The organism is Spirosoma taeanense, from assembly GCF_013127955.1.
Lineage (GTDB): Bacteria > Bacteroidota > Bacteroidia > Cytophagales > Spirosomataceae > Spirosoma > Spirosoma taeanense.
Window position 1 is genome coordinate 3442672 of record NZ_CP053435.1, and the last position, 57671, is coordinate 3500342.

Below are 57671 nucleotides of genomic sequence, written 5' to 3' on the forward strand. Positions count from 1 at the left end.
CAGAAAATGGTAAAAGATGGCGTAACGGCCGAGGAAGTCAAAGCCGCCAAATCGGCGATTCTTCAGGAAAAGCAACTGGAACGTTCGCAGGATGGCATGCTGGCTAGTAAATGGGTGCAGTATCTTACCCGGAAAGAAGGCCGCTCGTTTATGTACGATGCCGACTTCGATAAAAAACTCGAATCCCTGACGCCCGATCAGGTTAACGCTGCGCTCAAAAAATACCTTGACTACGGAAAGCTGACAATGGTCAAAGCCGGCGACTTCGAAAAAGCCGCCAAAAAAATTGCGGATAAACAACCGGCCGCATCCGTCAGCGGAAGCAAGAAAGATTGAACCGCCAACGAAGCCGTATCTAAATTGTGGTACGGCTTCGTCTTTTTTATGGATTCTGACCGGAATTCTCATCTACTGTTGAGAACCACGTCATGTCATGAAAAAACCGCTTCTGTTCTTTCTCCTATTGGCGTTCAGCCTGCCGGGTCTGGCTCAGGTAAACGTCATGCTCCTGCGCGATACAACCCTGCATCAGGTTCGAAGGTCGGTTCTCGATCGAAATTATACGTCGTTGATGAACCTGTTCAAGACGCAGCCGCAGGGCGCTCTGAAAGCCATGCAGGCCAACTGGAACCAGTTCAATGAGTTTATGAAGAAGCGGACGGACCTTCCTAAAAAAGGGTTCGATTTAAGTATTTACGCCTACTACCGGCCTAACGGACAGGCGCAGTACGTTCTGGTCGACCCTCATCGGCCAGTTCCCGACTCGGTCCTGCGAACGATGGTGCAGGCCCTGACAGATTTTTACGCCACAACGACTTTCCCCGCCAGCGGCACCGCCCCGTTTCGTCTTATGACGGGCATGATGTACGGAAGTTCATATACACCACCCCGCACGATTCGGCGGGGACCGGGCATGATCAGTACCCTCGAAGCGGCTCAGAACACCACCCGGCCCGATACAGTTACGATGCTGGCTTTCAATCAGCTCGAACTGCGCACAATTCCGGAGGTGGTGTACCGGTTTCCGAACCTGGAAGAACTGGATTTATCCAAAAATAGCCTGCATGAACTCCCCGCCCGACTAACGGCCAATATTCCAACGCTCAAACGGCTCAGTCTGCTCTACAACGCCATTCCGAACGACAGTGTCTTCATTACGCGCAACAACCACCTGATATCCCTGAACCTGCAGGGCAACCGCCTGACGCGAATTCCGTCGTCTGTCCGCCGGAACCGCCGACTCGAAAGTTTGTGGATGGGCAACAATGCGCTGAGCGAGGTTGACATCCAAACGCTTCGTCGTCTGCGCCGATTGAATGACCTCAACCTGTACAATGCCGGGCTGACCCGTATACCTAAAACCATCGGCCGGTTAAAGCAAATCCGGGTGCTGGATCTGTATTACAATAAGCTAACCGAGCTACCCCGGCAACTGGGTCGAATGAAACAGTTAGAGCAATTAGCCGTTGCTCATAACGATCTGAAGGAGTTGCCTCCGTCGCTGGCGAAGTTACGTCGGCTGCGCGTTCTCTTCGCCCATCACAACCGCATCAGCAAACTTCCCGATCAGTTCGAGCGCCTGCAAAGCCTTCGCGTGCTGGACATCGGCTACAACTGGGTTACGGTCGTCCCGCCGGTGCTATCGTCGTTACCGGCCCTGGAAGAGCTGAGCCTGAACAACAATAACATCCAGGAATTTCCTACGGTGCTGAACGAAATCAGGAATCTGCGGAAAGTGTATCTGGGCAGTAATCCGCTGTTTGGCCGCGAAGCTATGGCCAGTCCCTTCGCGGCTCAGATTAAACAACTGGAATCCAGACGCACGGAAGTCTTTTATTAACCAAATAATATTTTGCTTAGAAATTTCATAAATAGTCCCAGAATTTATAAAATTTCTGGGTTATAAGCGGATAAAAAGCCAACTTGCATGTGTTACACCTGCGTAAATCAGTCAGTTGTATGCAAGTTGCTACTCCTCTCGTTACGGTTGCCCCAAGTCGCTTAAAGCTCTGGTCAGCGCTCACATCTGTTTACATTTTGTGGGGGTCAACCTACCTGTTTATTCACTTCATGACCGAGCGGATGCCACCGCTTTACATGGCTTCGCTGCGATACATTGTTGCCGGTACGCTCCTGTATAGCTACGCTCGCCTGACCGGCACCCCCCGGGCTACGCGGACCGAGTGGCGCTCGGCGGGCATTATTGGCGTTCTGCTGCTGACCATTGCCAACGGCTGTCTGACGGTCGGACTTCAATACATTCCAACCGGCGTAGCGGCCCTGCTGGGCGGTATGCTCCCTGTTTTTCTGCTGACGCTGAACTGGGTATCGTTCGGTCGGCAACGCCCCACCAACCTGGCTCTGGCAGGGCTGGTCGTGGGTCTGATCGGTATTTTCTTTCTTATCAAACCCGATAAGATGCAGGGGACGGGCGGCTTCGACGCCAACCTGATCGGCGCGAGTCTGGTTACGTTCGGCAACTTTTCGTGGGCCATCGGCACGCTGCTGACTCCGCGGGTATCGCTGCCCGCGCCCAATATATCGAGTGGCATTCAGATGCTTGTTGGCGGGGGGCTCCTGCTGCTTATCAGTCTGTGCGTGGAGCCCGTTACGCCCCTGAGCATTCTCGATGCACCTGCTAAAGCCGTTGGCTCCATGTTCTATCTGGTGGTCTTTGGCAGCATCATCGGTTTTTCGTCTTATGCCTGGCTGGCCCGCAATGCTTCGCCCCAGCTGCTTTCCACCTATGCCTTCGTAAACCCGGTAGTCGCCATGCTGCTCGGCGTAACGTTTGCCGGTGAAATTTTCTCCAGCCAGTCGCTGGTAGGGGCAGTCATTGCGCTGATAGGCGTCATCCTCATTACGCTGGGGAGAAAGTAAGCCCTACCCTACCACAAAGACGTATTGTTCTGCAAACAGAAATGCCCCGGCAACCGGGGCATTTCTGTTTATACCGGGCCAACCGGCTGGGGCAGCGACGCGAATACTTTTTTGGCCTGCTCTATTCCTTTGTCGAACATTTGCTGCATGGCGGGCGGGTTAAACGTTAAGCCTCCCGGCCCGCCTTCCAGGAGCTTGGTTTCGGGTCGAATCTGAATAATTTCGGTCAGGGCCGTTCCGGCTACGGGATTGTCGGCCTGCCCAAATGCCTGCTCAATAACCGCCGACGAAACACCCTGCGCCCGAAGCTGGGCCCGGACCCGCTGCAGGTAGGTTGTGGTCTGCTGATAAAAGTTAGCCAGCCGGTAGTCATTATTACTGACATCTTCGGAAAACAGGTCAATCGTTCGATCGAGCATGGCCGTCGCCTTGTTGATCAGCCGATTGTCGGCGGGCGTCTGAACCGGGCTGTTTGTAATCGCGATAATTTTCTCTGCTCCGTGATCAATTGCCGCCTGCAAAGGAGTCAGTTCGTGCAGGCCACCATCGACAAACTGCCTTACCGGAACAGCGCCCGGCCGCCACTCAACCGGCTGCATAAATACCGGCTGACAGGCCGACGCCAGCATGGCCCGGCGCAGATCGACTACGTTTAGGATGCGTTCGGTATCATAGTCAAGAGTTGCGTTGGCCGCCTGCATCGTGAAATAAACCAGCCGCTCGGTTTGCAGGCATACCGTAGCCAGAAAAACGGGTTTTGTCGATGCCTTCAGGTTCGTGAAACGGCTATCCGTAAGATGCGTTTCGATCAGGCGTTTCAGGGGCGTTGCATCGTGCAGGGAGACGTTGCCAATCAGGTTAGCGATCCCGCCCATGATCAGCACATCGGTTTGCTTCGTAGTGGTGTAAATCTGTTTGAGCAGCGCCAGTTCGCCCAGAGCCGCCAGCGGAACAATGAGTGATCCGGTGCTGGTCCCGCAATACAAATCAAACTGGTCGATTGCTTTCACATTCTGGTGAATGAACGAGAGCGCGCCCACGGCGAAGGCTCCCTTCGAGCCGCCCCCACTGATGACAAGAGCTGTTTTAGCCATGACAAGATGCTTATAAAGAAGGAATTTTAGGTTTGGCGATGTTATAGCCGATACTGACCTGAAACCAGGTCGCGGGCTGGTTCAGATCGCGGTGCAGTTTAAAGGCAACCGTCACCAGGTCGGAGCTGCCCAGGCCGATGCCTCCGCCCAGCAGTTGCCGACCACCTTCCAGCGCGGGAGCCGTAGCCCACAGGAACTCGCCCAGCAGGTGCAGGTTAAACGACGTAGCGGACAGAATGGGCGGGCCTTCGAGCAGTTTCAGCGTCAGACGCGGGCCAGCCAGTCCGCCCACGCGGGCGCCCGGATAAAAGCCGCCCAGTACCGCCCCCAGCCGAAGACGTTTTTCAATTAATGTAACCTGCGGCACGACCTGAAGTGTCAGTAAATACAGGGGCGGACTGCCAACCGGCTGGTTGAAGCCCTGTCCTAGTTCAATCGGCAGAGAAAAACCCCTGGGGAACTCCTGCGCCTGGGTCCGCTCATATAATATACCCAGGAGGATAAGAAAGGCATAGCGTCGCATGAATCGGTAAGGGAAGGTTGAGACACTAAAGATACGTCTCGCCGGCCAACCGAACCAAGCTACTAACTACCTGACTTCTAGCGTATTTTTACCTGTTTGCAGCCTTAAACCGGCGGAATGCCCACGCTCGTCCAGCCGCCATCAACAACCAGGCTCTGCCCGGTAATATGGCGGGATGCGGGTGCAACCAGAAACAGGGCTGCGTTGGCGATGTCCTCCACGGTAGCCGGTCGGCCCATGGGCGTAATGCGCGACCAGATTGGAATGTAGTCGGGGTCGTCGAGCGTGCGTTCGGTGAGGGTAGCGCCGGGCGCAATGGCGTTGACGGTGATGCCCAGGGGCGAAAAATCAATGACTAACTGTTTAGCCAGCATCTCCAGCCCGGCCTTCGTCATGCTGTAGACCGGCAGACCGGGATGCGCCTGATGCCCCACGACCGACGACATGAACAGGACACTGCCGCCCCGCCCCTGAGTCCGCATCTGACTGGCTGCGGCCTGCGCCAGGAAGAAACTGCCCCGCAGATTCAGGTTCACGATCTTCTGAAAAGCATCGGGCGTGGTGGTGAAAATATCGCCGAAGACGGTAATGCCCGCGTTGGCAATGGCAATGTCCACCGACCCAAACTCCTGAACAGCCCTTTCAACCATCTGCCGGATAAAGCCGACGTCGGACGCATCGCCAGGGCAGGCTACGCACTGACCGGGGCCTTCCTGCCGGAGGGTTTCGGCGGCATAGACGGCCAGCGTATCGTCGTAATCGTTAAGCAGGACATGGGCGCCCTGCTGGACGAGGGCTTTGGCAATGGCAAAACCGATACCGGTTCCGGACCCGGTGATGATGGCCGTCTGGTTCGCAAAAATCTGGTTCATTCACTTCCCGAAACGGGCTACTAATACTTTAGAATTGAATCCGTATCCTGTGCCCGCACCCTATCATTCAGGACACGGGCGCAGGATACGAATTGGGATTAGTGCGAATCCCGCTTGACTTCACTGCCCGACGCGCCCCGCAGAAAGTCGAAGTCAGCACCCTCGTGGGCCTGCGTTACGTGGCGGATGTACAGGTTTACGTAACCGCGCTGGTAGCCCAGATCGAGCGGTTTGAAATGCACCAGCCGACCCGCCAGTTCTTCGTCGGAGACGTGCAGATGCAGGCGCCGGTTTTCGACGTCGAGCGTAATCAGATCACCGTTCTGCACCAGAGCGAGATTGCCACCCACGGCGGCTTCCGGCGAAACGTGCAGCACGACCGTACCGAAACCGGTGCCGCTCATACGCCCATCCGAAATCCGGACCATGTCGTGAATGCCCATCGCCAGAATCTTGGCCGGCAGCTGCATATTGCCGACTTCGGGCATACCGGGATAGCCCCTCGGCCCAACGTTCTTCAGCACCAGGACGCAGCTTGGGTCAACGTCCAGATCGGGGTCGTCGACGCGGGCTTTGTAGTCGTCGATGTTTTCAAACACCACCGCCCGGCCCGTATGCTGCATCAGGGCTGGCGTGGCAGCCGAGGGCTTCAGCACGGCTCCGTTCGGGCACAGGTTGCCACGTAACACTGCCACGCCCGACTCCGGCTTGAATGGCTCATCAACCGTAGCAATCACCTCCGGGTCATAACACTTGGCTTCCACGCAGTTGGCGCCGATTGTCTGGCCGTTCACCGTCAGGGCGTCGTTGTGCAGGTACCCGCGCAGTTCGCGGATGACGGCGGGCAGGCCTCCGGCGTAAAACAAATCTTCTACAAAGTGCTCGCCGGAGGGTTGCAGGTTCGTCAGCAGAGGAATTTTGGCCGAAATGCGGTCGAAATCATCCAGCGACAGGTTCACGCCTAAGCGTCCGGCAATAGCCGTCAGGTGCAGAATAAAGTTGGTTGAACCGCCCAAAGCTGCGTTCACCATAATGGCGTTTTCGAAGGCTTCGCGGGTCAGGAGTTTAGACGGGGTGAGGTTCTCGCGGACCAGTTCAACGGCCCGCATGCCGGTCAGGTGCGCCAAGACTTTCCGGCGTGAATCGGCGGCCGGAATGGTGGCATTGTCGGGCAGGGCCAGTCCCAGCGACTCGACCATAGCGGCCATGGTGGAGGCCGTACCCATTACGGCGCAATGCCCCTGCGACCGGGCCATGCTGGCTTCGGCCGCCACGAACTCCGCCTGACTCATTTCCCCTATCTTATAGGCTTCGGCAAACCGCCACAGATCGCTGGTGCCAATCTTTCGGCCCTGGAATCGCCCGGCCAGCATGGGCCCGCCCGACACGACCATTGTGGGTATGTCGACGCTGCACGCGCCCATGACGAGCGAAGGCGTGGTTTTGTCGCAGCCGCACATCAGAATAACGCCGTCGAGCGAATTGCCCCGGATGCTTTCTTCTACATCCATACTGGCCAGATTACGGAACAGCATGGCGGTCGGTTTGATCTGGCACTCGCCCAGCGACATCACTGGGAATTCCAGCGGAAAGCCGCCGGCTTCCCAGACGCCCCGCTTGATGGCCTCGGCCAGTTCGCGGAAGTGGGCGTTGCAGGGGGTCAGTTCCGACCATGTATTACAGATACCAATGACGGGCTTTCCCTCGAACTCGTGGTGCGGGAAACCCTGATTTTTCATCCAGGCGCGGTAAATGAAGCCGTCTTTACCGGTACGGCCAAACCAGTCTTGGGAACGAAGGGGCATAATAGCGTAAGAACTAGATTAATTGGTAAAGAGCAGACAGCCGGTAATCTACCATGAAATCTGCCTGCTTTGGGCTGATTACTTCCGGTCCGAGTGGCCCAGGTCTTTCTCTGGATTGACGACATCGCGCACCAGTTGCTTCAACTCCTTTACGTCCGGAAAGCGACCGGCCACTTTCCGGTCGAAGATCACCTGATCGTCAACCCGGACCGAGAAGCGCCCGCTCACTTCGGCCGGTTGCAGCAGGACGCCATGCACATCATCGGTGAAGGTCGTAAGCAGTTCCTGCGCCATCCAGGCGGAACGTAATAGCCAGCCGCATTTTGGGCAGTATTCAATCGAAATCGTTGGTTTCATAAAGCGTTGATTGAGCCAGACAAGATATACGTTTAATCATCAAGCCGGACAAAGATTCCTGGTCTTATTTGCAGGACGCAGGCCGCCGGTAACTCAATTTACCGTTGAACAGAGACTATTAGCCAACGAGCACAGGAAATTACGCATCCAATAACAACTTGATTTTCTGTACATTTACCCCTTTACTAGAGAACCCGACTTTATTCTCCAAAACCCAAATTCCGAAGATCATGAAAACACTCCGCTGCCGGGACGCTGGCTTTGATTGCAACGCCGAAATTCACGCAGCCACCGAAGACGAGGTGCTTCAGCAGGCTGCCGTTCACGCCCAGACCGTGCATAACGTTGAGGTCACGCCCGAAATGGCGGGCCAGATACGCACGCTGATTCACGACGAATAAGCTCAAACGGTATTATAAAAACGGCCATGTTCTATTCTGTAGATCGTGGCCGTTTTCATAGTTGTTTTATTGATTAAGCGGCTCCCAACTCATTCGCACTCAGCGACAAATTAGGACAAAACCGGGCTTCCAAAACACTAAACTTTAAACCGAGTATACGTTAAAGGCAATTCTGCAAATAAACTGTAACTTTACAAAATATTGATAATCAACAAACTAAAACACAACCTACTTACGTTATAGACTCATTACCATCCTAATTGAGTTTTGCTGAAGCGAGTTGGATTTTCCCTACTGATGGCTGTAATCCGCCCGGCCATCGCGGTTGCCGCCAAGTTTACCGCATCGCCCATTATCCCGATTTCTCCCTCTAAAATCAGTACAGTTGCGCATTCCGACGCTACCCGCACCCGGACGGACGGAACCAGTGTACTGACACCCATTTCGAGCAATACGGCAGCCGAACTGCCCCTGCTGGACGTTGATTTCTGCGGAGAATGTATGCCCCTGGACCAATCCGACGTCGTTGATCGCTGGAAACACGTATTTACGCTGTTCCGCCCTCACGCCAGCGACCTCGGTAACCTCCGCCAACGGGCCGAAGAATTCTTCCCGGTTATTGACCCGATTCTAGAGAAATACGACATTCCCGACGATTTTCGTTACGTGCCCCTGGCCGAAAGCGGTCTGCGACCCAAAGCCGTTTCGCGGGCGGGTGCCGCCGGTTACTGGCAGCTTATGCCCGGCACGGCCCGCGAACTGGGCCTGAAAGTGACCAGCCGGATTGACGAGCGGTTCAACGTCCACAAAGCTACCGAAGCCGCCTGCCGCTACCTCCGTAAACTCTACGATCAGCTGGGGTCGTGGTCGCTGGTGGCTGCGGCCTATAATGCCGGACCAAGCTATCTGAAAAACCAGCTCCGGCGCGACGCCCACCGGGATTATTACCGGATGACGCTCCCGCGCGAAACCCGCTATTATTTATACCGCGTATTGCTGTACAAAGAAGTTTTGTCGCGGCCCAACGATTACTCGTCGTTTCTGTCGCCCGCGCCCCGAACGGCTTTTCAGCCATGGCCAATGGCAGAACTGCGCCGGGCTGCCTGACAACTCATTTTATTCGGCCGACGGCAGCCTGTTGGCGCAGTCGTTTACCTGGCATCTGTTAACGAGGTCAGTCTGATTGGAATCCCCTGGGTTAACCAATCAGACTGACCTCGTTTTTTAATACGAACTTTGGCACACATTCTGCGGGCATAACCATGAGCGAAGCACGACTTTTGGCCAAAAATAAACCCCGGCTCAACAAATCAGTTATTAGCATACATCGAACTGAAATTAGTTCGGCCGGCACTACATCACGTTATTGAATGCAGTCAGATACTACTCAATCCACCGGCACAGCCTCTGGCAAACCCGTTACCACCCGGCGAATCAACCGGTTCTTTCTCAACTTATCCGACGTAGCGAGCTTCATTGCCCGCTTCTTCCGGGAGCTTTTTCTACCTCCCTACGAGTTCAGGGAGATTATCCGGCAGTGCTATGAGGTAGGTTACCGGTCGCTGCTGCTGATTACCATGACGGGCTTCATTACCGGCATTGTGTTTACCAACCAGTCGCGGCCGTCGCTGGCGGAGTTCGGCGCTACGTCGTGGCTGCCGTCGCTGATTGCCATCGCCATTGTGCGGGCGCTCGGGCCGCTGGTGACCGCCCTGATCGCGGCTGGTAAAGTGGGGTCCAGCATTGGTGCCGAACTTGGCTCAATGAACGTCACCGAGCAGATCGACGCCATGGAAGTATCGGGCACCGACCCGTTCAAGTTTCTGGTGGTGAGCCGCGTGCTGGCAACCTCGTTTACGATCCCGCTGCTGACGATGTACACTATTTTTGTAGCCCTGATCGGTGCCTACATTAATGTCAGCCAGAACGAGCAGACCAGTTTTACGTCGTATATACAGGAGGTGTTCGGCGCAATTACGTACCTGGACATTTTTGCCTCCGTCCTCAAATCAATTGTATTTGGTTTTACGATCGGCATGGTCGGGTGCTATAAAGGATTTCACTCATCGAAGGGCACCGAAGGCGTTGGCAAGGCGGCCAACTCGGCGGTTGTTACGTCGATGTTTCTGGTATTTATTGAGGAATTGCTCTCGCTTCAGATTGTGGGGGCCATTCGAGGTGCCTAACGCGAGTCACTGCGGGCGGCTGGCCCGATAGCAAACATTAACTTAACGAAGTAATGAATAATTCGGAGCTCGTTATCACAATTCGGGGGCTGCGTAAGTCCTTCGGTGATCTGCACGTACTGCGTGGGGTTGACCTGGACGTAAACCGGAGCGAAAACGTGGTCGTTCTTGGCCGATCGGGCACGGGCAAATCGGTACTGATTAAAATTCTCGTGGGGCTGCTCAAACCCGACGCCGGACATATCCGGGTACTGGGGCAGGACGTTGAACAGCTGCGGGGCCGGGAGCTGGACCAGTTTCGCCAGAAAGTCGGCTTTTCGTTTCAGAACAGCGCCCTCTACGACAGCATGAGCATCCGCGAAAATCTGGAATTTCCGCTGGTTCGGAACATCCGGAATCTGACGCGGGCCGAGATTGATCGGGCCGTTGAAGAAGCTCTGGACGACGTAGGTCTGTCGCAGACGATTAATCAGATGCCGTCGGAACTGTCGGGCGGGCAGCGGAAACGGATAGGCATTGCCCGAACGCTGATTCTGAAACCAGAGGTCATGCTCTATGACGAACCCACGGCGGGACTGGACCCCATCACCAGTATTGAGATCAATAACCTGATCAACGAAGTTCGGGAACGCTACAAAGCCACCTCCATTATCATCACCCACGACCTCACCTGCGCTAAAACCACCGGCGACCGCGTAGCGATGCTGCTTGATGGTAAGTTTGAACGGGTGGGCACCTTCGATGAAGTGTTTGCCGACCCCGACGAGCGGGTACAACAGTTTTACAACTACAACTTTGTGACGTAGGCAGGACCGTATAGCAGGCGCTTAAACAATTCGCGCCCTGCAAATAGTTTAGCTACTACACTTACTCAACCACCACGCATAAATCCATGAGTACTGAATCGAACAAGCGTTCCGTTATCGTTGGGGTCTTCGTCCTGGTAGGCCTCCTTATTTTTGTAGCGGGTGTGTTTGTCCTGGGCGGACAGCAGAAACGCTTTACCAAGAGCATCCGGGTGATTGCCGTTTTCAACGACGTTGGCGGCCTGAAAGCCGGTAACAACGTCTGGTTTTCAGGCGTCAAAATCGGCACTGTCAAGCGCATCAGCTTCTTCGGCAACGCGCAGGTAGAGGTTGACATGAACATTGAAGAAAGCTCGCAGCAGTATATCCGCAAAGACGCAACGGCCAGTATTGGCTCGGATGGTCTGATCGGCAATAAAATCGTCGTCATTACGGGCGGCACAATCAGCCACCCCGAAATTGAAGAAGGCGACCGGCTGAAAACCCAGGAGGCCCTAAGTTCTGATCAGATCATGGAAACCCTGCAGGAAAATAACAATAACCTGCTTCGCGTCACGAACGACTTCAAAGAACTGGTTGGTAATCTGAAGCGGGGCAAGGGCACTGTGGGCGCAGTGCTGACTGATTCGATGGTGGCCAATAACTTTAAACGAGCCATGCAGAATCTGGAACGGGCCTCGCAGAACACGGCGCAGGTAACCGGCTCGGTGTCGCGGTATGCTGCCCGGCTGAACAACAAAGGAACGCTGGCGAACGAACTGGTGTCGGACACGACCGTATTCCGGCGGTTGAGCCGCTCGGCTGCCCGGCTCGAAAGCGTGGCCACCTCCGCCGATCAGGCCGTCAATAATCTGAACCAGACTTCCCAGAACGTGAACCGGGCTTCTGAAAAGCTGAACAATACCAATAGCCCGCTCGGGGTGCTACTTACCGATCAGGAAACGGCCAGCAACCTGCGTACTACATTACGTAACCTGAACACGGGCACGGCCCTGCTCAACGAAGACCTTAAAGCCGCCCAGAGCAACTTCCTGCTTCGGGGCTTTTTCAAGAAGCGGGCTAAAGAAGAAGCTAAACGCAAAGCCGACAGCACTGCCGCGGCAAATGTACAAACGCCCCCATCGCCCTGATTAGGCCAGCAAATACAGATCATCCATACGGGGCGCAGTGTATACTGCGCCCCGTATCTGTTTCAACCATTGGTAGTGGAGCTTCTGTCTGGTAATTACCTGATAATTTGCGAGTTTTAACCGCCATACGGTTATTATCAGCTTCAACAACCAGCTTCTGCTATGTTCACAACCAAGCGCGTTCCATTTTCTGTCGTATTTCCGTTTGTCTGGCGTGCCGTCCTGCTTTTCCTGGCCTATTCAACGCTCATCTGCCTGTTCTATACGTTTGGCGGCTGCACATTCCTGGCCATTCCCTTTGTGCCCATTGCTACCATCGGCACGGCCGTTGCCTTTTACGTTGGCTTCAAGAACAACTCCTCGTATGACCGGCTCTGGGAAGCCCGCCGTATCTGGGGCAGTATCACCAACGCCAGTCGCTCATGGGGGATCATGGTACTCGACTACCTCAACAGCCAGCAGACCGCTGCAACTATTCCGGAAGCCGACGTGCGTGCCATTCAGAAACAGCTAATCTATCGCCATCTGGCCTATATAACCGCCGTCCGGGTACAGCTACGTCAGAAGCCCGTTTGGGAGCTGCACCATAACCCCGCCCACGATGTGGTTGAGCGCATTGCGGCTTTCCGGCAATGCAGTCTGGATAAAGAACTGAGCCGGTTCCTGTCCACTTCCGAAATTGATAACCTGCTGAAACACCCGAACCCGGCAACGATACTCATGCGCCAGCAGTCGGCGCAGCTCCGGCAACTGCGGGAAGACAACCTGCTGAGCGAATACTACCACGTCGATCTGGAGCGGATGCTGGTGGAATTCTATAACCAGCAGGGAGCCTGCGAACGGATCAAATCGTTTCCTTTCCCCCGCCAGTACGCTTTTTTTAGCTATGTCTTCACCTGGCTGTTTATTCTGGTCCTCCCCTATGGCCTGCTGAGCGAGATGGTCAAAGCCAGTGGCTGGCACGTCTGGCTCACGATCCCGTTCTATACGATCATTGCCTGGGTGTTCAACACCATGGAGATTGTGGGCGATACCAGCGAAAATCCGTTTGAGAACAGCATCAACGATGTTCCCATGACGGCCATCTGCCGCAACATTGAGATTGATCTGCGCGATATGCTTGGCGAAACCGAGCTCCCCAAACGCGTACAGGCCATCGAGAATATCCTGATGTAACCTCCTAAGGGGAGCATTTTCCAGGCAGGCAAAAATGCCCTGAATTCTCAAATTGCATTTTGAGGATAGAAAGTTTGCGTCTACATATTAATAATCCTACAAGTTCTAATTATTAGAAAAATACAAATCATAAAGACTTAATAGGGACTTTTTGTACTTTTTCAACAAATGACGCATTATGCTGATAATGAATTGTCTTTTTAGATGAACTTTTCTTAATTCCCTGACGGACACCCCCCTTCCTATTGCATGGGAAGCCCTTTGCCCCACACCTTTGTCACGGTAAAACATAAATTTCAATCCAATGAAACAGTTCCGTTTATCAATTGCTGTACTGCTGTCAGTATGGAGTCTGGCAGGCATGGGAGATGCCAAAGCCGACAATGGTTCGGGAGTGAGTGGGGTGAAAGTTGAGAAGTCCGAAAGCAAAAAAGTTCGCTTATATACGCCAACCAACGTGGCTCCATCGGGTGCTCCGGTTGAAGTTGTGCTCATTGATGCCGCTGGTACCGTATTGTACCGGGGAAGCGTACCGGCTGCCAAGCAGCACGTAACGTCGTTCAACCTGGCTAACCTGCCCGACGGTCAGTATTATCTGACTGCCAGCAGCACCGACTGGTGGATGTCGCAGGGTCTGAGCATCCGGAACAATACGCTGACGGTTGATGAGCGTAACCTGCAGCAACTGACCCAGCCGACGGTGACGGCCTACGAGAAAAACAAAGTAGAAGTGACGCTGCCCGCCACGAATATTTCGGACGCCAGCGTAGCCATCTACGATGATCGTAACGTAATGGTATACTCTGAGCCAATCAGCAGCTCAGTTCGCCGGTTTGATCTGTCGTCGCTGCCCGAAGGTTCTTATACCTTCGTGGTTGGCCCTGAACAGAAGCGCTTTTCGTCGCGGATTAACGTTCGCCGGTAAGCATCCGATCAGTTTGATTTAGTGCATTACGCTTCACCCAACAGGCAGCCAGACTTTTCGGACAAGTCTGGTTGCTGATCCCAACTTCCAGCCCGCTGCTTTCACCCGAAGGCAGCGGGTTCTTTTTTACGGGATACTCAACCGCCTATAAGGCCACCTCGCCCGGCGCAACAACCTCCGCCGGTGGGTTCTCAGGGTCCTGCTTCTTCTGCTGGTTCATCAGCTTAGCCAGCTTCGGCGTAATCTCGGGTTCCTCGCCCCGCAGCCGCATAATGGCCAGCTCTTTCATTTTGGATTCAAAGACGATGTCGATATCTTTTCCGTACGTATTCGGCATCGAGTAGAGCCAGTCGGCATGGGCTTCACGCCGGGCCTTGGGGTCTTCATACGCCTGCCGCGAATCGGAGTAGTGAACCACCGGCCGGACATCCCAGGTGTTGACCGCCATCAGGAACGCTTCTTCTTCGGTTAGTCCGTCGGGGTGCAGTGAATAATGAAAGTAATCGAATACGACGGGCGTACCAATGGTTTCGTGAACCGGCACCAGATCGGCCACGCTATACAGACTCGGCCGGTCGTCGTTCTCGACCGTCAGGCGGGCGCGCAGGTTCTCGGACAGCCGCGAAAAATTCTTACAGAAGCGGGCAATCGTTCCCGGTTTGTCGCCGTAGGTTCCGCCGAGGTGGATGTTGATTTTGTTCCAGTGCGAAGGCGTCAGCCCCATCAGATCGAACACCTCAGAGTGATACTCCAGATCGGTGATGGTGTTGTCCAGCACCTTGCCCTGCCCGGCCAGGTGATTGAAGGGGCCGGGGTGGGTCGTTATCCGGATGGGTCGGCTGCCAATTTCTTCAAGCGTTGCCCGGATTTCCACAAAGTCTGGCAGGCTGGCAATGCGGTACTCCGAGGCCCACGGAAACAGGTCCGACGACATACGGAACAGCCGGAATCCGTGCGCCAGATTCCAGTCCACGATCTTCAGCAGGTCCTGTATATTTTTGAGCGCCAGGGCCGACGCATAGACGACGCCTTTCTCGGTGAATGTCTTTTTGATCATTCCCCGGTTCGTCATGATTTTATCGGCCTGAAGATTCAGGTTGATGCAGGCGTACCCAACGTTAAGCGGTGTCAAATCCATGTTGTTTTAACCGGATTATGACCCTTCCGGTTTCTTTTTCTGACCGTTCGTTCAAAAGTGAGCCAATTTCGGTGACAATCGCCGTTGGTGGCTTATCTTCCCGTTACAGCCCGGTTTTTTGTGGCATTTTCGAAGATTAAACCCAGTTAATCAGTAACGTTTTATGGCTAGGCCAGGGTAGCCGGACTGCCCGCAGCACTTGGAAACCCGTGTATGGAAGATTTTACCCCTGAGCACATCGTCGGCATTGCAAACGGCTACCGGAATATGGCCCGCGCCCTGAACGAGCTTCAGGTAAGGCGCTGGCCGGAGCTGACGCACGAACAGCACCTGGACCTGAACGCCTATCAGAACAGCCTGCTCAACCGGGCGCAGGACATCCAGACGCTGACCGTCCGACCGGCTTTCGATAAAGCCGCCGATATGGCCGCTGCCATTCGGGAGGCCACGCATGTAGCTCAGGCCAGCCTGAAGCACACCCGTAACCTGACCATCGCCCTAAACATTGGCGCCATCACGGTGGCACTGGCGTCTTACGTTGCCCGCGCCAATCTGCGGGGAATTGAAACCGCCCTGCGCGAACTGGGCGAGCTTCTGGTTTCGGAGGACTAGTCTCTGGCCGACCCTTAAAACCAAACGAGGTGTGAGCTGCTGTCAGAAAGCACTCACACCTCGTTTGCGGGGTACATTTTTTACAGAATCAATCCCGACGGCGATTTCACACCAACCAGTTCAACCTCAAAGGTCAGATCCTGACCGGCCAGGGGGTGGTTGGCATCGAGCGTAACGTTCGTTTCGGTCAGGTCGCGCACAATCACGGGAATAGGCCGGGGATTGCCATCTTCGTGCATATTAAGCGTCATGCCCACCTCAAGCGGAATATCGGCTGGAATATCCGAGCGATTCAGCGTGAAGATCATCTCTTCGTTGGCCGGACCGTAAGCATCTTCAACGGGAATGTTGATGGTTTTCTTCTCACCCTGATTCATACCCTCAACGCCCTCGTCGAACCCTTTGATCACCTGTCCACTACCCACTGTAAACTCCAGCGGAGTGCGGCCCGCCGACGAGTCGAATACAGTTCCATCAGTCAGGGTACCGGTATAATGTACCTGAACGGTATCACCGGATTTAGCTTGTGCCATAGTTCTATTGGTTTGGTAAACGCTGCCACAAACCTACCGAAAGTTATGGCAAGGCATGGGCTATACGCTAATTTTTGACCAACTCCTTGCACAGCCCAAAAGTTCACGCGGTGGCTGATTCTGTATGGGCACTACCAGACTACGGCCGATATTTCCCGCTGCGCTTGCCAGCCCGTATTTCCTGGATAACTTGCCGCATGGAAACAGAAGGCAGGCGGAGTAACCTCCTGCTCCAATTCCTTTCCTGCTAAACTCGTTACCCGATGCAATCCCTGTTTCTTACGCTCCCGATCCTTCTGCTTTCACTCACGCGCCTTTCGGCCCAGTCTCCACCCAAACAGGCCGACTGGCAGTCCCTTTTCAACGGAAAGAACCTGAACGGCTGGGAAACCTATCTCGACCGACCGTATAGCAAAAGCGAACCGGGCCAGCAAGCGGCTCCGCTGGGCCTGAATAACGACCCGAATCACGTTTTTTCAGTCGTTACGGTCGATGGTCAGCCCGCCCTGCGCATTTCGGGCGAAACGTTCGGGGGTATCAATACCCTGGCCGATTTTGAGAACTATCACCTGCGGCTGGAATTTAAATGGGGGCAGCAGCAATGGCCGCCCAAACTCGGCCAGCCGCGGGATAGCGGTCTTCTATACCATAGTGTAGGCAAACACGGTACGCCCATGCTGTGGATGGAATCGTTTGAGTTTCAGATTCAGGAAGGCGACTGTGGCGACTATTGGGGCGTTATGGACGTAGCGGCCGACATCCCCGCCCGAAAAAACGATAAGGGCAAATACGTATATCAACCCGGCAGTCCCCTGATTACGTTTCAGGACAAGACGCCTAATGGCCGATCGTGCCTGAAAAGTCCGGATGCCGAAAAGCCTTCCGGCCAGTGGAATACCGTGGATCTGTACTGCGTGGGCGACACCTGTCTGCACGTCATGAACGGGAAAGTAAACATGGTGCTGCTGAACACCCGCCATCTGGTCAACGGACAGATGCAGCCGCTTACCAGGGGCAAAATTCAGATTCAGTCGGAAGGGGCCGAAGTATATTACCGGAATATTCTGGTCCGTTCTATAAAGCAACTCCCGGCCGGGTTATTCCAGTAGCCAGTACCGGTTTATCCTAACGTAACACGCGAAACTTGTCAAGCATGCTTATCCTGAGAGCGCTCTGTTTCTTCCTTCTTTTCCACGGGTTTGTTCAGGCCCAATCGTCGCCCAAGCCCAAACTGACGGTTACCCCACTTAATGACCGGGTTTACGTCCACACGACCTACGGCATTTACCTGAACAACGCGATTCCGTCGAATGGATTGATAATCAAAACGACTGATGGAATCGTCCTGGTCGACACTGGCTGGGACAGCGATGGCAATACGGATAATACTCGGCAACTGCTGCGGTGGGTTGCCGATAGTCTTCGCCAGCCCGTCCGACTTTGCATTGTTACCCACGCTCACGAAGACCGGGTGGGCGGCATCAGCGAGCTCCGCAAAGCGGGGGTTCGGGTCATCAGTACACCCCTGACGGCTCAAAAGTCGCTTAAGCTGGGCTACGAAGCGCCCGAAGGCATTCTACCGGCTGATACGACCTTTACCATTGGGCAGGAGCCAATTCGCTGCTATTTTCCGGGCGAAGGCCATACCAGCGACAACATTGTTGTGTGGTTGCCCCGGCATCAGATTCTGCACGGAGGCTGTTTTGTCAAGAGTGTGGCTGCTTTCGGCATGGGGAATGTCGCCGACGCGAATTTAAACGAATGGGGCAACTCTGTCCGGCGGGTCATGCAACAATTCGGAACAGCCAGGCTTGTGATTCCCGGCCATGAGGAATGGAGTGATACCAAAGCGCTCGAACACACCCTGCGGTTGCTGGAAAAACACGCGGCCTCAAAACGCTGATGGGCATTTTGTAGCATCCAGCCCCGTTGGCATACGATCAGGATACTACAAAAAAAGCCGCGTCAGCAGAACTGAACGCGGCTTTTCTGGAGGGCATAGGCCACCTAGGCTAAGGCTGCCCCTTACCTCCAGCGGCTCCATACACCTGACCCGTAGCAAAGCTGGCATCGCTGGCCGCCAGCTGTACGTAAATCGAAGCCAGCTCCACCGGTTGACCGGGGCGGCCCAGGGAGGTATCTCCGCCGAAGGTTTTCAGTTTCTCCGCCGTGGCACCACCGCTGGGCTGTAAGGGCGTCCAGATCGGTCCCGGCGCGACGCCGTTCACGCGTATTCCTTTCGGCCCCAGTTGTTTAGCCAGCGACTTAACAAAATTCATCGTAGCCGCTTTCGTCTGGGCATAATCATAGAGGTTGGGCGATGGATCATAGGCCTGCTCGGAGGTTGTCCCAATAATGGCGGAGCCGGGTGGCATATGCGGCAGAGCGGCTTTTATGATCCAGAACGGCGCGTAAATATTCGTCTTCATGGTTGCGTCGAAATCCTCCGAAGTAAGGTCCAGAATGGACTCGCGTTGCTGTTGCCGGGCCGCGTTGCTGACCAGAATATCCAGCCCCCCCAATCCTTTTACGGCTTCATCGACCAGTCGCTTGCAGAAGGCTTCGTCCCGAATATCGCCGGGAATAGCAATTGCCTTCCGGCCTTCTTTCTTAATTAAATCAATTACTTCTTTCGCATCGGGCTCTTCAGCGGGCAGGTAGTTGATGGCTACGTCGGCGCCTTCGCGGGCGTAAGCAATGGCCGCAGCGCGACCCATACCCGAGTCCCCCCCGGTGATCAACGCTTTCCGTCCCTGCAAACGACCCGAGCCTTTATAGCTGGTTTCACCATGATCGGGCCGCGGATTCATTTTGCTGGCCAGACCCGGCCAGGGCTGCATGGGCGTATTGAACGGAGGCCTGGGGTATTTGGTGGTCGGATCGACAAGCGGTGCCGGAGCAGACGTATTGAAACCAGGTGCCGATGTTTCCGAAGCGGCAAATACCGGAGGTACCATTACGGAAGCCGCCAGGCCGCTTCCAATCCCGCCAATAACCTGGCGTCTGCTTACTTGATTCTCATTCATCATGGTTGTATTCTGTCGTTGAGTAAATACTTGTTGTAAACACGATATACTCTATAATTCGAGTATAGCAGGTAACCTGTGTTTTAACGGTAAGGTTACCGCATTCTTTATTTTTTAATCCGGATAAGCAGTAGCCAGAGCGTTCTGCAGACAGGTTACGAAGCCCGAAGGCATCCCGCTACGGGTAACTGGAGTCAGCTATGAATATCCTGGCAAGCTGACTACCTATGTAGCAGTGAACCGCCGGATGCTGCGTAAAGAACTGAGCGTAATACTGCTGAAGCTGCTGGCGGTTCTCAAACCGCCGGATAATCGTATTGGGGAATACGTATAAACGGGTCGCAACGCTGTAAGGAGCGGCAGATTCCTCGGCATTGTGCCGGTTCCAGGCATCAAGCTGCTGGACCAACTGCGCGGGCGTTAACTAATTCCCGTCAACGCCCGCTATATTTTATCCGCTGATGGCTGGCAAGTCAGTTCCGTCCTGTTAGTCTACCAGCCTACTGGTATTCGTCAGAACAATAGCCCTTATCAATCCGTTGTTTTTCATAAATTCATTACTCAGCTACACCAGCCTACCTTTTCACGATAAATCCCGTATTCGACGAACTGCATGATGGACGAACACGAATCACCTGAATTGACGGATGACGAAAAGAAGCTCTTTGCTGACCTGATGCCGGAAGACCTTAATGAAATTCTGGATACGGGCGTAAACCGACGTCATTTTCTTAAACTGATAACCCTGGCGGGGGGCGGCATCCTGGCTGCTCAGTCGGCGGTAGCCGAGCAGCTGCTCTCCCGTCCGCCCAGCCTCCCACCGGCGGAACTGGCTCCGGCCAGTCTGGAGAATGGCGTAAACGTAGCGTTCAGGGTCAACGGTACCGCCCAGAAACTATCGGTCGATTCCCGCATGACCCTGCTCGACACGCTGCGCGAACGGCTGGAACTGACTGGTTCCAAGAAAGGTTGCGACCACGGTCAGTGCGGAGCCTGTACGGTTATCGTCGATGGGCGCCGGGTGTTGTCCTGTCTGACCTTAGCTGCGAGCTGCGAAGGCAAGACCGTACAGACAATCGAAGGGCTCTCGCAGGGCAGCAAGCTACACCCCATGCAGGAGTCGTTCCTCAAGCACGATGGGTTCCAGTGCGGCTTCTGTACGCCCGGTCAGATCTGCTCGGCGGTGGCTATGCTGGATGAAGCCAGAAAAGGACACGTAAGCTACGTAACCGAGAACGTGCGCAAACCAATGGGTCCGGTGCAGTTATCGAACGAGGAGATTCGGGAGCGGATGTCGGGGAATCTATGCCGCTGCGGGGCCTATCCCAACATCGTCGCTGCCATTCAGGAAGTCCATAGCGGAAAGCCCGTTAAGCAGAAATTCCTCTTCACCACCTAACCCTTACGCCGTACGCAATGAGACCGTTCACCTACACCCGGGCCAAAGACCCTTTAGCTGCCATTAAACTGCTGGGTGGTAATCCGAATGCCCGATTCCTCGCCGGCGGCACGAATCTGCTGGACCTCATGAAAGAGGACGTAGAGCGACCTACTGCCCTGATTGATATTTCTGAACTGGGCCTGACCGACATCAAGACCATCACCGCTGGCACCAATAAAGGCGGCATTTCGATGGGTGGGTTAGGCAGAAATACCGACGCAGCCAACCACCCCCTCATTCGCCAGAACTACCCTCTCCTGACGCAGGCGATTCTGGCGGGAGCATCGGGGCAGATCCGGAACATGGCGACCAATGGCGGAAACCTGCTGCAACGGACGCGCTGCCAGTATTTTTATGAGGTGGCTATGCCCTGCAACAAACGCGAACCTGGCACTGGCTGCGGGGCCCTGGAGGGCATCAACCGGATGCACGCCATCTTTGGCTGGTCGGATAAATGCGTAGCCGTGTACCCATCGGATATGGCCGTTGCGCTGGCCGCGCTGGATGCGGTGGTCAAGGTACGAAATGCAGCCGGTCAGGAACATAGTATTCCGTTTGCCGATTTCCACCGGTTGCCGGGCGACAAACCCGAGCAGGATACGAACCTGATGCATGGTGAGCTGATTACTGCCATTGAGCTGCCCCAAAACAGGTTTGCCGACAAGTCATATTACCTCAAAGTGCGGGATCGGGCTTCGTATGCGTTCGCGCTGGTGTCGGTGGCAGCCGCGTTAGAAACCCAGGGAAATACAATCAGGCAGGCCCGCATCGCGATGGGTGGAGTGGCGCACAAACCCTGGCGGGCCTTGAAAGCCGAGCAGATGCTAATTGGAAAAGAAGCTACGACGGAGAACTTCAAACAGGCTGCCGACGCCGAAATGGCCGATGCAAAGCCGCTGGAGCATAACAAGTTTAAAGTCGAACTGGGTAACCGAAGCATCGTTCTGGCCTTACAGATGGCTATGAACGGCGGCAAGGCGTAACGTCAACCAACCATGCAGGACACAAATAAAGCCATCGGCTCCCCCATCAGCCGCATCGACGGGATCGCCAAGGTGACTGGCAAAGCCGCCTATTCCATGGATCATCCGGTGAAAAATCCGGCTTACGCCATTCTGATTAAAAGTACCATTGCCGCCGGACGAATTACGGACATCGACAGCTCCGAGGCCGAAAAAGCGCCCGGTGTGCTGGCTATTATTACACATAAAAACGCGCCGAAACTGAACGAAAAGGGCGGGCTGCGCGGAGGTGCCCTGCTGCAAAGCCCGGAGATTGAGTTCTTCGGGCAGCACATCGGCATCGTGATTGCCGAAACCTATGAGCAGGCCCGTTACGCGTCGCGGCTGGTCAACGTCGCCTACGACAAGCGGGACCCTAAAGTCGATTTCGAGAAGCTCGCCGACAAGGCCCGTACCCCGAAAGACAAAGAGAGAGACGACCTGAAGAAGGGCGATGCCAAAGGCGCGCTGAATCAGGCCACTATTAAAGTGGAGGAGGTCTACGAAACGCCCATTGAGCACCATCATCCGTTGGAACCCCACGCCACTATTGCTGAATGGGACGGCGACCGGGTAACTCTCTATAACAGCTCGCAGATTGTGAACGGGGCGCAGAACGCAACGGCGGCTACGCTTAATCTAAAGCCTGACCAGGTACGTATCGTTACGCCCTACATTGGTGGCGGCTTCGGGTCGAAAGGTGGACAGTGGGCTAATCTGGCCCTGGCGGCTGTAGCGGCCAGACATGTTAACCGCCCGGTGAAGCTGGCCCTGACCCGTCAGCAGATGGTGAACTCGGTCGGCCTGCGGCAGCGTAATCTTCAGAAAGTGAGTCTGGCCGCTACGCCTGACGGTAAACTGACGGCGCTGGCGCATGAAATTACGACCCACTGCGCCATCGATAACGAGTTTGTCGAACCCTGTGGCGACTGTTCGAAAGTCATGTACGACGCGCCGAACTCGCTCATTACGTACCGGGTGGTGCCCATGAACCTGATTCTGCCGACCTACACGCGCGGTCCCGGTAAATCGACGGGTAGTTTTGCCCTTGAATCGGCGATGGACGAGTTGGCCTACAAGCTAAAGATGGACCCGATTGAGTTCCGGATAAAAAACGAGCCCGAACGCGACCCGTCGAACGGCAAACCCTGGTCGTCGCGCACGACGGTACAATGCTTACGGGAGGGTGCCAAAGCCTTTGGTTGGGACAAACGTAAACCCGAACCCCGCCAGAGCCAGCAGGGTAATTACTGGATTGGCTATGGCGTTGCTGCGGGCACCTACCCCGCCCACCAGCGCCCTACGTCGGCCATCGTTAAATTGAAACGTAACGGCAATGACGTAACGGCGACTGTTGAGCTGGCCGCTGCGGACCTGGGCACGGGTACCTACACCATCCTGACGCAAACGGCCGCCGACGCGTTAGGACTGCCCATTCCGAACGTAAAGGTGAAGCTTGGCGACTCAGACCTGCCCCCGGCTGCGGGTGCGGTCGGTTCGGTGGGAGCCGCCAGCTACGCCAATGCCGTGAATGATGCCTGCCAGAAAATTACGGAGGAACTGGTCGCCAAATCCGGCAAGCAGTTTTTCGCACCCCCAACGGCCGCGCAGTTGATGCGCACGGAGAAGATGACCGAATTTCAGACCCGCGTGGACAGTAAACCACCCGAAGAAGCGGAACAGTATTCGGCCCACAGCTTCAACGCCAATTTTGCGGAAGTGGCCGTCAACAAATCAACGGGCATGGTACGCGTTAAGCGATTTCTGGCCGTAACGGGCGCGGGAACCATTCTGAATCCTAAAACCGCCCGCTCGCAGATCATCGGCGGCAACGTCTGGGGCATCGGCATGGCCCTGACCGAAGAGTCGGTGGTTGATCCGCGCTGGGGCAATTTCGTCACCCGCTCCCTGGCCGACTACCATGTTCCGTCCAACCTGGACATTGGCGATCTGGACGCCATGTTTATCCGGGAAGAGGACCCGCACGTCAATACGCTGGGCATAAAAGGACTTGGCGAAGTGGGGATTGTGGGCGTAGCAGCCGCCGTAGCCAACGCCATCTTCAACGCTACGGGCAAGCGTATTCGCGAGCTACCGATTACGCCCGATAAGCTGTTATAGCGCTTACACCTTACCAATGAAAATCCCCGGCGAATCCTGCTATTTAGGATTCGCCGGGGATTTTCTGCTTCCTGACGTTAATTCGCTGGCACGTAGGGTTTGCCGACAACCAGCCGGTTTCCGGACAAATCGGCTTCGAACAAATGCGGGACACGGACGTAACGCCCCTTTACGCTTTTATGGCTATGAATGGACATCAACAGCTTGCCGTCGAGCGTGCGGAACAACATTCCATGCCCATAATTGAGTGGCGTAATGGGGTCTTTCTCCTGCTCCCAGGGGCCATCCAGCGTGCCGCTTTTTGAATAGGCGACACCCTGCGTGTACACATCGTAAATCCAGCTGGTCCAGATCATGCCCAAACGGCCGGTTTTGGTCTGGAATAGATACGGCCCGTCCGTGACTTTATTGGGGCGGTCTTTGTCGTTTTCGTCTTTCTCGCGGCTCCAGGGCGAATCGCTGGCGCGAAACAACACCTCACCCTTGCCCACCGAGCCACTTAAATCCGGCTTCAATTCGATCTTTTCGATAGTGCCGTTTAGGTTCTGTAACCATTCGTAGCAGTAAACCATGTAGGGTTTGCCGTTCTTGTCGACCCATAAGGTTCCGTCGAGGGTAGGCATATCGGCGGGCAGATACGTTGGATCGCTCATGGGCACATACGGACCATCGGGTTTGTCGCTGACGAGTACGTGGCAGGCCCGCCGTTCAATCGGCCTGCCCTGCACGGTATCGATCCTGACCGCCCGGTTGGTGAAGGTGGCAAAATAGTAGTACCTGTTCCGGTAAGGATGAATTTCGGCTGCCCAGATCATCGGATTAGGCCCCATCCAGGAAGTCGGGTCGGTTTGGGTTACCTTGTAGGGACCATCCCACAGTTTGAGATCTTTACTCTTCCAGAGCAGTCCCCCGGTACCGGTCATGTAGTATTGATTCGTTTGACGATCAGCCAGGATGAACGGATCACTCAACACAATCGAGTCCAGAGGAACATTCGTTCTGACCTCCCGTATTCTGCTTTCCTGCGCCTTCAGGGCGAATGAAACCAGCAGGCAGAATACCAAAGTCAACCAGTTACGTTTCATAAATCGTCAAGGGTTTAACGGCTGGGGGTGCAGTCGCTTTTATTTATCCTGATTCGCAGCCCGAAAGACAAAGTATTGCCGTCAACGATTATACCCCATCCTGTCAGCATAGAAGCCACTGGCCTATTGCCCCAACGTATTCAGACCCTTAGCGAGCCACGGAAGCCCCGGGCAGCATAATATGATTCGGCTCCGTTGTGGTACACGAAGACAGTATCGTAACGACGATCACAAAAGAGGGCACCGCCGAGTTTTCTAATTTCAGCCGGTGTGTGTACCCAACTCGACGTTTTCGTATCGAACCTGCCCAGTTGCTGCAGCTCCCGATATTGCTCTTCGGTTAGCAGCTCAATCCCCATTTCTGCCGCCATGTCCACAGCGGTATTTTCGGGCTTATGCTCCTTCCGGGATTCCCAGGCGGCCCGGTCGTAACAAACACTCCGGCGCTTCTTTGGACTTTCCGCCGAACAATCGTAAAAAATGTATTCGCCCGTCGTTGCATCATACCCAACCACATCCGGTTCGCCACCCGTTACCTCCATTTCATCCAGCACCCACAGTTTCTCCGGGTTAGCCTCCAGCTTTGCCTGTACGTCGGCCCATGCAAGCCCCTGATGCCGATTCCTGTTTTTCTCAAAACGGAGTTCCAGTACGCTCAGGAGTTCGTCCCGCTGTTCGGGCGACAGTTCTTTTTTATTGCTCGTTGTCATGGTAGGTTAGTTTGCTCAGGATGTCCTGCGTAAAAGACCACGTAAGGTGTAAATCATTATTTTCACTGAAGCCAGGCCCATCGTTTCGCCCAATCGAATAAGACCGCGTTACGCCATTTTAGTACGGTTTGGGCGCCCTGCCAGATGCCGTCGAACAGGGCCGGGTCTTTACGGTCTGTGTACCAGTTGGGACCCAGTTTATAGTTCGTAGATCGGGGTTTGCCGGGCCAGCGGTTATCTACCACAAACTGCCCGTGCTGCGCCTGAAAACCGGGGAGACCGGACGTAATGGTGTACGTCAGCGTTTCGGTTTGCTTGGGTGCATACCTGATAGCATAGTTGCCGTCGCCCAGGTAAAAGCCATCCCACTTCTGCTCGCCGATCTTTGCTTTCACGGTCATGGTAAAGCAGGCCGAATCTGAACGTATTTTTACCTTCGGACCTTTAACATGTAATTCGAGTACCGAGTACACGGGTACCGTATCGGCGAGGGTGGTGTTGCGGTTATAAACGACTCGCGGACTAGACGTAAACGTTTCAAAACTGCCGCCCCAGTTTTCGCGCAAGGGATTGTTCGGGTCGCCATCCATCATGTACAGCAGCGAAGGCGTATCGCCCATCTTAACAACTCCTTTGTAGCGATTATTTTTAAAATCTTTCCCTAAATACCCGGCCTCGCGAATGTATCGATCGTAATAGTGTTTGGTATGCAGGCTGTCGGGTACCCCATTGTTCGAAAAGAAGCCATAATAGGAAGCGTTTGCTTCAATGAACCAGAGGCCGGGGAAGTGTTCGGCGATATAGGCGTAACTGTTGACGCTCCATTTTTTGTTTGGGCCGCCAATCCAGTACACCTTAATTTTCTTCTGGATTTCCGGTGCATCGTGCAGGGCCTGGGCAAGGTCCTCCAGGCCACCCCAAACCAGCACCCACAACGGCTGGCTGCTTTCCTTCCGGGCACACTGAATAATCCAGTTCGACCCTTCGGTGGCGGTTGCGTACCCGACGTAAGGGGCCGCCCCATGCCGACCTTGTTTGCAGACAGCCCGTAACGCATCCGGCGCAGGGAAGTCCTTTACATGCTTTTTGAGCTTAGGCAGGTCTTTATCGTACAGGTCAATCAGACGTAAGATTTCGGCTTTTGAGCCTTCGCCATACGACGGTGAAGAAACGAGCCCTTCTAGGTTGAACCGATCACTGTACATCAGCAAATGCGCCATCGACTGGTTATCATCCGGATCGGTTCCCCCAATATCCGTACTCACCAATATACGTGGCTTAACCGGCACAGGCTGTTGGGCGATCAATGCAGTTGAATAGATACACAGCAAAAAAATTAATATCAGCTTACGCATTCTATTTTTATTGGTAAACCACTTCACCAATGTTAATAAATAGGACAACGGACAGGGCTTGCTGCTGTGGTGACATTCATTGAACGTCCAGCCCCGAACCACAGCTGAATAAAAGTATTTCGTTTAATGTTTACTATTGCTATCCACCTGCGTTCCGTCTGTTTGAACTAAAGCCGAATAGCGATTATATTCTGATAACTTATTTGTCTCCCCGCCATATTGCCAATGCACTTTAGCGGCAGTTATTCATTTACAGCTTTGCTCAAATCATCTAGGTCTTTTTTTATTTCCTTAAGATGGTCTGTATTAATAAATTCTCCAAATTGACTAGCAATAACATCTAATTCAACTTTTCTGGAACGAGCCATTAGATTAATTAGTGTCTGGAATTTTTGGTTTGTTTTGTCAACATTTTTTGTAGCGTCAGCTAATTGATTAAATCTTTTATTTTCCCGAATGCCATTTTTTTCTATTTCATTTTCAATTCGGGTACAACAAGCACCTAGCGATGATTCTAAATTCCCGTTAGAGTGTAACTCAAAATTCGCCATTGAGATACCTGCTAAATCAGAGGGGATTTTTATTTTTTTTGTTCTGTCATACACAACGTAAGTTCTATTGCGTCCAATGCCTCCAACAAAAAGACCTAACTCAAATATCACATTATCTCTCGGCGATTCTGACTCCATTTCTCGGGAAATTGTCATGTCATCGGGTGTCAAAACCAAAATTGCAAAATCAAATTTCTCTAATGAATACACTAACTCTTCTAAATAACCTTTGCTAAGTCCAAAAACGCCTTGGCTCCAAATCGTCACTTCACAAACTCTGTCCAATAGAAGCTGTATAGTTTTTGCAATTTTTAGTCCTTCTGTTGAAGAACCGATAAATACGGAAGGTTTGTCCATTTTAAAGTATTTTGGTCTATGTCCTAATTGCTGCTAACGTTAACGTGTTTATGAAGTTGTGGTATTTGAAAAACGTCCGTTTCAATTAACCACAAAAGCAAAATAGTGATTTTATAGTTGAATGCTTAACCTCCGCACAATTTCATAAACACACTGTTGGCTGCAGGCGGATTGACGTCAAACTCTCACGACTTAATTAAATCTATTTTGATTTTGTGCTATTATTTTTTCTGCATTAATTATAGCGGGATTGTCTTGGCGCAAAATAATAATAGTTGAAATATCCCACACACCAAGGTCATCCTTGTTTCCGTTTGTCATTTTGGAACTTTTTCGTTCTCCAAAAATAAAGAAGCCCTTTTGTTCTATTTCTTCAATTTCTTTGTTAAGCTCATACCCAAGCTGAACTTGCCTGCCTATTTCAAAATCGCCAAAGCTGGAAGCCTCACCCCAGTCATGAAGATTTTGAAGAAAACTAGAAACAAACTCTGCTTCTTCTTGTGATTTAAATTCATCGTGATCAAACTGGTAAGCATGAACTTCTCTTATTATGTCAACAATTTGCTTTCCCGTTGTAAGCCTTTTCAAAAACCTTGGTGCATTAGCTTTTGCCTTATTATCCGCATTATCAATTACCGTTCTGATCCAATTTTCGTGATTATTTTTAAAAGTTTTAAGTAAATCAACGGTGTAGGTTTCCCAAAGCTCGTCTATGGTTTTGTGATGATTTTTGCAAAGGAGGATTAAATTTCCATAATCATCGTGGTCTTTGGCGTGATCCGAAGTATATCTTGGTCCATTTGGCTTCTCGCTGATAATATGACACTCGTCACCAATGTTCAAGTTTCTGTCATGTTCATTTCGTTCTGCAACCAACTCTTTTCTGCAAATTGCACATCGATTACCTGAACGAGCCCAAAGAGTTTTTCGTGTTTTGTCTGTAATTGCCATGTGTCACTCTATAACTTCCAATTCCTTCCGAAATTAAATATGCTCGAAATGCTTGCAGCCAACGTCTAGGGCTTTCTGCTGTGCTGGTATTCAGGGAACGTCCAGCCCAGAACTGAAGCCGATTGAAAAACTGAAGTTGAAGTTATATTCTTTTGTTGAGATTTATTCGTCCAGCCCGAACCACTGCTGATAGATGCAAACAGATGAAGATATATTCGTCTGCCAGCATAGCAGAAAACCCCATGTTAGCGGCTTTCGTTTTATGCATTTGAAATTCCCTCAGCACCTACATCTAACTTGTTTAGATAAGTCGTTAAAATAGTGTCACCGGTAGCAGAAAGGGGGTCAACTGCGAAAATGAAGTCGGAAACATTTAGATTTACACAGGGTCTTCTTAATCTTCTTGTGCCAACTGAATCTAACTGTTGTCTTGTTGTCGATGTTAGATGTGCTGCTGCGTTTCTTACTGTTTTTAAATCAAAAAGGTCTGTCATCATTGAGCTAATGAATGTGTCGAATGGGTTAGCTCTATCGAAAAACAAGTTACAAAGTCTTTTTACAATATCTGGGTTAGACCAATCAACATATTTCTGAGTACCAATTAGAAGTTTATGTGCATGCTGTTCATCTATCGGTTGCACATAGCGAACTATAACTGTTCCTAAGATTGAAGGTTCTCCAAGCATATACTTAATGAAGCTATGCTCAAGAAATGTTTCCCAAGCAATAAACAGCTTCAAAAACGCAGAATCAGATATGAAATCTCTTTGATTTTGAGGTAGTACATATGCGCCTGAAGCATCTTGTTGAAATGCAAGTGCTATAAATCCGTTTGCTTCTGCAACTGAAGCTCTAAAAGTATTTAAAGAGTCAATTAAGGGCATCTCACTGAAGAATTAAATCAATCAAATAATTTGTCCTCCTTTCCCGAACAGCTTTATCTGTAGTTGCCCTTCGACTATCTTCAAGGAACCTTTGTTCTTCTGCTGTTAATTGTTGTCCTTCTTCAGTTACAAATATTGAATTAATATTATCGAGACGGCTTTCAACTCTTGCAAAATCGTTTTCTGTTATTTCCCTCTGCGGTTTGTCAATTCCAGGAATTCCAAATTTTAAATGACATATTCCAGTGAAAAGTGTATAGAAGATATGTATTCTTCTAAACTCTGTTTCTTTTAATCCATTAGTAAAAATACCTTGGATTGTTTCTATTGTAGATGAGAAGTTTTCTTCTAGTAAAACCGGGTCATGATTAAATTCTCTTTCATAAGAAGCATAGAACCCTTTAATTTGTTTTTTACTTTTAATGCCTTCTATCATTGCAATCAGTAAATCAGCACTAAGATTAACATCTGCCATTCTTAGTATTTCTTTGTCGGCTAGTATTTTATTGTCCAACCAAAAGCTATTAAAAGTGTGAGCTACTCTATCAGCTAAAGTTTTAAACGGACCAAAGTGATTTGCATTAATTTTCTCTTGTTCATTAAGAGTTACTGAATAAGAATTGAGCCGTCCAAAAATATCTAATATTTCAGGGTCAGGCATGTTTACTAAAAGGTCAGTTGAAATTTCGTAATTTAAAATGCTTCCTTGTATATTTTCATCGACTTGGTTTAACTGAGAAAAATATAACCCACCAAATATTGGATGATGTTTTTTGCTTATCATAAATCCATCCTTTAGATATGAGAGGATTGTTCTTAGACGTTGTTGTCCATCAACGACCTCTCTTATTGACTGTCTTGTTTGAACATTAAGCTTTTGTCTAATGAAAACCTTGGGAATTGGTTTGCCTCGAACAATCGTATCCATTAAATAAGACCGAGCAGTATCTGTCCATACCGAACGTCTTTGAAATTTTGGATTTAATTCAAGTTGCCCATTGTTTGACCACTCTAAGAAGTCATTAATGCTATATGTCCTACTGTCAAAATTTTTCATATTTTATCGATGTATTAGTCGCTGTAAATTATTATACTGTTCAAAGTACGATTGCCGCTAACTCATAAATAGACGCAACTCAGGTGCGTCAATACAACCAAATAAGCTGTATTGACGCAATATAATTCGTTACAAGCAAAGTGACTAAATGAATATTCGTTTATTCTTAGAAGGCATCTACTTTTCGAATAGGATAGCAACACGCAGTTAATTAATTTCCTGATAGTGAATCACTTCGCTGCCACCCAAACCTTATACGGGTAAACGCCCCGGTTGCCGAAGGTGTAGAACGGTATGGCAGTGAAGGATACAGGCTTAGCATTTTTATCGGTGGCCTGTCCCGTAATTACGTTGACGCCGTTCAGCAGGTCAGCTTTATAAGTTAGCATCAGTGAGGTGTTGGCGGGGAGCGTCAGGTCGTTCAGGCTGGGGTTGTCGATGCCTTCCAGTCCGTAGACGATCGGGCCGGATGCCAGCGCTATCTTTCCTTTAATCGTCTGAATCGAATCGTTGGGCGAGACAATGCGGGGCTGCATCGGTAAGGTTAGCTCGATGCGATCGCCTTTTTTCCAGGTTCGGCGGATGGCTACGTAGCCGTTCTGCGGCTGCACCGCCACAGGTTTGCCATTCACCTTGAGCGACACCGGCTCACTCACCTGCGAGCTGTACAGGCCGTAGGGATTTTCTTTGCTCTGCGCCCAGCCCGGTATTCGCACCTTTACGGTAAACACCTTCGTAGTCGCCGGGTCAACCTCAAGGATTGATTCGCCTTTCCAGGGATATTGGGTGATTTGCTTTATGGCTACGTTATTGCCTTTGTGCGGGATCGTCGCATCGCTGCCGATAAACAGATTGACGTAAACAGCATCGTCGTCGTACGCGTAGATGAAACCCGGCAGGGCCGATACCATTTTCAGCAGCATTGGCGGACAACAGGGGCAGCTATGCCAGGCCCAGCGTTTGTGATCGGTCGCCACCAGTGGGTTCTCGTAAAAGTAATGATCACCCTGGAGCGAAATGCTCGACAGCAGGTTGTTGTATAACACCCGTTCCATCTCATCAACATATTTGCCGTCGGCTTGCAGTTCATTCATTCGCTGGCTGAAAAAAGCCGAGCCGATGGCCGCGCAGGATTCCAGATAGGCTGATTCGGGCATGAAGAAATCTTTCCCAAAACGTTCGCCATCGGCAATGGCCCCTTCGCCACCGGTGATGAACATCCGCTTGCCGATCATATTGTCCCAGTACGCATTGGCCGTTTTTACGTAACGCGGGTCCTGATTCTCCAGCGCCGTAGCCGCTACGCCCGTTGCCAGCAGCGTCGCCCGAACGGCATGACCCTCGATGGTTTTCTGTTGAAAGACCGACATGTGGTCCTGGTTGTACGACTCATCGCTCTTGCGGGCATGGCTACCGTCTTTTTCGCCGTAATAACCTCGATTTTCGATCCAGAACCGGGCCAGTTGGTAATATTGATTCTCATTGACCGGTACGCTCATTTTAGCTTTCAGAGCCGGCTCGTCCCTGAACAGCCAGTAGAGTTTCAGGATGGCTTCTTCGGGGCCGCCATGTCCGGGAATAACGTTCTTTTTGGGCGATGGCCCCATTTCCCGGTACATGAAGTTGCTGAATTTGGTGGCTACGTCGAGCAGCTTCGTCTTGCCCGTCGCCTTGTAATAATGCACGGCCGCTTCAATCAGCATCCCGGCATTGTACACATCATGCTGCCACTTATCGTCCCCGCCATTGGTCCCCCACCGCTGATCGGGTTTTACCAGTGTCGTATACGTATTGAGATAACCGTCCGGATCAACGGCCTGAGTTGCGGCAATGCGGTCGATGTAGCTGTCGATTTTCTGTTCCAGCTTCGGGTCGGGGTATTCGGCCAGCAGGTCGGCGGCTCCCCGGATGGTTTCATACACCAGCCCATCGTACCAGGGCGGGCCGTCGTGCTGCCCCGTGTTTTTTTTGCCCTCCGCAACGAGGTCGAAGTTCAGAAAGGCGTTACGTGTCCGGCCGAGCTTGGCTTTCTCTTCAATCAGGTCTTTACGGTCAGGTTCGTACTTACCTTCCAGCTTGTCGAACACGTCATACACCGTTTTTGAATCCCAGACATTCAGCTTAGGACTCCAGAACAGGTCGTTCACCTTTACCTGCTCCAGCTTCAGCGGGTGGATGATATGCGTACGCTGTACTGACTGCGCAACGGTCACCTGCGCCAACAGACTGATTTGTAACGCGATACCCAGACACAACAAGCGCATACCGAAATTTCGAAGGGAAGCCATAAGAACACGGTTCAGGTTACCAGTGAAAGCAGTCTGAAGCGTATATTTAATGACTTGTGCCCCTATGTTTTACGTAGTGAGGGAATCGAATGCACTTAGTTATAGTGAGAAGGAATCAACTTAGATGGCACGTTACCCACCAAACGATTAAGCCAGCATTTTTTCGGTAGACGAGCTTCGTTGAATGGCCCTTAGCAATCGGGGGCGATTGTACCGCTGTACGAAAATTGGATATAGGTTTAGCAGCACATTCAAACTAATCAGCCAAACGGTCTCAGACAATCCAGACGTAACACCGACCAGAAGAGTGACGGCTAATACCGCGAAGAAGATAATCAAATGCCCGAATTCGGATTGGCGAGACGTATATTCCAAATGGGTTAACGCATCCAGCTTCTTTTTTACGGGATTGGTCGCTTTGTTGGCCTTTTCCCAGCCGACCCATACCAGGAGCTTTCTATACACATTAACGCCCAGCCATGTATAAACTTTTCCGTCCGCTTCCCAGGGCTGGGGTCTGTAGTAAGTCGATGCCAATTGCGGCTTAAAGGTCTGCGTGAAGGAAAGCACCACCATCATGAGCATGAAATTCAAGATCCATGCAAACACAAAGGAGTTCATACCCCGCCACATAGCTACGGCCACTATCGTCAACGCAGCGACTAATAAAACAGCAGGAAGCACTACATATTTAGTCATTATCTGTACCTGGTTGCGTCATTGGAGCGAACTGTACAATACCCAATTATCGGGCAATGTACGCAACCTACCGATCGGCTACCCGCAAACGAGAATAAAAGAATGACAAAAGCCTGTCCAGGTGAAATTTCCTGAATAATTACCAGCTTATTCAGGTCGGCAAAACGACTTTGCTGATGTTCCGCCGAATTCCAGCCATGTTAGGTCAGGTACTACCGGTATAAAAACAGCCTGACACGGGTTGCATCAGGCTGTTCTTAAAGAATTTAAACCAGAAGATTAATAGGCTCTCGCGAAAACGACCCGACCTTTTGAGGGTTTGCCGGAAAACATGTCAACGCCCACTTCGTCTTCCTGATCAAAGGGAATACAGCGGATGGTAGCCTTCGTCGCTTCTTTGATGGCTTCTTCGGTTTCCGACGTACCGTCCCAGTGCGCCAGCAGAAATCCTCCTTTTTCGATCTGCTCCTGAAACTGTTCGAACGTATCCACCTTGAACGTATTCTCCTGCCGGAAAGCTTTTGCTTTTTCGTAAATAGTCCGCTGAATATCATCCAGCAGGGTTTTGATGCGCTGCGTCAGACCCTCGAACGGCACGGTTTCCTTGGTTTTCAGATCGCGCCGGGCAATTTCGACGGTGCCGTTTTCAAGATCGCGCCCGCCCATAGCCAGCCGCACGGGAACTCCGCGCAGTTCGTACTCGGCAAATTTCCAGCCGGGTTTGTTCGCGTCCGAGTCATCGTATTTCACCGAAATGCCCGCCTTACGTAGCTCCTGCACGAGCGGCTTGAGCCTAGCCGAAAGGGCTTCCAGTTGCTCGTCGTTCCGGTAGATCGGCACAATCACAACCTGAATGGGCGCAAGTTTCGGCGGCAGCACCAGCCCATCGTCGTCAGAGTGGGCCATGATAAGCGCCCCCATTAGCCGCGTTGAAACGCCCCAGGATGTGCCCCAGACGTAATCCAGCTGGTTCTGTTTGTTCAGGAACTGCACGTCGAACGCTTTGGCGAAGTTCTGCCCCAGGAAGTGCGACGTACCGGCCTGCAGCGCCTTGCCGTCCTGCATCATGGCCTCAATGCACAGCGTATCGTCGGCACCCGCAAACCGTTCGTTTGGCGTTTTGTGACCTTTGATAACCGGCATCGCCATCCATTCCTCCGCAAACTGCGCATACACGTCCAGCATCTGTCGGGTTTCAGCCTGCGCTTCGTCGGCGGTGGCGTGGGCGGTGTGCCCCTCCTGCCAGAGAAATTCGGTCGTTCTGAGGAAAATCCGCGTGCGCATTTCCCAGCGCACGACGTTGGCCCACTGGTTGATGAGCAGCGGCAGGTCGCGGTACGACTGAATCCAGTTTTTGTACGTACTCCAGATTACCGTTTCGGATGTCGGCCGTACAATCAGTTCTTCTTCAAGCTTGGCTTCGGGGTCCACGATCACGCCTGAACCGTCTTCGGCGTTTTTGAGCCGGTAGTGCGTCACCACGGCGCATTCTTTCGCAAAGCCTTCGACGTGGGAGGCTTCCTTGCTCAGAAACGACTTCGGAATGAACAGCGGGAAATACGCATTGCTGTGGCCCGTTTCCTTAAACATATCGTCCAAGGCCCGCTGCATTTTCTCCCAGATCGAGAAGCCATAGGGCTTGATGACCATGCAGCCCCGAACGGCCGAATTCTCGGCCAGATCAGCCTTTTTGATTAACTCATTATACCACTCGGAATAGTTTTCACTCCGGGAAGGAATCGCTTTTGCCATGTTGGGGATGTTAAACAATGAACGCTGCAGATCCAGCCCCGACCAGTTGTTTTCGCAAGGAAACGCGCTGAACCAGATCATCCGAAGCTGACGTACATTTATTTTTTCTGATAGGTTAAACCTTAACCCGTAATTTGGAGTCTAATAGATTGAAAAGTTGCAAATATAGGTTTTTATCCTATTTTTGTAATCATTCCGTCTGGGCCTGCGTTATGGATACGAGACGATTCTCATCACGATCTTTTACTTAAATTTCCCTTGCCAAATGAAAACCCAACGTCTATATCGCTACCTGACGCTGGCTGCTCTGATGGGGTTCTGGAGCTGTTCCTCCAGTCTTCAGACCGCCCAGAACGCTGGCGAGACGGATGATTTGTATGGCAACTCCGGTAATGCGGAGGTTTATGCCAGCAACTCATCTGATCCCTCGTCGGTGGCTGCACGGCCATCCCGTCAGCAGCAACGTGCATACCGTAACGCCAATCCGGATTATACCGACGAACAGCAGGGCTATAGCGCCAATACGGATGAATATTACACCGAGTTGAGCGCCCGCAAACTGAACCGGGGCCTGTCGGCCGATCCGGGCTGGAGTGACGTCGGCACGAATGCCTACAACTCCGGCTTTGTCAACGGTTACAATGCTGCGTCGACTTCGGCCTATAGCTGGAACCGCTGGGGCTTTAACAACACCGGTTTCTACAACGGCCTGGGTCTGGGCTTAGGCCTGAGTACGTTTGGCTATGGCTATAACAGCTTTTCGTTCGGGCTCGGTAATCCGTTCTATTCACCGTTTTACAACAGTTATGCCTACAGCCCGTTCGGTTACGGGTATAGTCCGTTTGGCTACGGTGGATTCGGCAGCTACTACGATCCGTTCTACGCGTACAATAGTTTTTACAGCCCATTCTATTCACCGTTCTACGGTGGATTTGGTCGCCCGGCTTATTACAACAACGTAGTTGTATCCGGAGCGGATCCATACCGGAGAACGTATAACTCGCGTTATGACCGTTCATCTGGCCGTTATAATGATGGGTTTGTGAACGCTCCCCGTTCCAATGATCCTAACAGTGGCGGACGTCGGTATAACGGCTCGGGCACCAGCACGGCTAACTCCAGCGATCCGTATTACGCCCGTCCCCGCCAGAACAGCAGCCGGGGTGGCTACTACTACGATAATGGCACGGCCAGCGGTGGTCGTTCGGGTTCGTTCAATAACGCACCTTCGACGGCGCCGTCTTATAATAGCAACAGCACGTCCTCGAGCGATTATTACGTCCGGCCTCGTCAGAACAGCCGGGGCAGCTACTCGCCCTCGAACGATGGGTACAGCGGCAGCCGGGGTAGTTACCAGCAGCCCAGCTATCAACAGCGGACGCAGCCGACCTATCAGCAACCAACCTACCAGCAACCGTCGTACCAAAGCCAGAGCCGGGGCAGCTCACCAAGTTACAGCGCGCCTAGCAGTAGTGGCGGATACTCAGGTGGTAGTAGCTCATCAGGTGGAGGAAGCTCGCGCGGCCCACGCTAACCGGTAGTCCCTTTTTAACGAATTTCGATCCCGCCGACGACAATCGGCGGGATTTTTCGTTTTATAGCATGGAGACGTTAAACACTCACCAACGAGTTTTGTCTTACGGGTATTAGACGCTCCATTCCTGAATAATACCATGAAAAAAATCAGTTTTCTCTTCGTTACCGCCCTGATCACGCAGGCTTCGTTTGGGCAGGGTCCCGCTGTTGACTATGCCGATGATGCATTTCGCTATTCCGATCAGGTTATCAACGGTACGGCCCGCTTTCGGGGAATGGGTGGCAACCAGACCGCCCTCGGTGGAGATGCCAGTTCCATTTTCGGCAACCCCGCCGGTCTGGGCTTTTATAACCGCTCCGAGCTGAGCATCAGCCCTTCGTTTAATATCACCAGCAACCAAAGTAACTTTCTGGGCAGCAGCACAACCGGACTCAAGAATAAGGGAAGTGTAGGGCAGTTTAGTCTGGTGCTGGCTGGTGGCAACAACGGCAGCCGTCGGTGGCGCCGGTCAGCCCTGGGCATTTCCTATTCGCAGTCACTTAACTTCAACGAGACAATCGATGCTGCCGGGCTAAACCGGAACAATAACTCGTCATTTCTGCAGCAGTATATTAACGATGCGAACGCGCGGAACATCAACAGCACGGATCTCGATAATGAGTATAACTCCAATACGAATTCAGCCGCGTCGGGAGCCGGAGCCGCTTATCAGCTCTATCTGATCAACCCAACGGAATACAACAACGGCTCGGCCGGACCACCTTATACCCGCTTCGATAATTCACCGAATCAGCCACTCAATCAGCGGGCGACGCTGACCCGCACGGGTGCCCAGTCGCAGTGGACGATCGCTTACTCGGGTAACCTCGATGATAAGCTCTATATTGGAGGTGCTCTGGCCCTCACGCGCCTGCGGTACAACTCCGACTATACCTTGAATGAGTCAGTGCAGAGTAGCCGGGCCTTTAGTGGTTACTCTCGTAACAGTGTGCTCGACGTAACGGGGAACGGTATTCAGCTATCGTTCGGATTGATTTACAAACTTGATCCAAGTTTACAGATTGGCGCTTCGCTCCATTCGCCTTCTTTCTACGGAGTACGGGAAGATTATAGCCAGACGCTGTCGGCACAGGCCATAAACCCCAACCTGCAGACCAATAACAACAACATCGCCATCGCGCCGGAGCCGACCTTTACGTATTCGCTCACGTCGCCGTTTCGGACATCGGGGGGCGTAACGTACTTTCTGGGTAAAAACAAGATCGGTCTGATTACAGCCTCGGCAGAATACGTTGGGTATGGTGGTATGCGCGTTCGGACGACCGAATTTGATGTGCAGGGGAATACCGATTTCCGCAATGATGTGCGCCTGGCGGTGCAGGACCGGTATCAGAATGTGGTTAACTTCCGGGCCGGGGCCGAAGTTCGGGCGGGCCTCCTACGCTTACGGGCAGGGGCTGGTTATTTTCCAACGGCGTATAAGCTGAACCTCTTCCGTGTTGTTCCGGAAGATCGGGCTAAGGTGCTGTTTACTGCGGGCCTGGGCATTCGCAACGAGCGCTTCTTCGCCGACATCGCCGGCAGTTATTATACCTTTAAGTCGGGCCTGGCTCCCTATGAACTACCTAACGATCAGGATACCCCAACCGTAGCGACGTCTGCCCAGCGGACAAACGTTACCTTATCAGTAGGTGTGTTCTTCTAGGAAACCTAAAAGCAAAGACTTGGTAGCTATAAGAAGAGGTAAGCTGGGTGCTTACCTCTTCCTGTTTATAACCACTTGCCGATTTCTTCCAGAAGATCATCGGCGGTGGCTTCGCCAGGAAGGGTTATGTCAGCCTGACTATAGAACGGCAACCGGCTTACGTAACGCTGTCGCAGATCATTAATCAGGTCAGGATCGTTCGCGTTGTATAGCGGTCGGTCGTCCTGCGCGTGCGCCACCATCCGCTGCACCAGCGTCTCGACGGGTACGTCCAGAAACACTGATACGCCCGTAGCGTTGATATACGCCATGTTGTCGTGGAAGCAGGGCATCCCTCCGCCCGTTGATACTACCAGACTATCGCCGGGCCGGATCGTGCGCAGTATCCGCCGTTCGGCTTCCCGGAAATAAGTCTCTCCCGATTCGGCAAAGATGGCTGGGATCGAGCGCCCCTCGTCCCGAACGATTAGTTTATCGGTATCAATAAACCGGTAATGAAGTACATCGGCAATGCGCTTGCCCAGCGTGCTCTTGCCGGACGATGGCATACCGATTAAGAAGATGTTTTTCATTCGCAATGAGCGAATGAGCGAGTGAGTGACTGAGTGAATAAGGCTTGCGTCAGCGAATCACTCATTCACTCATTCACTCATTCACCAAGTTTTTAACCTCTGCCGCGTCGGGCGTTGTATTGTAGTGCCATTTGCCACGCACCACGCCATTGTGCATCAGCCACGTACCCGGATTTGAGCGCATGATCGTTTTCAGAACCGTTGCATCAACTTTGTAATACGGCACATTCGTTAACTGAAACTCCTTGCAGAACGCCTGAATCTGATCGTCACTGACGGATGTCAGGATATACGGCTTAACGCTCGATCCCTGCAACCCTTCAACCAGCTCGCGAATGGCCGGCAGGCTTCCCGCATCGATGTCGGTGGTGTTCTTGACAATGATAAACAGTTTGTCGCCTTCGAACGTCTCCTGCGTGAAATCGCTTTCGTCGTTCCAGACGCGGTAGTCCGTAATCTTGGGCTTGGCGCTTTCGTTGATCAGCACCATCTCCCTGAACTTATAGCCCGGATCGGACGGATACTGCTCGAATTCGCTGGTTTTACCGTCCTTTTCCATAATGTATTTGTAACGTAACGGCTCCGAGGGCTTCATCTGGGCCGGAATATTTTTCCCCACAGCATAGGGCAGCAGATCGAGCGGGGGCAGGAACGAAATGGCGTAAATACCCAGCCCCAGCGTCAGTACCGTCGTCAGGGCGACCAGCCAGCCGGTATTACGGGGTTTTATCCGATTGCGATGCCCGATGATAAACAAAATCAGCACCGTCAGCACAATGTCCTTGCCGAATGAGGTCCATGGTTTTAGCTTGATGGCATCGCCGAAGCAGCCGCAGTCCGTTACGCGGTCGAAATAAGCCGAATAGAATGTCAGGAACGTAAAGAAGACGATCAGGAAGAACAGGAGCCAGGTCGTTAGCTTGGGTTTATAGGACGCCAGGAGCGCTACACCCAGAATGATTTCGGCCGCGCAGAATAGTACCGACATCGCTAACGTAAATGGCACCAACGCCATGAAAAAATCGTGCAGCACAGGCACATCCTGTGCAAAGACCTCAAAGTATTCTTCAAACTTAATCTGTGTGCCAACCGGGTCGTTGAGTTTGATCAGACCCGAAAAAATAAAGACAATCCCGACCAGGAAGCGGGCAATGCGGGCGGCAATCAGCATGGGCTGGGTGCCGGTCTTGATTTTAGGCTGCGGAGTTGTTGTATTCATACAGATAAGGCCGTCGGAACGCCAACGGCAATGGATCGTTATACGGCCATTCGGTCCGCACTACTTTTTATCAGACAAAAAACCGCGTAATTGATCATGTCCATATAATTGGCCTCAACGCCTTCCGACACCAGCGTATTGCCGCAATTATCTTCAATCTGTTTCGTACGCAGGAGCTTCATCAGAATTATATCTGTCATGGAGCTGATGCGCATGTCCCGCCAGGCTTCGCCATAATCGTGGTTTTTGGCAAACAGCAAGTCCATGACCCGGCCGATCTGCGCGTCGTATAGCTGCTCGAGCTCGTCGGTCGGAATATCCATCCGGGGCTGTCCGTTGTGTTCGCTGCTGCGGCTGATTTCAACCTGAAAATGAAGCTGAATCAGCGCCATAACGCAGTAATTGATGATGCCTACAAATTCCAGCTCGATTCCTTCGCCAACGCGACTAACGCCGGTTTCCTGCAGCGTTCGGATTCGCTGCGCTTTGATGAAAATCTGGTCGGTAATGCTCGGCAAACGCAGAATTCGCCAGGCCGTACCGTAATCCTGGTTTTTTTTCAGAAATAAATCCTTGCATCGTTGAATGACCTGCCGATATTCGGTTTCCGTAGTGGACATAATTTAAAACGGTCCGCGATTGCGGTTTGTAGGTTGACGTTTGACGGTACTCCGCTCGCTTCAACTCCAAACCGCCCGGCGGTCCGGTTTAAACGACAAACCTCAAACTGAACTGTGTTCAAAAGTACAAAAAAAACGCTGAACTGCCGGGGACGGCTGGTCGATTTGACCACGCCGGCGGTGATGGGTATTCTGAATGCAACCCCGGATTCCTTCTTTGCCGGAAGCCGAATCGGGCTGGACGAAACGGTGGCTACCGCCGAAACCATGCTGACCGAGGGCGCCACGTTTCTGGACATCGGCGGTTATTCGACCCGGCCCGGCGCAGCCGACATCAGTCCCGCCGAAGAAGCCGACCGGGTGCTGCCCGTCATTGAGGCTATCCTCGACAGCTTTCCCGAAGCACTTATTTCGGTTGATACGTTCCGGGCGTCGGTGGCCCGGCAGGCCGTTGAGACGGGCGCAGCTATGATCAACGATATTGGGGGCGGCACCCTCGACACAGCCATGTTCGAAACGGTGGCTCAACTAGGGGTCCCTTATGTCCTGATGCATATGCGGGGAACACCCCAGACCATGCAGTCGCTGGCTACGTATCAGAATATCGTTACGGAGGTGATCGACGAGATGGCTACGCCACTGGCCCGATTGCGGGCGCTGGGCGCTAAAGACATCATTCTGGACCCCGGTTTTGGGTTCGCCAAGACGCCCGCCCAAAATTTTTCTCTGCTGAGTCAGCTCGAATCGTTCAGGCAGTTTGACGAGCCGCTGCTGGTTGGCCTTTCACGTAAAACCACTATCTGGAAAACCCTGAACATCACCGCTGAAGAAGCGCTCAACGGCACTACGGTCCTGAACACCGTAGCCCTAATGAAAGGCGCTTCAATCCTGCGCGTGCACGACGTACGAGAGGCTGTTGAGGCCGTAAAACTGACCCAAAATCTAACTTTTTTTTAGGCTACTATTGCGTTTAGTGAATCAAAGCCCTACTTTTGCATTCCCAAACGACAACGACCGGTTGTCATGGGAAAAACGATCTGGTAGCTCAGCTGGTAGAGCAATACACTTTTAATGTATGGGTCCTGGGTTCGAATCCCAGCCGGATCACTAAAAACGTCAAAAGCCGCTCTTATGGGCGGCTTTTGACGTTTTATAATTCCTTACAGCAGCCTGTTGGCGCGGATCACCTCCGCCAGTTGCCGGGCCACTTTCCGATGCCCTGACGAATTGATGTGGTTGTCCAGCATAAAATAATCCGTAGGCGTCAGAACACCCGAGACATCCGCCAGATAAACTCCTGGCAAGGGATCATTTATCAGGTAAGACTGAAAGGCCTGTATTGTTTCGGGGCCCGTTCCGTTGGGATTCAGGCAGGTGATAATAATTGGCCCTTTATAATCCTGGCGAATACGCCGGATGGCATAGAAAAACGATTCCTCCGGCGACAAACTGCGTCTCGTTCGAGCTATCTGCCTGCCAGTCGGCCCCGGCAAACCGGCGGTTTTGATTGTCATTCGCTGCATCCGCGCTCTGAGCACAGCATACAAATATTTAAACGGATAATAGTCGGCCGTCAGGGTATTGTAACGAACAGCGGCATCATACCGCTCCCGGGGTGAAGGTTTAAACGTCTGCAGCGCCAGTTCTTCGTTCTCGGGCTGGTCATTTACGCAGTACTGAACAACCAGCACCCGGCAGGAATCGCGCTGAATACGCTTGAGCAACATGGATTCGCGGGCCGTTCCAAAGGAGGAAATACCGGCATTCAGTACTTTACGGCCCAGTTGCTGTTCCAGCCTTGATGCGTAGCAAATTGAATCAGCAACCCCCCACCCCATCGTAAACGAATCGCCTAGGATAATGATGGTAGGGTTTGTTAAAGAGGCCGCATCGTCACGAACGCCCAGCGCATTCGTCCGGATTGGGGTATTTATTTCGAATCCGCTTTTATAGACTACATTCTGCAAGTTTGGCTTCAGCGTATAAAACAGGGCGGGGTCGTACTGACTAAGCTCCGGATCATACTGAATCAGGTTCTTATCCCAACCATCCACGACCTCCTGAACGAAACGGCGTCCACGCCTATGCTGATGTTGCCCTTCGGCCAATCGATACGCAAAGGCCCATACGCCCAATTCAAGTAGAATAAATAATCCGGCGAAAAACCACCAGGGCTGTTTGGCCAGCCGGCCTATCAAGACTGTAAGCAACAGGAACTGCCCGGTTACCAGGCATTTAAACAGCCAAACGCCCGTTGCGCTAATGGCAAATAGCTCCGTGCGAACGAGTGTAATGGTAAATAATAAGACAATAAATAGTAAACCAATCAGAGTACGCTGAAAAGCAGTCATTGTTTATTTAAACCTTTACTGAACCCTACCTATCGCTGGGGCCGCCTGTCCTTTCCACCGCTCGTTGGCAAGCCAACTTTATAGAATCTCCCCAGTTTTTAGACTAAGCCGAGGTTCGCTGGTCATTCTGATACGTACTGCTGTGCATAACATTCACGCATAATAAGACCAAAAGGCGCCCGTTTAGGCCAGACAATATTCACTTTTCAAGAACAATTATAATCATAATGGTAATAATGCTTATTGATTATAAAATTTCGACAAAGCCTGTTTTTGCCAAATTTTTTTGGTAGTATATTGCAAGACTTTGTCACAAACGCCCGTCACCCTGGCCTTTATCTTCGGAATTGATTCCCCGCCGGGACGTCTATAGATTTCTATTTTCTCAATAATCGACGTTGATTTTTATCATTTTCGCAAAGCGAGTGATAAACAACGACATAACCCAACGCTGTACGACCATGTCTGACCAGGTTGACCAACAAAGACAATCCAGCCCGGGCCTTTACCGCCCCGAATTTGAACACGACAACTGTGGCATCGGCTTTATCGCCCATATAAAAGGGCGGAAATCCCACCAGATTGTTTCGGATGCCCTTCAGATGCTTCGGCGTATGGAACACCGGGGTGCAGTGGGTGCCGAAGCAAATTCAGGAGACGGCGCTGGTCTGCTGATTCAGATTCCCCACGAGTTTTTTCTGGACGAAACCCGCAAGCTGGGCGTCCACCTCCCCCCGCGCTCGAATATGGCGTAGGTATGGTGTATTTTCCGAAGGACGTATGGCTGCGCGAAGAATGCCGGGCCATCCTGAACCGGAACATGAAAAAGCTGGGCCTGGAACTGCTCTGTTACCGGGTTGTGCCGGTAAACAACACGGACCTGGGTCATGGCTCCCGTTCGGCCGAACCGCAGATGGAGCAGGTGTTCATCAAACGCCCGTCTGACATTACCAACCCCGACGACTTTGAGCGTAAACTTTACATTCTTCGCAATTACAGCACCCGTATTATTAACGAGACGGTAGCGGGCGTTGACACGTTTTATTTCTCGTCGCTTTCCTGCCGGACCATTACCTATAAAGGGCAGCTGACAACGCTGCAACTGGAGCCTTACTTCCCCGATCTTCAGCAGGAAGAAGTCGTTTCGGCCCTTGGCGTAGTGCATTCGCGGTTTTCGACGAACACATTCCCCTCGTGGAAGCTGGCGCAACCGTTCCGGTATATCGCTCACAATGGCGAAATCAATACTGTGCGGGGTAACGTCAACTGGATGAAGGCCGCCGAAGGTCTGCTCAAATCCAGCAAGTTTACCCAGGATGAGATGGATATGCTCTTGCCCATCTGCGATCCCAAACAATCGGACTCCGCCAACCTGGACAATGCCATTGAGCTGCTGGTGATGAGCGGGCGGTCGCTGCCACACGTTATGATGATGCTCATTCCCGAAGCCTGGGATGGTAACGAGCACATGGACCCCGTCCGGAAAGCATTCTATGAATATCATGCAGCCCTGATCGAGCCCTGGGATGGTCCGGCTTCGATTTCGTTTACTGACGGTCGCATCGTCGGCGCAACACTCGACCGGAATGGTCTGCGCCCCTCGCGTTTCTGGGTCACCAACGAAGACATCGTCATCATGGCTTCGGAAGTGGGCGTACTGGACATCAATCCGGCCAAGGTAGTGTCGAAAGGTCGTTTGCAGCCCGGTAAGATGTTCCTGGTCGATATGGAGCAGGGACGGATTGTTTCCGACGAGGAGATCAAAGCGTCCATCAGTTCCCGCAAGCCGTATCAGGAGTGGCTGGACCAGAATAAAATCCGCATCTCAGACCTTGAAGCGCCTATCCGGTCGTACAACCACTACGATCCGGCCAAGCTCCTTCGGATGCAGCAGGCCTTCGGCTTTACGTCCGAAGACTTACGGATGATCCTGGCGCCGATGGTGGAGACGGGTAAGGAAGCCCTTGGTTCCATGGGCACCGACGTACCCCTGGCGGTGCTGTCGGAGCAGAGCCAACACCTGAGCCACTACTTCAAGCAACTCTTCGCGCAGGTTACCAACCCGCCCATTGACTCCATCCGGGAGCGGGCGATCATGTCGCTTATCTCGTTTGTGGGCGCGACCTATAACCTGCTAAGCGAATCGCCCGAGCATTGCCGCCAGGTAGAACTTGATCAGCCCGTGCTTACCACCCAGGAATTCGACAAACTGCGGTTCATTGACAAGCCGAAGTTCCAGGCCAAAACGATCAACTGTCTGTTTACGGCCGATGGAAACGGTAAATCGCTCGAACGGGCGCTGGAACGGATCTGCCGTTACGCCGAAGATGCCATTCAGGATGGCTACTCGATCCTGGTACTGTCCGACCGGGCGATTGATTCCAGCCACGCTCCGATTCCGTCGCTACTGTCTACGTCGGCGATTCACCATTACCTCATCCACAAAGGACTGCGGGGTAAGGTTGGGCTGGTTGTTGAAGCCGGTGACGTCTGGGAAACCCACCACGTAGCGACGCTGATCGGCTACGGTGCTTCGGGCGTAAACCCCTATATGGCTTTCGAGACCATTGCCAACATGCAAGAAAAGGGGCTGCTGCAGGTAGATTACGACCTCGACAAGCTCTACAGAAATTACATTAAAGCGGTCAATGGCGAATTGCTCAAAATCTTCTCGAAGATGGGCATCTCGACGCTTCAGTCGTACCAGGGCGCGATGATTTTCGAATGTCTGGGCCTGAACAAGGACGTGGTAGACCGTTACTTCACGGGGACAGTCTCGCGCATTGGTGGTATGGGACTGGACGAGATTGCCCGCGAGATTCTGGTTCGGCACTGCATCGCCTTTCCATCGGCTCCGGTGGCGAATCCACGGCTAGAAGTAGGTGGTGTTTACCAGTGGAAACAGCGGGGTGAACGACACATCTTCAATCCCGACACGATCCACCTGCTGCAGCAGTCCACGCAGCGGAACGACTACTCGATTTTCAAAAAGTACTCGAAGCTCATTAACGACCAGACGCAGAAAGCCATTACGTTACGCGGTCTGCTGAAGTTCAAGAAAGCAACACCCGTGCCACTCGACGAGGTTGAGCCAATCGAGAACATCTTCAAGCGGTTCGCAACGGGTGCCATGTCGTTCGGATCAATTTCGTGGGAAGCCCATACAACGCTGGCCATTGCCATGAACCGCATCGGCGGCAAGAGCAATTCCGGCGAAGGTGGTGAAGACGAGCTGCGGTATAAGCCGCTCGAAAACGGCGACAGTCTGAACTCAGCCATCAAACAGGTCGCTTCGGGCCGGTTCGGCGTAACGAGCTATTACCTGACTAACGCCCGCGAGCTGCAGATTAAAATGGCGCAGGGTGCGAAACCCGGCGAAGGTGGTCAGCTGCCCGGCTTTAAAGTCGACGACTGGATTGGCCGGACCCGCCATTCAACGCCCGGCGTGGGTCTGATTTCGCCCCCGCCCCACCACGACATTTATTCGATTGAAGACTTAGCCCAGCTCATCTCCGACCTGAAAAATGCGAACCGCGATGCCCGCATCAGCGTAAAACTGGTATCGGAGGCCGGCGTAGGCACGATTGCGGCCGGGGTAGCCAAGGCCCACGCCGACCACATCCTGATTTCAGGTCACGATGGCGGTACGGGAGCCTCTCCCCTGTCGAGCATTCGCCATGCTGGTCTGCCCTGGGAGTTAGGTCTGGCCGAAGCCCATCAGACGCTGGTTCGCAACAAGCTCCGCGGACGGGTAACCGTACAAACCGACGGACAGATGCGGACGGGCCGCGACCTGGCCGTGGCGGCCCTGCTGGGTGCCGAAGAGTTCGGTGTAGCCACGGCGGCTCTGGTCGCTACTGGCTGTATCATGATGCGGAAGTGTCACCTGAACACCTGCCCGGTGGGCGTGGCAACGCAGAATAAGGAGCTACGTGCGTTGTTTACGGGTAAGCCTGAGCACGTCGTGAATATGTTTACGTTCCTGGCGATGGAACTGCGCGAAATCATGGCGGAACTCGGTTTCCGGACAGTGAATGAGATGATTGGTCAGGCACAGATGCTTGAACTCCGCTCCGATCTTCCACACTGGAAATACAAGAACATTAACCTCGACGCTCTGCTGTATAAAGAGCCAACCAACCTGGATGTAGCGCTCTACAAGCAGGAAGAGCAACACCATTACCTGGACGACGTCCTGGATCGTAAACTGATCGAAGTTGCCAAACCGGCTCTGGAATCAGCCGAGTCAGTCTATGCTGAGTTCCCGGTGCAGAACATCGACCGGAGTATCGGGACGATGCTCTCCAATGAGATTTCCAAAGTATATGGTGGTCCGGGACTGCCCGACAGTACTATCCATATTAAACTGCGTGGTACGGCGGGCCAGAGCTTTGGCGCGTTCGGCACGAGCGGGATAAAACTGGAGCTTGAGGGTGACGCCAACGACTACTTCGGCAAAGGTCTCTGCGGAGCCCAGCTGATTGTCTATCCGGACCGGACGGCTACGTTCAAGCCCGAAGAAAACAGCATCGTCGGTAACGTATCGTTCTATGGTGCGACGTCGGGCGAAGCCTTTATCCGGGGTATGGCGGGCGAGCGGTTCTGCGTTCGTAACTCAGGGGGGAAGGTCGTAGTCGAGGGCGTGGGTGATCACGGTCTTGAATACATGACCGGCGGTCTGGCCATCATCCTGGGACAGACAGGCCGCAACTTCGCAGCTGGCATGTCGGGCGGTGTGGCTTACGTCTGGGATCAGGATGGTACGTTTGCCTCGAAGGTTAATCCCGAAATGGTAACGCTGGAGGCTCTTACGGAAGAAGATCAGGCGATCGTTCGCGAATACGTTGACAAGCATTTCCAGTACACCACCAGCAACGTAGCGCTGGCGTTGATGCAGGACTGGGCAAACCTGATTGGTCAGTTCGTGAAGGTGATGCCGGAAGATTTCCGCAAGGCGCTGGCTCAACGGGGTATTTCGCTGGCCGAACAGATTCGCGATAAAAACGTCGTTTATCAGGATATTGTCGTGGATGTGACCCACGGGTGAGCCTGATTCTGCCACCTCCGTATCATATCGCAGAAACCAAGTTAACGAAGTACCTGCTTGTTTCGCTGCCAAAGAATGATAAGTCGAACTACTTAACCGGGGCCGGTTATTCTCTAGCAAACTTGTCCAAGTTAAGTCAAGACCTAATAGCACTTGTTCAGCATACGGAAGCTGTTTTGGAGCGAACCAGTCGTTATGGTATGTCTTACAGCGTAACGGGTCAGCTGATCAGTCCAAGTAGACGGCCCATCTGGGTGAAAACGATCTGGATGAGAGATGCAGATGAGGAAATAACTAAATTTATAACGTTATATCCTCCAAACTGACTTATCATGAAATGGCCGCTGTATAAACAAGTTGCTCTCCTGAAAGACTTTCCTGGAGAAGGGCTGAAAAAGGGCGACGTTGTTACTACTGTTGAATTTTTAGAAGGGCGTCGGGACCTGCCAAACGCTTATTTCGTAGAAGCGTTCAATGCAGTCGGCAAGACCATTGCAGTATTTATTGTCGAGGAGGACGCGCTGGAAGCGCTTACTGAACACGATATACTGTCGAAGCGAAGTTTAGAGATTGTTTAGACCTCATGGGAAAACCAACCGGATTTTTAGAATTCACGCGCGAACTGCCCAAGAAGCGCGACCCGCAGCAGCGGATTCATGATTACAAGGAAATTGAAATGCCGTTTTCCGAGCAGGATTCGCAGCGGCAGGCAGCCCGTTGTATGGACTGCGGCACGCCGTTCTGTCACAGTGGCTGCCCACTCGGAAACATCATTCCGGAGTTTAACGACGCGGTTTATGAGCAGAACTGGGGCTATGCCTACGAGATTCTGAGCACGACCAATAATTTCCCGGAGTTTACGGGCCGTATCTGCCCCGCCCCCTGCGAAGCTTCCTGCGTACTGGGCATCAACAAGCCGCCCGTAGCGATTGAATTTATTGAGAAATCGATTGCTGAGGTTGCCTTCGAGAAGGGTTATGTTACGCCAAAACCACCCAAGGTTCGGACTGGCAAGCGCGTAGCCGTCGTAGGTTCAGGGCCGGCAGGTCTGGCGGCAGCGGCTCAACTTAATAAAGCGGGCCATACCGTAACGGTGTTCGAGCGGGCCGATCAGATTGGCGGCTTGCTGCGGTACGGTATCCCTGATTTTAAACTGGAAAAGTGGACGATTGATCGTCGGCTGGCCGTCATGGAAGCGGAGGGCATTACATTCAAAACCGGCGTAAACGTTGGCGTCGATCTGACGGCTAAAGATTTGCTGGATCAGTTTGACCTGGTTATGCTCACGGGTGGTTCGACCGTTCCGCGCGACCTGCCTATTCCGGGACGAAACCTGAAAGGCGTTTACCCCGCCATGGAATTCCTTAGCCAGCAGAATAAGCGGGTGGCTGAGCGTCCGGTACAGGTCAATCACCGGGGTGTTCCCTACAGTGACGGTGAACTGTGGGCGACCGGTAAAAATGTCGTTGTGATTGGTGGGGGTGATACCGGCTCCGATTGCGTAGGTACGTCGAACCGCCACGGAGCTACGAGCGTAACGCAGATTGAACTGATGCCCATGCCGCCGAAAGATCGCGCAACCAATACGCCCTGGCCAAACTGGCCCATGATGCTGCGCACCAGCACCTCCCACGAGGAAGGTTGCGAGCGGCACTGGTCTATCAATACCAAAGAGTTTATCGGCGACGAGAACGGTAACCTGAAAGCCCTGCGAATCGTAGACCTGACTTGGGAAAACCGCGACGGTCGGATGCAGATGGTTGAACTGCCCGGCTCGGAGCGCGAAATTCCGTGTGAGCTGGCTCTGCTGGCCGCTGGTTTTCTGCACCCTGAACACAATGGGCTGCTGGACGACCTCGGACTGGAGTATGACGAGCGCGGTAACGTAAAGGCGACGAACTACCAGACAACCACTAACCCGAACGTCTTTACGGCCGGTGATATGCGCCGGGGACAATCGCTGGTGGTGTGGGCTATTTCGGAAGGTCGCGAAGCCGCCCGGGCCGCCGACTGTTACCTCATGGGTGAGACGATGCTCGAAGCCAAAGCCGTTTCATTGCTGGAAACCGCTTAACGCCCGAATAATCAAGGATGATAGAGCCGCCTTGAAAATCAGGGCGGCTTTATCATTTATGTGCCTATAGCTATTCTTTTACGGCTACAACTTCGACCTCGATAAGAACATCGTCGCGAACAATTTTCGGGATGCTTTTGATGTCTGCAATCTTGGGAGCGCCCTGCGTAAAGTAAGCAGTTCCAACATTGTTTACCTGCTGGGAGGCCTGAGCGTCAACCTGTCCTTCTATGCCTTTGATGTGGTAGGTGACCTGCCTGACATCCCGGAGCGACATGCCGACTTTACCCAAAGCAGTTTTTAAATTCTCAAACACCTGCCGGGCCTGCGCCGACAAGTCCCCCGCACCGACTAATTCACCTTTTGCGTTGAACGGCCGCTGACCGCTGATATAAACCTGCTTTCCTGCGACGCCCGCATCAACTTTATACGTATAGCCTGGCTGCGGAACCAGAGTTGTCTGTGCCTGAGCAAACGACAGCAGCAGGACATTGATCAGGACAAGGAAACTACATTTTACCATTAATCCGGCGGTTGGTTTATAAGGTGATGGATTCTTCTTTTTCGTCGAAAAACAGATAGTTCAGAAAGTCGCAGTACGGCTTCAGGAGTTGACAGCCACGTACAATCTCATCAGCAAAATTTGGTTTCAGGACTTCTTTGTCGGTATAACGGTGCATGAAAAACAATTCCTTCCGACGTAACAGGTCAATGTTCGGGTGATCGGCCGAGTAGCCTTTGGGCGTTGTTTTCATCACCTCGCCCGCAGCTTCGGGAAAGTAGGCTTTAAACGCATCGGCTTCGATGATATTTTTCAGTTCATCTACGTTGTAGTCCACCTCCTGCCGGAACTTGGTCAGATTGGCGGGCGTTGGCTGCCACATGCCCCCGCCCAGAAACGACTGGTTGCCGGGCTGAATCTGAATAAAGTAATCAATACGACCGGAATGCCGCCCACCGGGTCCAATTGCAAAAGCCAGGTTTGATTTATAGGGCGCTTTGTCTTTCGAAAACCGAATGTCGCGGTTGATACGAAAAATACAGTCTTTAACAGACGTATTGGACAGTGGCTCAAACGCGCTCATGTTCGTCAGAACGCGTTCGACAACCCCACACAGTTCGGTTTTGGCGGCATCGTAGCGGCTGCGGTTAGCCTGAAACCACTCACGGTTATTGTTCTGGACGAGATCGCGGAGAAAATCAAGAGTTGGGGCTGTAAAGGCAGCCTTTGCTATATTCTGTTTTGCCATAACAACCAAAGATAGGTAATCGCTGTCAACGTTACCCAATCCGGCAATCAGTTCACACCAAAAAGTTGCCGTTTAAACTGACGGGGGCACATGCGTTCGATGGAGCGGAATGCATTGCTGAAATGTGTCAGGCTGTTGAACCCCGATTCGTAGCACGCATCGGTAATGCTTTTGCGGGGATTACTTAAAATAGCCTTGGCCCGGCGGATACGCTCGGTCAGGATAAATTGAGCGGGCGATATGCCAGTCTCGTTTTTAAACTGCCGGAAGAAGTGGGACTTCGACAGACAGGCTTTCTCCGACAATTCTTCAATCGTCAGATTCCGGGTCAGGTTCTCGCGAATGTAAGCGACAACGTAAGCCAGCCGGTGAGTTGTCAGGCTCTGACGGGTTTGAGCGAGCAGTCCCGTCCGGACCTGCTTCTGGGACAGCCGCACGATGAGTTCCTTCAGTGTATTCTGGATGAAAAACAGCCGGAAGGGGGTATTCTCCCGGAACAACCGCATGAGTTTATCAACCAGCGAACTGACTTCCGGATCATTCTGCAGTAAATAATCGTCTGTACCCAGCTGCCATTGATCGGTGGCTTCCGTACGGGGAAACTGCTCGTTCAGCTCATCAACGGTCTGCTGAATGAATTCATCAGCAATGGTCAGAGCGAGACAGCGTGTTGGGTCGTCCAGTGTCGCATCCGGAAAATCGATAGACATCAACCGACCGGCAGGCATTAGCAGCGACTCGCCAGGCCGATAGTCGAACGGAGTAGTCTGGCCGAGGTGCATCACCTTACGTCCGCTCAGCATACTCGTTAGCACTGGCGCATCAAAGCGCAGTTCAATTCGCTGAGCCTGTTGCAGCGTTTCAAAGAAATGCAGTTCCGCCGAATCATGGCTTAACGTCAGCTTATTCTCAACGAGCGTATCCAGCCGGGATCCCCACGAGCCAACGGCTTTTTCTTCAGACACTCCCCTTACTTTTTTCATAGGTATAGAATGGGACGATTCTGCAAGTTTTCGAGACTATGGCGCAATTAAGCTTGTACAATTACGCCAAAATTTGTGAAGAAATTAATCAACTAACCCAAAAATCCTTCACAGATGCAAACTGTAGAATCGCCGAGCAAGGTTTTACCCCGGCCGATGTTCAAAACGCAGTATGAGAACTATATCGGCGGAAAATGGGTCGCGCCGGTGGATGGCGAGTACTTTGCCAACCACTCACCTATGGACGATAGTCTGATTGCACGGGTGCCCCGCTCCAAAGCCGCCGACATTGACCTGGCGCTGGATGCTGCCCACAAGGCGTTTCCAGCCTGGTCACGCACGTCGGCCACCGAGCGCAGCAATATGCTCCTGAAAATTGCCGATGTCATTGAGCAGAATCTGGAGTTCCTGGCCCGCGTCGAAACGGTTGAAAACGGGAAAGCGGTACGCGAAACCATGGCCGCCGACCTGCCGCTGGTCGTTGATCATTTCCGCTACTTTGCGGGCGTAATACGGGCCGAAGAAGGCAGCATGACGGAGCTGGACAAGGACACCGTTTCGCTGATTGTGAAAGAACCCATTGGCGTTGTCGGACAAATCATTCCCTGGAACTTCCCCCTGCTGATGGCAACCTGGAAGCTGGCTCCGGCGCTGGCGGCTGGCTGCTGCGTGGTCATGAAACCCGCCGAACAAACGCCTACGTCTATTCTGGTCCTGATGGAACTGCTGGAAGGTCTGATTCCGCCGGGGGTTGTCAACATTGTGAACGGCTTCGGGCCGGAAGCGGGCAAGCCCCTGGCGCAGAGTAAACGGGTCGCGAAAGTGGCCTTTACGGGCGAGACCACAACGGGTCGCCTGATTATGCAGTATGCCTCCGAAAACCTGATTCCGGTTACCATGGAACTCGGGGGTAAATCGCCGAACGTCTTTATGGAATCCATCGCTGATGCCGACGATGAGTTCTTCGATAAATGCGTGGAAGGTGCGGTGATGTTTGCCTTGAACCAGGGCGAAATCTGTACCTGTCCTTCGCGGCTGCTGATTCATGAGCGGGCTTACGACCGGTTTATTGAGCGCGTGATTGAACGCACGAAAGCCATCAAAATGGGCCACCCGCTCGATCCCGACACGATGATGGGCGCACAGGCTTCCAACGATCAGTTCGAAAAAATCCTGTCGTATATCGACATTGGCCGCAAAGAAGGCGCTGAAGTGCTGACGGGCGGCAACAAAGCTAAAGTTGATGGACTGGAAAGCGGCTACTACATCGAGCCGACCATCTTCAAAGGCAACAACAGGATGCGGGTATTCCAGGAAGAAATCTTCGGGCCGGTGGTATCGGTCGCTACGTTCTCGGATGCCGACGAAGCGGTGGCGATGGCTAATGATACGCTCTACGGTTTGGGGGCGGGCGTCTGGACCCGCGACGCCCATGAACTGTACCAGATTCCGCGTCAGATTCAGGCGGGACGCGTGTGGGTCAACTGCTATCACAATTATCCGGCGCACGCCCCGTTCGGCGGTTATAAAAAGTCGGGTTTCGGGCGGGAAAACCACCATATGATGCTGAACCACTATCGCCAGAGCAAGAACCTGCTGATCTCCTACAGCAAAAGCAAGCTGGGCTTCTTTTAAAGAGTGAACGAGTTAATGAGTGAAAGAGCGACTGTTAACCGGAAACGCTCTTTCACTTCGGTTCATTCTTTCGCTCTTTCACTCATTCGCTTTTTCGCTCATTGATTCCTTTCTCCTATGAATCGTGTTGATCTAACGCCGGCGGCTGCCGAGGTAATTGAAAAGCTCCGGACGCAGCACGGACCGCTGATGTTCCACCAGAGCGGAGGCTGCTGCGATGGCTCTTCGCCCATGTGCTACGCGCAGGGTGAGTTTATTATCGGCGCATCGGACGTTCGGCTGGGGCAGATCGTCGGTTGCGACTTCTGGATGTCGGAAGACCAGTTTGAGTACTGGAAACATACGCATCTGACTATCGACGTCACGCCGGGACGGGGCGCATCGTTCTCGCTCGAAATTCCGTTGGGCGTACGGTTCCTGATCCGGTCGAGGTTACTGGAGCCGGAGGAACTGGCAAACCTACCACCGGTACATACGGGACCGCTGGAAACGGTGTAGGCAGACGTCTGCCTTCCGGGTACAGCAAACAATAAACGGCACGGTCTCAGGGCCGTGCCGTTTATTGTTTGCTAGTAATCAACTACTTACCGTTCACTCAAAAACCTGTTCTGTCCATAAGCCAACCCGATAAATTTACTGTAGAGCCTGCATAAAACACGCAGTGGTTCATGGAAAATCTGATAAAGTCCTTGGTCGACTGGGTCAAATCAATTCTGCGCGTCAATGAAACGACAGCCAGGGCTATTGTTATGCTGTTCGTTTTAGTACTGACCACCTTGTTTATTATGGAGTATATCCGGCGCGTCTGGAAAGACGATTTTGTTATCAGGGCTGCCGGAAAGGGAATTATCTTCCATTCATCGGACAACAACAATTTTCAGCAGTTGATCTTTCTGGTGCCCGCTTCCCAGTGCTGGATCAATACGGGACTTGCCTTTGATCCGGGCGACGAAATTCATTTCAGGACCTCGGGCCAGGTACATCTTGCCCAAAACCAGATCCGGCAGGAAGAATTATCCACTGTGCAATGGTCAAACCCATCGGGATCAGCCTTCGTAGAACCGCCCAGAGGAGGAGGGCGCAGCAAATTTTTAATCTGTACGTTTCACGATCAGGACGATTATCGGCCTCTGGTTGGCAACCTCGTGGGCTACTTTCAGGTAGTAGGTATTGATGAACCGCCTGGCCTCGAAAACCCCAGTCCTTCCGGTAGGGGCAGAAGCCTCGTTTTCCATATTGGCAGTGAACTGACAACTACCAATGAAACCGGTCGGAGAGCGTATTTATGGCTCTCTGTCAACGACATCGTCTTAAATGCCAGTCAGGCAGCCCGAGAAGCCTACATTGGCGACAGCACCGAGTTTCAACGAGATGAGTTACGATATCCACCACTCGGCGGACTGGACAGTGCGGTACGTAAAGCCTCTGCCATTGCTAAGTGGAATGCGCATAAGCGCTACTGGGATACAATTACTAAATACCATAAGTGGGACCTATTTTTCGCTGATAACATCGGCACTTATATGGTTTTCATTGAGCGCCAGAAAAAAACCGAGTTCTGATGACTGCAGGCTGAATGAGCTGAGTCTTTCATAGAATAACTAACTGGGAACCAGTTTGCTTTCTTTGGATCGGCTCTGTATATTAGGTTAGTTTTCACTAAACCGCATACGGGTATGAATATGTTGCATCGAATTGAACACTGGGGGGATACGCATCACCCCAACTGGACCGATGCCCTACGCATTATGCTGGGCATTATTCTGGTTCTGAAAGGTATCAGCTTCATCAGCGACACCCGGTATCTCTCCCAACTGGTGGGAGGGCTGCATTTTGATTTGCTGCCGGTTGTTCTGGTGCATTACGTGGCCTTTGCACACCTGATGGGGGGCTTTTTGATTGCAGTCGGCTGTCTGACCCGTTTGATGGTATTACTGCAACTGCCTATCTTGATTGGTGCCGTTTTCTTCGTGAACATTTCGCGGGGCTTCTCTCCGCTCAACTCTGAACTTTGGCTGTCCATCATCGTCCTGTTCCTGCTGCTGGTTTTTCTGGTAATTGGCTCCGGGCGGTTCTCAATGGATGAATACGTCAAACAGCATAATCACTGAGCGATCTGCTCCTAAGTACTATAACTTTATTTGCCTGAACAGCTGCTTTAGTGAGCCACCTGCTCCTGAAGCAGCTGTTCATGTTTAGGGAGCAGGCGGCTCCTTTTCTCTGCATAGATGAGCCGCTGATGGCCCGTCAAAAATTAGCTATTCTTTAAAACACCAGCCCTATAAACAAGGTTAATCTACCAGCTAAATTGACTAATAACCTTTTATACACGCAACGTCATGGCTGATAAAACCTTGGAAAAAGTCGAGAAGGAATACGAAGATCAGCGTATTACGGGTAATCAGGACAACGGTACGCAACATGGCCAGAAAGGCAATGGCCGTAGTTCGACATCGCACAAGAGCGCAAAACACTCAAAGGGCAATAGTAGCGCCGGACATGCAACTGGTGGCAACAAAGGTGGCCACAGCAATTAATTGATTCTTTAGGGTTCTCTGGCAGGCAATAGCGAATCGCTATTGCCTGTTTTTTTTTACCGCTGCCTCATTCCTGTGAATCAATATGGCAGTTTACGAGTTTATTGGAGGTACTTGTTAATTATAATTTATCCACATCAAAATCCTATCATGCAATGACCAGGCAAGTAAGAATGCAGGGAAGTAATGAAGCGAACAAATCGGTGCAGGGGGGCACACATGAGCAGCACGTAGCCGCTGGGCGGAAAGGAGGCTTAAACAGTCGGGGCGAAAAAAAGAAAGCAGGCCCCAACGATGGCCGTCACCGTAATCCGGGGCGACCCAAAGGTTCTAAGACCAGTAAGCATTACGTAACTGGTCCTAATGACTAAATTTCAACTCTAACATCTCAGCCTTATGAATCAGTTCGTGAAGTATTACTCTCC

At 52.4% G+C, this 57671-nt stretch carries 55 protein-coding genes, 1 tRNA gene and 1 pseudogene (2 of these 57 only partly in view); 31 read left to right on the forward strand and 26 right to left on the reverse strand.

The genetic code is table 11. The annotated features are described in order from the left end of the window. The 3 genes from HNV11_RS14325 to HNV11_RS14335 form a co-directional block, all read left to right on the forward strand. Positions 1-336: the end of a M16 family metallopeptidase gene (locus HNV11_RS14325; protein ID WP_171740315.1), read on the forward strand. It extends 2484 nt beyond the left edge of the window; the window shows 336 of its 2820 coding nt (coding positions 2485-2820); its start codon lies off the left edge, out of view; it ends in the stop codon at positions 334-336. 97 nt (positions 337-433) lie between these two features. After that, entirely contained in the window at positions 434-1840 is a 1407-nt protein-coding gene (locus HNV11_RS14330) for a leucine-rich repeat domain-containing protein (protein WP_171740316.1), read from the forward strand. Between the two features lie 119 nt (positions 1841-1959). Beyond that, a complete protein-coding gene (locus tag HNV11_RS14335) occupies positions 1960-2880 on the forward strand; it encodes an EamA family transporter (protein ID WP_171740317.1) in 921 nt (306 codons plus the stop codon). Positions 2881-2948: 68 nt separating this feature from the next. Here HNV11_RS14335 and HNV11_RS14340 read toward each other — a convergent pair whose 3' ends face one another. The 5 genes from HNV11_RS14340 to HNV11_RS14360 form a co-directional block, all read right to left on the reverse strand. Then, positions 2949-3974 carry a patatin-like phospholipase family protein gene (locus tag HNV11_RS14340; RefSeq protein WP_171740318.1) on the reverse strand — a complete coding sequence of 342 codons (1026 nt, stop codon included), beginning with the start codon at positions 3972-3974 and terminating at the stop codon, positions 2949-2951. A gap of 10 nt (positions 3975-3984) precedes the next feature. Further along, positions 3985-4497, reverse strand: a complete 513-nt coding sequence (locus tag HNV11_RS14345; RefSeq protein WP_171740319.1) for a hypothetical protein — start codon at positions 4495-4497, stop codon at positions 3985-3987. Positions 4498-4601: 104 nt separating this feature from the next. Further along, entirely contained in the window at positions 4602-5369 is a 768-nt protein-coding gene (locus HNV11_RS14350; RefSeq protein ID WP_171740320.1) for an SDR family NAD(P)-dependent oxidoreductase, read from the reverse strand. A gap of 98 nt (positions 5370-5467) precedes the next feature. Then, complete coding sequence (locus tag HNV11_RS14355) at positions 5468-7174, reverse strand: IlvD/Edd family dehydratase (protein ID WP_171740321.1); 1707 nt, start codon at positions 7172-7174, stop codon at positions 5468-5470. Positions 7175-7252: 78 nt separating this feature from the next. Beyond that, the gene (locus HNV11_RS14360) at positions 7253-7531 is read right to left on the reverse strand and encodes a SelT/SelW/SelH family protein (protein WP_171740322.1); all 279 of its coding nucleotides are present in this window, start codon (positions 7529-7531) and stop codon (positions 7253-7255) included. A gap of 230 nt (positions 7532-7761) precedes the next feature. On the opposite strand from HNV11_RS14360, the gene HNV11_RS14365 reads away from it, so the two are divergent. The 7 genes from HNV11_RS14365 (at position 7762) to HNV11_RS14395 (ending at position 14155) form a co-directional block, all read left to right on the forward strand. After that, positions 7762-7932, forward strand: a complete 171-nt coding sequence (locus tag HNV11_RS14365; RefSeq protein ID WP_171740323.1) for a DUF1059 domain-containing protein — start codon at positions 7762-7764, stop codon at positions 7930-7932. A 297-nt stretch (positions 7933-8229) separates the two neighbouring features. Continuing rightward, positions 8230-9039: a lytic transglycosylase domain-containing protein gene (locus tag HNV11_RS14370; RefSeq protein ID WP_171740324.1), complete on the forward strand. Its 810-nt coding sequence runs from the start codon at positions 8230-8232 to the stop codon at positions 9037-9039. 263 nt (positions 9040-9302) lie between these two features. Continuing rightward, entirely contained in the window at positions 9303-10118 is an 816-nt protein-coding gene (locus HNV11_RS14375) for an MlaE family ABC transporter permease (RefSeq protein WP_171740325.1), read from the forward strand. 53 nt (positions 10119-10171) lie between these two features. Next, positions 10172-10924 (forward strand): ABC transporter ATP-binding protein, encoded by a 753-nt coding sequence (locus HNV11_RS14380; RefSeq protein ID WP_171740326.1) that lies wholly within the window; start codon positions 10172-10174, stop codon positions 10922-10924. An 86-nt stretch (positions 10925-11010) separates the two neighbouring features. Then, a complete protein-coding gene (locus HNV11_RS14385) occupies positions 11011-12054 on the forward strand; it encodes an MlaD family protein (protein ID WP_171740327.1) in 1044 nt (347 codons plus the stop codon). Positions 12055-12216: 162 nt separating this feature from the next. Further along, positions 12217-13230, forward strand: coding sequence for a bestrophin family protein (locus tag HNV11_RS14390; protein WP_171740328.1), 1014 nt, complete (start codon positions 12217-12219; stop codon positions 13228-13230). Between the two features lie 304 nt (positions 13231-13534). Continuing rightward, the gene (locus tag HNV11_RS14395) at positions 13535-14155 is read left to right on the forward strand and encodes a T9SS type A sorting domain-containing protein (RefSeq protein WP_171740329.1); all 621 of its coding nucleotides are present in this window, start codon (positions 13535-13537) and stop codon (positions 14153-14155) included. Positions 14156-14300: 145 nt separating this feature from the next. Here HNV11_RS14395 and uvsE read toward each other — a convergent pair whose 3' ends face one another. Then, a complete protein-coding gene (uvsE, locus tag HNV11_RS14400) occupies positions 14301-15293 on the reverse strand; it encodes a UV DNA damage repair endonuclease UvsE (protein WP_171740330.1) in 993 nt (330 codons plus the stop codon). A gap of 213 nt (positions 15294-15506) precedes the next feature. Between uvsE and HNV11_RS14405 the strand changes: the two genes are divergently transcribed. After that, entirely contained in the window at positions 15507-15905 is a 399-nt protein-coding gene (locus tag HNV11_RS14405) for a hypothetical protein (RefSeq protein WP_171740331.1), read from the forward strand. Positions 15906-15985: 80 nt separating this feature from the next. On the opposite strand, the gene HNV11_RS14410 is transcribed toward HNV11_RS14405, so the two are convergent. Then, complete coding sequence (locus HNV11_RS14410; protein WP_171740332.1) at positions 15986-16438, reverse strand: FKBP-type peptidyl-prolyl cis-trans isomerase; 453 nt, start codon at positions 16436-16438, stop codon at positions 15986-15988. A gap of 263 nt (positions 16439-16701) precedes the next feature. Here HNV11_RS14410 and HNV11_RS14415 point away from each other — a divergent pair, with 263 nt between their 5' ends. Both HNV11_RS14415 and bla read left to right on the forward strand, forming a co-directional pair. Then, the gene (locus HNV11_RS14415) at positions 16702-17547 is read left to right on the forward strand and encodes a 3-keto-disaccharide hydrolase (protein WP_171740333.1); all 846 of its coding nucleotides are present in this window, start codon (positions 16702-16704) and stop codon (positions 17545-17547) included. Positions 17548-17591: 44 nt separating this feature from the next. Beyond that, positions 17592-18341 carry a subclass B1 metallo-beta-lactamase gene (gene bla, locus HNV11_RS14420; RefSeq protein ID WP_171740334.1) on the forward strand — a complete coding sequence of 250 codons (750 nt, stop codon included), beginning with the start codon at positions 17592-17594 and terminating at the stop codon, positions 18339-18341. A gap of 109 nt (positions 18342-18450) precedes the next feature. Here bla and HNV11_RS14425 read toward each other — a convergent pair whose 3' ends face one another. Further along, a complete protein-coding gene (locus tag HNV11_RS14425; RefSeq protein ID WP_317167998.1) occupies positions 18451-19467 on the reverse strand; it encodes an SDR family oxidoreductase in 1017 nt (338 codons plus the stop codon). Between the two features lie 175 nt (positions 19468-19642). Then, complete coding sequence (locus HNV11_RS14430; protein ID WP_171740335.1) at positions 19643-19873, reverse strand: hypothetical protein; 231 nt, start codon at positions 19871-19873, stop codon at positions 19643-19645. Between the two features lie 207 nt (positions 19874-20080). Between HNV11_RS14430 and HNV11_RS14435 the strand changes: the two genes are divergently transcribed. The 3 genes from HNV11_RS14435 to HNV11_RS14445 are packed head-to-tail and all read left to right on the forward strand — an operon-like array spanning position 20081 to position 24027. Continuing rightward, a complete protein-coding gene (locus HNV11_RS14435; RefSeq protein ID WP_171742187.1) occupies positions 20081-20863 on the forward strand; it encodes a 2Fe-2S iron-sulfur cluster-binding protein in 783 nt (260 codons plus the stop codon). A 17-nt stretch (positions 20864-20880) separates the two neighbouring features. Next, positions 20881-21888: an FAD binding domain-containing protein gene (locus HNV11_RS14440; protein WP_171740336.1), complete on the forward strand. Its 1008-nt coding sequence runs from the start codon at positions 20881-20883 to the stop codon at positions 21886-21888. A 12-nt stretch (positions 21889-21900) separates the two neighbouring features. Beyond that, positions 21901-24027, forward strand: coding sequence for a xanthine dehydrogenase family protein molybdopterin-binding subunit (locus HNV11_RS14445; protein ID WP_171740337.1), 2127 nt, complete (start codon positions 21901-21903; stop codon positions 24025-24027). 77 nt (positions 24028-24104) lie between these two features. Here the strand turns inward: HNV11_RS14445 and HNV11_RS14450 are convergent, their stop codons facing one another. From HNV11_RS14450 to proS, 10 genes are all read right to left on the reverse strand, one after another. Further along, positions 24105-25112: a glycoside hydrolase family 43 protein gene (locus HNV11_RS14450; protein WP_171740338.1), complete on the reverse strand. Its 1008-nt coding sequence runs from the start codon at positions 25110-25112 to the stop codon at positions 24105-24107. A gap of 140 nt (positions 25113-25252) precedes the next feature. Beyond that, a complete protein-coding gene (locus HNV11_RS14455) occupies positions 25253-25822 on the reverse strand; it encodes a DUF4256 domain-containing protein (RefSeq protein WP_171740339.1) in 570 nt (189 codons plus the stop codon). Positions 25823-25884: 62 nt separating this feature from the next. After that, a complete protein-coding gene (locus tag HNV11_RS14460; protein ID WP_240163441.1) occupies positions 25885-27087 on the reverse strand; it encodes a nucleoside hydrolase-like domain-containing protein in 1203 nt (400 codons plus the stop codon). A gap of 332 nt (positions 27088-27419) precedes the next feature. Next, positions 27420-28085, reverse strand: coding sequence for a TIR domain-containing protein (locus HNV11_RS14465; protein WP_171740341.1), 666 nt, complete (start codon positions 28083-28085; stop codon positions 27420-27422). 192 nt (positions 28086-28277) lie between these two features. Further along, positions 28278-29036, reverse strand: coding sequence for an HNH endonuclease (locus tag HNV11_RS14470; protein ID WP_171740342.1), 759 nt, complete (start codon positions 29034-29036; stop codon positions 28278-28280). A gap of 260 nt (positions 29037-29296) precedes the next feature. Then, a complete protein-coding gene (locus tag HNV11_RS14475) occupies positions 29297-29920 on the reverse strand; it encodes a hypothetical protein (protein WP_171740343.1) in 624 nt (207 codons plus the stop codon). A 1-nt stretch (position 29921) separates the two neighbouring features. Further along, positions 29922-30977: a DUF262 domain-containing protein gene (locus HNV11_RS14480; protein ID WP_171740344.1), complete on the reverse strand. Its 1056-nt coding sequence runs from the start codon at positions 30975-30977 to the stop codon at positions 29922-29924. A gap of 230 nt (positions 30978-31207) precedes the next feature. Then, entirely contained in the window at positions 31208-33265 is a 2058-nt protein-coding gene (locus HNV11_RS14485) for a glycoside hydrolase family 127 protein (protein ID WP_240163443.1), read from the reverse strand. A 147-nt stretch (positions 33266-33412) separates the two neighbouring features. Next, the gene (locus HNV11_RS14490; protein ID WP_171740345.1) at positions 33413-33964 is read right to left on the reverse strand and encodes a glycosyl-4,4'-diaponeurosporenoate acyltransferase CrtO family protein; all 552 of its coding nucleotides are present in this window, start codon (positions 33962-33964) and stop codon (positions 33413-33415) included. 279 nt (positions 33965-34243) lie between these two features. After that, positions 34244-35716 carry a proline--tRNA ligase gene (gene proS, locus HNV11_RS14495; protein WP_171740346.1) on the reverse strand — a complete coding sequence of 491 codons (1473 nt, stop codon included), beginning with the start codon at positions 35714-35716 and terminating at the stop codon, positions 34244-34246. Positions 35717-35981: 265 nt separating this feature from the next. Here proS and HNV11_RS14500 point away from each other — a divergent pair, with 265 nt between their 5' ends. Both HNV11_RS14500 and HNV11_RS14505 read left to right on the forward strand, forming a co-directional pair. After that, positions 35982-37250, forward strand: a complete 1269-nt coding sequence (locus tag HNV11_RS14500) for a pilus assembly protein (protein WP_171740347.1) — start codon at positions 35982-35984, stop codon at positions 37248-37250. Between the two features lie 139 nt (positions 37251-37389). Continuing rightward, entirely contained in the window at positions 37390-38958 is a 1569-nt protein-coding gene (locus tag HNV11_RS14505; protein ID WP_171740348.1) for a PorV/PorQ family protein, read from the forward strand. 65 nt (positions 38959-39023) lie between these two features. On the opposite strand, the gene HNV11_RS14510 is transcribed toward HNV11_RS14505, so the two are convergent. The 3 genes from HNV11_RS14510 to HNV11_RS14520 form a co-directional block, all read right to left on the reverse strand. Beyond that, positions 39024-39530, reverse strand: a complete 507-nt coding sequence (locus HNV11_RS14510; protein ID WP_171740349.1) for a shikimate kinase — start codon at positions 39528-39530, stop codon at positions 39024-39026. A 73-nt stretch (positions 39531-39603) separates the two neighbouring features. After that, a complete protein-coding gene (locus HNV11_RS14515) occupies positions 39604-40749 on the reverse strand; it encodes a BT_3928 family protein (protein WP_240163445.1) in 1146 nt (381 codons plus the stop codon). A gap of 38 nt (positions 40750-40787) precedes the next feature. Continuing rightward, positions 40788-41369, reverse strand: coding sequence for a DUF1599 domain-containing protein (locus HNV11_RS14520; RefSeq protein WP_171740350.1), 582 nt, complete (start codon positions 41367-41369; stop codon positions 40788-40790). A 114-nt stretch (positions 41370-41483) separates the two neighbouring features. Here HNV11_RS14520 and folP point away from each other — a divergent pair, with 114 nt between their 5' ends. Together folP and HNV11_RS14530 are read left to right on the forward strand one after the other, a co-directional pair. After that, positions 41484-42326, forward strand: a complete 843-nt coding sequence (folP, locus tag HNV11_RS14525) for a dihydropteroate synthase (protein ID WP_171740351.1) — start codon at positions 41484-41486, stop codon at positions 42324-42326. 77 nt (positions 42327-42403) lie between these two features. Continuing rightward, positions 42404-42476 (forward strand) — tRNA-Lys (locus tag HNV11_RS14530). Positions 42477-42529: 53 nt separating this feature from the next. Here the strand turns inward: HNV11_RS14530 and HNV11_RS14535 are convergent. After that, positions 42530-43720, reverse strand: a complete 1191-nt coding sequence (locus tag HNV11_RS14535) for an SGNH/GDSL hydrolase family protein (protein WP_171740352.1) — start codon at positions 43718-43720, stop codon at positions 42530-42532. 461 nt (positions 43721-44181) lie between these two features. Between HNV11_RS14535 and gltB the strand changes: the two are divergent. From gltB to HNV11_RS14550, 4 genes and pseudogenes are all read left to right on the forward strand, one after another. Beyond that, a pseudogene (gene gltB, locus HNV11_RS14540) lies at positions 44182-48767 on the forward strand (glutamate synthase large subunit). Continuing rightward, a complete protein-coding gene (locus tag HNV11_RS24220; RefSeq protein WP_394353866.1) occupies positions 48764-49093 on the forward strand; it encodes a DUF6883 domain-containing protein in 330 nt (109 codons plus the stop codon). The pseudogene gltB and the gene HNV11_RS24220 overlap by 4 nt, the downstream one beginning before the upstream one ends. Before the next feature lie 6 nt (positions 49094-49099). Continuing rightward, positions 49100-49345, forward strand: a complete 246-nt coding sequence (locus HNV11_RS14545) for a DUF4926 domain-containing protein (protein WP_171740353.1) — start codon at positions 49100-49102, stop codon at positions 49343-49345. A 5-nt stretch (positions 49346-49350) separates the two neighbouring features. After that, positions 49351-50841, forward strand: a complete 1491-nt coding sequence (locus HNV11_RS14550) for a glutamate synthase subunit beta (protein ID WP_171740354.1) — start codon at positions 49351-49353, stop codon at positions 50839-50841. A 70-nt stretch (positions 50842-50911) separates the two neighbouring features. On the opposite strand, the gene HNV11_RS14555 is transcribed toward HNV11_RS14550, so the two are convergent. Genes HNV11_RS14555 through HNV11_RS14565 form a run of 3 tightly spaced genes read right to left on the reverse strand, consistent with a single transcriptional unit; the run spans position 50912 to position 53074 of the window. After that, the gene (locus tag HNV11_RS14555; protein WP_171740355.1) at positions 50912-51364 is read right to left on the reverse strand and encodes a RidA family protein; all 453 of its coding nucleotides are present in this window, start codon (positions 51362-51364) and stop codon (positions 50912-50914) included. Between the two features lie 16 nt (positions 51365-51380). After that, on the reverse strand, positions 51381-52091 hold the full coding sequence (locus tag HNV11_RS14560) for a DUF2461 domain-containing protein (protein WP_171740356.1): 711 nt from the start codon (positions 52089-52091) through the stop codon (positions 51381-51383). 47 nt (positions 52092-52138) lie between these two features. Next, complete coding sequence (locus tag HNV11_RS14565) at positions 52139-53074, reverse strand: AraC family transcriptional regulator (RefSeq protein WP_171740357.1); 936 nt, start codon at positions 53072-53074, stop codon at positions 52139-52141. Positions 53075-53188: 114 nt separating this feature from the next. Here HNV11_RS14565 and HNV11_RS14570 point away from each other — a divergent pair, with 114 nt between their 5' ends. From HNV11_RS14570 to HNV11_RS14600, 7 genes are all read left to right on the forward strand, one after another. After that, positions 53189-54709, forward strand: a complete 1521-nt coding sequence (locus HNV11_RS14570; RefSeq protein ID WP_171740358.1) for an aldehyde dehydrogenase family protein — start codon at positions 53189-53191, stop codon at positions 54707-54709. Positions 54710-54826: 117 nt separating this feature from the next. Beyond that, positions 54827-55207: a DUF779 domain-containing protein gene (locus HNV11_RS14575; protein WP_171740359.1), complete on the forward strand. Its 381-nt coding sequence runs from the start codon at positions 54827-54829 to the stop codon at positions 55205-55207. 170 nt (positions 55208-55377) lie between these two features. Beyond that, on the forward strand, positions 55378-56271 hold the full coding sequence (locus HNV11_RS14580; protein WP_171740360.1) for a hypothetical protein: 894 nt from the start codon (positions 55378-55380) through the stop codon (positions 56269-56271). A gap of 114 nt (positions 56272-56385) precedes the next feature. Beyond that, positions 56386-56820, forward strand: a complete 435-nt coding sequence (locus HNV11_RS14585) for a DoxX family protein (protein WP_171740361.1) — start codon at positions 56386-56388, stop codon at positions 56818-56820. A gap of 228 nt (positions 56821-57048) precedes the next feature. Next, positions 57049-57246, forward strand: a complete 198-nt coding sequence (locus tag HNV11_RS14590) for a hypothetical protein (protein WP_171740362.1) — start codon at positions 57049-57051, stop codon at positions 57244-57246. Positions 57247-57401: 155 nt separating this feature from the next. Next, positions 57402-57617, forward strand: a complete 216-nt coding sequence (locus tag HNV11_RS14595; protein ID WP_171740363.1) for a hypothetical protein — start codon at positions 57402-57404, stop codon at positions 57615-57617. Positions 57618-57642: 25 nt separating this feature from the next. Further along, on the forward strand, positions 57643-57671 hold the beginning of the coding sequence (locus HNV11_RS14600; RefSeq protein ID WP_171740364.1) for a hypothetical protein. 154 nt of this gene lie beyond the right edge of the window; 29 of the gene's 183 nt are visible here — the first part of the coding sequence; the start codon lies at positions 57643-57645; its stop codon lies beyond the right edge, outside the window.

What these genes read in the sequence shown, in the direction of transcription:
- HNV11_RS14330 (WP_171740316.1), top strand. Translation starts at nt 434, where the DNA reads ATGAAAAAACCGCTTCTGTTCTTTCTCCTATTGGCGTTCAGCCTGCCG.
- HNV11_RS14335 (WP_171740317.1), top strand. Translation starts at nt 1,960, where the DNA reads ATGCAAGTTGCTACTCCTCTCGTTACGGTTGCCCCAAGTCGCTTAAAG.
- HNV11_RS14340 (WP_171740318.1), bottom strand. Translation starts at nt 3,974, where the DNA reads ATGGCTAAAACAGCTCTTGTCATCAGTGGGGGCGGCTCGAAGGGAGCC.
- HNV11_RS14345 (WP_171740319.1), bottom strand. Translation starts at nt 4,497, where the DNA reads ATGCGACGCTATGCCTTTCTTATCCTCCTGGGTATATTATATGAGCGG.
- HNV11_RS14350 (WP_171740320.1), bottom strand. Translation starts at nt 5,369, where the DNA reads ATGAACCAGATTTTTGCGAACCAGACGGCCATCATCACCGGGTCCGGA.
- HNV11_RS14355 (WP_171740321.1), bottom strand. Translation starts at nt 7,174, where the DNA reads ATGCCCCTTCGTTCCCAAGACTGGTTTGGCCGTACCGGTAAAGACGGC.
- HNV11_RS14360 (WP_171740322.1), bottom strand. Translation starts at nt 7,531, where the DNA reads ATGAAACCAACGATTTCGATTGAATACTGCCCAAAATGCGGCTGGCTA.
- HNV11_RS14365 (WP_171740323.1), top strand. Translation starts at nt 7,762, where the DNA reads ATGAAAACACTCCGCTGCCGGGACGCTGGCTTTGATTGCAACGCCGAA.
- HNV11_RS14370 (WP_171740324.1), top strand. Translation starts at nt 8,230, where the DNA reads ATGGCTGTAATCCGCCCGGCCATCGCGGTTGCCGCCAAGTTTACCGCA.
- HNV11_RS14375 (WP_171740325.1), top strand. Translation starts at nt 9,303, where the DNA reads ATGCAGTCAGATACTACTCAATCCACCGGCACAGCCTCTGGCAAACCC.
- HNV11_RS14380 (WP_171740326.1), top strand. Translation starts at nt 10,172, where the DNA reads ATGAATAATTCGGAGCTCGTTATCACAATTCGGGGGCTGCGTAAGTCC.
- HNV11_RS14385 (WP_171740327.1), top strand. Translation starts at nt 11,011, where the DNA reads ATGAGTACTGAATCGAACAAGCGTTCCGTTATCGTTGGGGTCTTCGTC.
- HNV11_RS14390 (WP_171740328.1), top strand. Translation starts at nt 12,217, where the DNA reads ATGTTCACAACCAAGCGCGTTCCATTTTCTGTCGTATTTCCGTTTGTC.
- HNV11_RS14395 (WP_171740329.1), top strand. Translation starts at nt 13,535, where the DNA reads ATGAAACAGTTCCGTTTATCAATTGCTGTACTGCTGTCAGTATGGAGT.
- uvsE (WP_171740330.1), bottom strand. Translation starts at nt 15,293, where the DNA reads ATGGATTTGACACCGCTTAACGTTGGGTACGCCTGCATCAACCTGAAT.
- HNV11_RS14405 (WP_171740331.1), top strand. Translation starts at nt 15,507, where the DNA reads ATGGAAGATTTTACCCCTGAGCACATCGTCGGCATTGCAAACGGCTAC.
- HNV11_RS14410 (WP_171740332.1), bottom strand. Translation starts at nt 16,438, where the DNA reads ATGGCACAAGCTAAATCCGGTGATACCGTTCAGGTACATTATACCGGT.
- HNV11_RS14415 (WP_171740333.1), top strand. Translation starts at nt 16,702, where the DNA reads ATGCAATCCCTGTTTCTTACGCTCCCGATCCTTCTGCTTTCACTCACG.
- bla (WP_171740334.1), top strand. Translation starts at nt 17,592, where the DNA reads ATGCTTATCCTGAGAGCGCTCTGTTTCTTCCTTCTTTTCCACGGGTTT.
- HNV11_RS14425 (WP_317167998.1), bottom strand. Translation starts at nt 19,467, where the DNA reads ATGATGAATGAGAATCAAGTAAGCAGACGCCAGGTTATTGGCGGGATT.
- HNV11_RS14435 (WP_171742187.1), top strand. Translation starts at nt 20,081, where the DNA reads ATGGACGAACACGAATCACCTGAATTGACGGATGACGAAAAGAAGCTC.
- HNV11_RS14440 (WP_171740336.1), top strand. Translation starts at nt 20,881, where the DNA reads ATGAGACCGTTCACCTACACCCGGGCCAAAGACCCTTTAGCTGCCATT.
- HNV11_RS14445 (WP_171740337.1), top strand. Translation starts at nt 21,901, where the DNA reads ATGCAGGACACAAATAAAGCCATCGGCTCCCCCATCAGCCGCATCGAC.
- HNV11_RS14450 (WP_171740338.1), bottom strand. Translation starts at nt 25,112, where the DNA reads ATGAAACGTAACTGGTTGACTTTGGTATTCTGCCTGCTGGTTTCATTC.
- HNV11_RS14455 (WP_171740339.1), bottom strand. Translation starts at nt 25,822, where the DNA reads ATGACAACGAGCAATAAAAAAGAACTGTCGCCCGAACAGCGGGACGAA.
- HNV11_RS14465 (WP_171740341.1), bottom strand. Translation starts at nt 28,085, where the DNA reads ATGGACAAACCTTCCGTATTTATCGGTTCTTCAACAGAAGGACTAAAA.
- HNV11_RS14470 (WP_171740342.1), bottom strand. Translation starts at nt 29,036, where the DNA reads ATGGCAATTACAGACAAAACACGAAAAACTCTTTGGGCTCGTTCAGGT.
- HNV11_RS14475 (WP_171740343.1), bottom strand. Translation starts at nt 29,920, where the DNA reads ATGCCCTTAATTGACTCTTTAAATACTTTTAGAGCTTCAGTTGCAGAA.
- HNV11_RS14480 (WP_171740344.1), bottom strand. Translation starts at nt 30,977, where the DNA reads ATGAAAAATTTTGACAGTAGGACATATAGCATTAATGACTTCTTAGAG.
- HNV11_RS14485 (WP_240163443.1), bottom strand. Translation starts at nt 33,265, where the DNA reads ATGGCTTCCCTTCGAAATTTCGGTATGCGCTTGTTGTGTCTGGGTATC.
- HNV11_RS14490 (WP_171740345.1), bottom strand. Translation starts at nt 33,964, where the DNA reads ATGACTAAATATGTAGTGCTTCCTGCTGTTTTATTAGTCGCTGCGTTG.
- proS (WP_171740346.1), bottom strand. Translation starts at nt 35,716, where the DNA reads ATGGCAAAAGCGATTCCTTCCCGGAGTGAAAACTATTCCGAGTGGTAT.
- HNV11_RS14500 (WP_171740347.1), top strand. Translation starts at nt 35,982, where the DNA reads ATGAAAACCCAACGTCTATATCGCTACCTGACGCTGGCTGCTCTGATG.
- HNV11_RS14505 (WP_171740348.1), top strand. Translation starts at nt 37,390, where the DNA reads ATGAAAAAAATCAGTTTTCTCTTCGTTACCGCCCTGATCACGCAGGCT.
- HNV11_RS14510 (WP_171740349.1), bottom strand. Translation starts at nt 39,530, where the DNA reads ATGAAAAACATCTTCTTAATCGGTATGCCATCGTCCGGCAAGAGCACG.
- HNV11_RS14515 (WP_240163445.1), bottom strand. Translation starts at nt 40,749, where the DNA reads ATGAATACAACAACTCCGCAGCCTAAAATCAAGACCGGCACCCAGCCC.
- HNV11_RS14520 (WP_171740350.1), bottom strand. Translation starts at nt 41,369, where the DNA reads ATGTCCACTACGGAAACCGAATATCGGCAGGTCATTCAACGATGCAAG.
- HNV11_RS14535 (WP_171740352.1), bottom strand. Translation starts at nt 43,720, where the DNA reads ATGACTGCTTTTCAGCGTACTCTGATTGGTTTACTATTTATTGTCTTA.
- HNV11_RS14545 (WP_171740353.1), top strand. Translation starts at nt 49,100, where the DNA reads ATGAAATGGCCGCTGTATAAACAAGTTGCTCTCCTGAAAGACTTTCCT.
- HNV11_RS14550 (WP_171740354.1), top strand. Translation starts at nt 49,351, where the DNA reads ATGGGAAAACCAACCGGATTTTTAGAATTCACGCGCGAACTGCCCAAG.
- HNV11_RS14555 (WP_171740355.1), bottom strand. Translation starts at nt 51,364, where the DNA reads ATGGTAAAATGTAGTTTCCTTGTCCTGATCAATGTCCTGCTGCTGTCG.
- HNV11_RS14560 (WP_171740356.1), bottom strand. Translation starts at nt 52,091, where the DNA reads ATGGCAAAACAGAATATAGCAAAGGCTGCCTTTACAGCCCCAACTCTT.
- HNV11_RS14565 (WP_171740357.1), bottom strand. Translation starts at nt 53,074, where the DNA reads ATGAAAAAAGTAAGGGGAGTGTCTGAAGAAAAAGCCGTTGGCTCGTGG.
- HNV11_RS14570 (WP_171740358.1), top strand. Translation starts at nt 53,189, where the DNA reads ATGCAAACTGTAGAATCGCCGAGCAAGGTTTTACCCCGGCCGATGTTC.
- HNV11_RS14575 (WP_171740359.1), top strand. Translation starts at nt 54,827, where the DNA reads ATGAATCGTGTTGATCTAACGCCGGCGGCTGCCGAGGTAATTGAAAAG.
- HNV11_RS14580 (WP_171740360.1), top strand. Translation starts at nt 55,378, where the DNA reads ATGGAAAATCTGATAAAGTCCTTGGTCGACTGGGTCAAATCAATTCTG.
- HNV11_RS14585 (WP_171740361.1), top strand. Translation starts at nt 56,386, where the DNA reads ATGAATATGTTGCATCGAATTGAACACTGGGGGGATACGCATCACCCC.
- HNV11_RS14590 (WP_171740362.1), top strand. Translation starts at nt 57,049, where the DNA reads ATGGCTGATAAAACCTTGGAAAAAGTCGAGAAGGAATACGAAGATCAG.
- HNV11_RS14595 (WP_171740363.1), top strand. Translation starts at nt 57,402, where the DNA reads ATGACCAGGCAAGTAAGAATGCAGGGAAGTAATGAAGCGAACAAATCG.